At 69.9% G+C, this 53,183-nt stretch carries 54 protein-coding genes, 2 tRNA genes and 1 other RNA gene; 26 read left to right on the forward strand and 31 right to left on the reverse strand.

The genetic code is table 11. The features are described from left to right. From CA984_RS08085 to CA984_RS08100, 4 genes are all read right to left on the reverse strand, one after another. The coding region (locus CA984_RS08085; RefSeq protein ID WP_207620783.1) for a protein kinase family protein at positions 1-732 on the reverse strand (732 nt) is incomplete at its 3' end. Positions 733-927: 195 nt separating this feature from the next. Further along, complete coding sequence (gene murJ, locus CA984_RS08090) at positions 928-2,532, reverse strand: murein biosynthesis integral membrane protein MurJ (protein WP_086569871.1); 1,605 nt, start codon at positions 2,530-2,532, stop codon at positions 928-930. 29 nt (positions 2,533-2,561) lie between these two features. Continuing rightward, on the reverse strand, positions 2,562-4,706 hold the full coding sequence (locus tag CA984_RS08095; protein WP_086569873.1) for a DUF6049 family protein: 2,145 nt from the start codon (positions 4,704-4,706) through the stop codon (positions 2,562-2,564). 46 nt (positions 4,707-4,752) lie between these two features. After that, a complete protein-coding gene (locus CA984_RS08100) occupies positions 4,753-5,274 on the reverse strand; it encodes an aminoacyl-tRNA deacylase (RefSeq protein ID WP_086569875.1) in 522 nt (173 codons plus the stop codon). A gap of 160 nt (positions 5,275-5,434) precedes the next feature. On the opposite strand from CA984_RS08100, the gene CA984_RS08105 reads away from it, so the two are divergent. Further along, positions 5,435-6,835 carry a CCA tRNA nucleotidyltransferase gene (locus CA984_RS08105; protein ID WP_165781154.1) on the forward strand — a complete coding sequence of 467 codons (1,401 nt, stop codon included), beginning with the start codon at positions 5,435-5,437 and terminating at the stop codon, positions 6,833-6,835. 25 nt (positions 6,836-6,860) lie between these two features. Here CA984_RS08105 and CA984_RS08110 read toward each other — a convergent pair whose 3' ends face one another. Continuing rightward, positions 6,861-8,159, reverse strand: coding sequence for an MFS transporter (locus tag CA984_RS08110; RefSeq protein ID WP_086569879.1), 1,299 nt, complete (start codon positions 8,157-8,159; stop codon positions 6,861-6,863). Positions 8,160-8,297: 138 nt separating this feature from the next. Between CA984_RS08110 and idi the strand changes: the two genes are divergently transcribed. Continuing rightward, complete coding sequence (gene idi / locus CA984_RS08115; protein WP_086569881.1) at positions 8,298-8,879, forward strand: isopentenyl-diphosphate Delta-isomerase; 582 nt, start codon at positions 8,298-8,300, stop codon at positions 8,877-8,879. 123 nt (positions 8,880-9,002) lie between these two features. Here idi and CA984_RS08120 read toward each other — a convergent pair whose 3' ends face one another. Then, positions 9,003-10,082, reverse strand: coding sequence for an inositol-3-phosphate synthase (locus tag CA984_RS08120; RefSeq protein ID WP_086569883.1), 1,080 nt, complete (start codon positions 10,080-10,082; stop codon positions 9,003-9,005). A 27-nt stretch (positions 10,083-10,109) separates the two neighbouring features. Further along, positions 10,110-10,784, reverse strand: a complete 675-nt coding sequence (locus CA984_RS08125; protein WP_086569886.1) for a PadR family transcriptional regulator — start codon at positions 10,782-10,784, stop codon at positions 10,110-10,112. 696 nt (positions 10,785-11,480) lie between these two features. On the opposite strand from CA984_RS08125, the gene CA984_RS08130 reads away from it, so the two are divergent. From CA984_RS08130 to CA984_RS08140, 3 genes are all read left to right on the forward strand, one after another. Next, complete coding sequence (locus tag CA984_RS08130) at positions 11,481-13,934, forward strand: transglycosylase domain-containing protein (RefSeq protein ID WP_086569888.1); 2,454 nt, start codon at positions 11,481-11,483, stop codon at positions 13,932-13,934. Beyond that, positions 13,934-15,241, forward strand: coding sequence for a glycosyltransferase family 87 protein (locus tag CA984_RS08135; protein WP_086569890.1), 1,308 nt, complete (start codon positions 13,934-13,936; stop codon positions 15,239-15,241). Before CA984_RS08130 ends, CA984_RS08135 begins: the two co-directional genes overlap by 1 nt. 206 nt (positions 15,242-15,447) lie before the next feature. Next, complete coding sequence (locus CA984_RS08140) at positions 15,448-16,569, forward strand: mannosyltransferase family protein (RefSeq protein ID WP_086569892.1); 1,122 nt, start codon at positions 15,448-15,450, stop codon at positions 16,567-16,569. A gap of 75 nt (positions 16,570-16,644) precedes the next feature. Here CA984_RS08140 and CA984_RS08145 read toward each other — a convergent pair whose 3' ends face one another. After that, complete coding sequence (locus tag CA984_RS08145) at positions 16,645-17,403, reverse strand: deoxyribonuclease IV (RefSeq protein WP_086569895.1); 759 nt, start codon at positions 17,401-17,403, stop codon at positions 16,645-16,647. A 97-nt stretch (positions 17,404-17,500) separates the two neighbouring features. Between CA984_RS08145 and CA984_RS08150 the strand changes: the two genes are divergently transcribed. Then, positions 17,501-17,683: a hypothetical protein gene (locus CA984_RS08150; protein WP_031158341.1), complete on the forward strand. Its 183-nt coding sequence runs from the start codon at positions 17,501-17,503 to the stop codon at positions 17,681-17,683. A gap of 31 nt (positions 17,684-17,714) precedes the next feature. Here CA984_RS08150 and CA984_RS08155 read toward each other — a convergent pair whose 3' ends face one another. Continuing rightward, positions 17,715-18,026: a hypothetical protein gene (locus tag CA984_RS08155; protein ID WP_012895702.1), complete on the reverse strand. Its 312-nt coding sequence runs from the start codon at positions 18,024-18,026 to the stop codon at positions 17,715-17,717. A gap of 222 nt (positions 18,027-18,248) precedes the next feature. Here CA984_RS08155 and rpsF point away from each other — a divergent pair, with 222 nt between their 5' ends. The 7 genes from rpsF to CA984_RS08190 all read left to right on the forward strand — a co-directional run bounded on the left by rpsF (position 18,249) and on the right by CA984_RS08190 (position 22,794). Continuing rightward, positions 18,249-18,539, forward strand: a complete 291-nt coding sequence (gene rpsF, locus CA984_RS08160; RefSeq protein ID WP_012895701.1) for a 30S ribosomal protein S6 — start codon at positions 18,249-18,251, stop codon at positions 18,537-18,539. A 77-nt stretch (positions 18,540-18,616) separates the two neighbouring features. Further along, positions 18,617-19,189 carry a single-stranded DNA-binding protein gene (locus tag CA984_RS08165; RefSeq protein WP_086569897.1) on the forward strand — a complete coding sequence of 191 codons (573 nt, stop codon included), beginning with the start codon at positions 18,617-18,619 and terminating at the stop codon, positions 19,187-19,189. A 122-nt stretch (positions 19,190-19,311) separates the two neighbouring features. After that, positions 19,312-19,548 carry a 30S ribosomal protein S18 gene (gene rpsR / locus CA984_RS08170; RefSeq protein WP_012895699.1) on the forward strand — a complete coding sequence of 79 codons (237 nt, stop codon included), beginning with the start codon at positions 19,312-19,314 and terminating at the stop codon, positions 19,546-19,548. Positions 19,549-19,561: 13 nt separating this feature from the next. Further along, positions 19,562-20,008: a 50S ribosomal protein L9 gene (rplI, locus tag CA984_RS08175; protein WP_012895698.1), complete on the forward strand. Its 447-nt coding sequence runs from the start codon at positions 19,562-19,564 to the stop codon at positions 20,006-20,008. A gap of 132 nt (positions 20,009-20,140) precedes the next feature. Then, the gene (locus CA984_RS08180; protein ID WP_086569899.1) at positions 20,141-21,001 is read left to right on the forward strand and encodes an ABC transporter substrate-binding protein; all 861 of its coding nucleotides are present in this window, start codon (positions 20,141-20,143) and stop codon (positions 20,999-21,001) included. 91 nt (positions 21,002-21,092) lie between these two features. Then, positions 21,093-21,941, forward strand: coding sequence for an amino acid ABC transporter permease (locus CA984_RS08185; RefSeq protein ID WP_086569901.1), 849 nt, complete (start codon positions 21,093-21,095; stop codon positions 21,939-21,941). A 109-nt stretch (positions 21,942-22,050) separates the two neighbouring features. Next, the gene (locus tag CA984_RS08190) at positions 22,051-22,794 is read left to right on the forward strand and encodes an amino acid ABC transporter ATP-binding protein (RefSeq protein WP_086569903.1); all 744 of its coding nucleotides are present in this window, start codon (positions 22,051-22,053) and stop codon (positions 22,792-22,794) included. A gap of 4 nt (positions 22,795-22,798) precedes the next feature. On the opposite strand, the gene CA984_RS08195 is transcribed toward CA984_RS08190, so the two are convergent. Together CA984_RS08195 and CA984_RS08200 are read right to left on the reverse strand one after the other, a co-directional pair. Continuing rightward, positions 22,799-24,361 carry an amino acid permease gene (locus CA984_RS08195; RefSeq protein ID WP_086569905.1) on the reverse strand — a complete coding sequence of 521 codons (1,563 nt, stop codon included), beginning with the start codon at positions 24,359-24,361 and terminating at the stop codon, positions 22,799-22,801. A 111-nt stretch (positions 24,362-24,472) separates the two neighbouring features. Next, a complete protein-coding gene (locus CA984_RS08200) occupies positions 24,473-25,783 on the reverse strand; it encodes an MATE family efflux transporter (protein ID WP_086569908.1) in 1,311 nt (436 codons plus the stop codon). A gap of 338 nt (positions 25,784-26,121) precedes the next feature. Here CA984_RS08200 and dnaB point away from each other — a divergent pair, with 338 nt between their 5' ends. After that, the gene (gene dnaB, locus CA984_RS08205) at positions 26,122-27,477 is read left to right on the forward strand and encodes a replicative DNA helicase (RefSeq protein ID WP_086569910.1); all 1,356 of its coding nucleotides are present in this window, start codon (positions 26,122-26,124) and stop codon (positions 27,475-27,477) included. A 306-nt stretch (positions 27,478-27,783) separates the two neighbouring features. On the opposite strand, the gene argG is transcribed toward dnaB, so the two are convergent. The 3 genes from argG to CA984_RS08220 form a co-directional block, all read right to left on the reverse strand. Beyond that, positions 27,784-29,232: an argininosuccinate synthase gene (gene argG / locus CA984_RS08210; protein WP_086569912.1), complete on the reverse strand. Its 1,449-nt coding sequence runs from the start codon at positions 29,230-29,232 to the stop codon at positions 27,784-27,786. 198 nt (positions 29,233-29,430) lie between these two features. Beyond that, the gene (locus CA984_RS08215; RefSeq protein WP_086569914.1) at positions 29,431-29,943 is read right to left on the reverse strand and encodes an anthrone oxygenase family protein; all 513 of its coding nucleotides are present in this window, start codon (positions 29,941-29,943) and stop codon (positions 29,431-29,433) included. Positions 29,944-30,035: 92 nt separating this feature from the next. Further along, the gene (locus CA984_RS08220; RefSeq protein WP_086569916.1) at positions 30,036-30,872 is read right to left on the reverse strand and encodes an NAD(P)H-binding protein; all 837 of its coding nucleotides are present in this window, start codon (positions 30,870-30,872) and stop codon (positions 30,036-30,038) included. An 82-nt stretch (positions 30,873-30,954) separates the two neighbouring features. Between CA984_RS08220 and CA984_RS08225 the strand changes: the two genes are divergently transcribed. Next, positions 30,955-31,884, forward strand: a complete 930-nt coding sequence (locus tag CA984_RS08225; RefSeq protein WP_086569918.1) for an AraC family transcriptional regulator — start codon at positions 30,955-30,957, stop codon at positions 31,882-31,884. Between the two features lie 27 nt (positions 31,885-31,911). On the opposite strand, the gene CA984_RS08230 is transcribed toward CA984_RS08225, so the two are convergent. Beyond that, positions 31,912-32,631 carry a phosphodiesterase gene (locus tag CA984_RS08230; protein WP_242675808.1) on the reverse strand — a complete coding sequence of 240 codons (720 nt, stop codon included), beginning with the start codon at positions 32,629-32,631 and terminating at the stop codon, positions 31,912-31,914. 119 nt (positions 32,632-32,750) lie between these two features. Further along, positions 32,751-33,686: an NADP-dependent oxidoreductase gene (locus CA984_RS08235; protein WP_086569922.1), complete on the reverse strand. Its 936-nt coding sequence runs from the start codon at positions 33,684-33,686 to the stop codon at positions 32,751-32,753. 104 nt (positions 33,687-33,790) lie between these two features. Here CA984_RS08235 and CA984_RS08240 point away from each other — a divergent pair, with 104 nt between their 5' ends. After that, the gene (locus CA984_RS08240) at positions 33,791-34,189 is read left to right on the forward strand and encodes a winged helix-turn-helix transcriptional regulator (protein ID WP_086569924.1); all 399 of its coding nucleotides are present in this window, start codon (positions 33,791-33,793) and stop codon (positions 34,187-34,189) included. On the opposite strand, the gene CA984_RS08245 is transcribed toward CA984_RS08240, so the two are convergent. Then, entirely contained in the window at positions 34,186-34,647 is a 462-nt protein-coding gene (locus CA984_RS08245) for an Lrp/AsnC family transcriptional regulator (RefSeq protein WP_086569926.1), read from the reverse strand. The genes CA984_RS08240 and CA984_RS08245 overlap by 4 nt on opposite strands. 106 nt (positions 34,648-34,753) lie before the next feature. On the opposite strand from CA984_RS08245, the gene CA984_RS08250 reads away from it, so the two are divergent. Next, positions 34,754-35,653: an SMP-30/gluconolactonase/LRE family protein gene (locus tag CA984_RS08250; protein ID WP_086569928.1), complete on the forward strand. Its 900-nt coding sequence runs from the start codon at positions 34,754-34,756 to the stop codon at positions 35,651-35,653. A 160-nt stretch (positions 35,654-35,813) separates the two neighbouring features. Here the strand turns inward: CA984_RS08250 and CA984_RS08255 are convergent, their stop codons facing one another. Next, entirely contained in the window at positions 35,814-36,548 is a 735-nt protein-coding gene (locus CA984_RS08255) for an ABC transporter permease (RefSeq protein ID WP_086569930.1), read from the reverse strand. Beyond that, the gene (locus tag CA984_RS08260) at positions 36,545-37,444 is read right to left on the reverse strand and encodes an ABC transporter ATP-binding protein (RefSeq protein WP_086569932.1); all 900 of its coding nucleotides are present in this window, start codon (positions 37,442-37,444) and stop codon (positions 36,545-36,547) included. Before CA984_RS08260 ends, CA984_RS08255 begins: the two co-directional genes overlap by 4 nt. Positions 37,445-37,577: 133 nt before the next feature. Between CA984_RS08260 and CA984_RS08265 the strand changes: the two genes are divergently transcribed. Next, positions 37,578-39,101: a sensor histidine kinase gene (locus CA984_RS08265; protein WP_086569934.1), complete on the forward strand. Its 1,524-nt coding sequence runs from the start codon at positions 37,578-37,580 to the stop codon at positions 39,099-39,101. Further along, positions 39,098-39,763 (forward strand): response regulator transcription factor, encoded by a 666-nt coding sequence (locus tag CA984_RS08270; protein WP_086569936.1) that lies wholly within the window; start codon positions 39,098-39,100, stop codon positions 39,761-39,763. Before CA984_RS08265 ends, CA984_RS08270 begins: the two co-directional genes overlap by 4 nt. Before the next feature lie 25 nt (positions 39,764-39,788). Here CA984_RS08270 and CA984_RS08275 read toward each other — a convergent pair whose 3' ends face one another. Further along, positions 39,789-40,442, reverse strand: coding sequence for a response regulator (locus tag CA984_RS08275; protein ID WP_086569938.1), 654 nt, complete (start codon positions 40,440-40,442; stop codon positions 39,789-39,791). 343 nt (positions 40,443-40,785) lie between these two features. Here CA984_RS08275 and dnaN point away from each other — a divergent pair, with 343 nt between their 5' ends. After that, positions 40,786-41,883 (forward strand): DNA polymerase III subunit beta, encoded by a 1,098-nt coding sequence (gene dnaN / locus CA984_RS08280; protein WP_086569940.1) that lies wholly within the window; start codon positions 40,786-40,788, stop codon positions 41,881-41,883. A 117-nt stretch (positions 41,884-42,000) separates the two neighbouring features. On the opposite strand, the gene CA984_RS08285 is transcribed toward dnaN, so the two are convergent. The 5 genes from CA984_RS08285 to upp all read right to left on the reverse strand — a co-directional run bounded on the left by CA984_RS08285 (position 42,001) and on the right by upp (position 46,114). Continuing rightward, complete coding sequence (locus tag CA984_RS08285; protein WP_037932652.1) at positions 42,001-42,690, reverse strand: FadR/GntR family transcriptional regulator; 690 nt, start codon at positions 42,688-42,690, stop codon at positions 42,001-42,003. Between the two features lie 108 nt (positions 42,691-42,798). Beyond that, complete coding sequence (locus CA984_RS08290; protein ID WP_086569942.1) at positions 42,799-44,157, reverse strand: helix-turn-helix domain-containing protein; 1,359 nt, start codon at positions 44,155-44,157, stop codon at positions 42,799-42,801. A 131-nt stretch (positions 44,158-44,288) separates the two neighbouring features. Then, positions 44,289-44,819, reverse strand: coding sequence for a PH domain-containing protein (locus CA984_RS08295; RefSeq protein ID WP_012895669.1), 531 nt, complete (start codon positions 44,817-44,819; stop codon positions 44,289-44,291). A gap of 287 nt (positions 44,820-45,106) precedes the next feature. Then, a complete protein-coding gene (locus CA984_RS08300) occupies positions 45,107-45,337 on the reverse strand; it encodes a hypothetical protein (protein WP_012895667.1) in 231 nt (76 codons plus the stop codon). A gap of 138 nt (positions 45,338-45,475) precedes the next feature. Beyond that, a complete protein-coding gene (gene upp, locus CA984_RS08305) occupies positions 45,476-46,114 on the reverse strand; it encodes a uracil phosphoribosyltransferase (protein ID WP_086569944.1) in 639 nt (212 codons plus the stop codon). A 166-nt stretch (positions 46,115-46,280) separates the two neighbouring features. Between upp and CA984_RS08310 the strand changes: the two genes are divergently transcribed. From CA984_RS08310 to CA984_RS08325, 4 genes are all read left to right on the forward strand, one after another. Continuing rightward, positions 46,281-46,790: a tRNA adenosine deaminase-associated protein gene (locus tag CA984_RS08310; RefSeq protein ID WP_207620785.1), complete on the forward strand. Its 510-nt coding sequence runs from the start codon at positions 46,281-46,283 to the stop codon at positions 46,788-46,790. Between the two features lie 16 nt (positions 46,791-46,806). Then, on the forward strand, positions 46,807-47,298 hold the full coding sequence (locus tag CA984_RS08315; RefSeq protein WP_086569948.1) for a tRNA adenosine deaminase-associated protein: 492 nt from the start codon (positions 46,807-46,809) through the stop codon (positions 47,296-47,298). 17 nt (positions 47,299-47,315) lie between these two features. After that, on the forward strand, positions 47,316-47,759 hold the full coding sequence (gene tadA, locus CA984_RS08320) for a tRNA adenosine(34) deaminase TadA (protein WP_086569957.1): 444 nt from the start codon (positions 47,316-47,318) through the stop codon (positions 47,757-47,759). A 24-nt stretch (positions 47,760-47,783) separates the two neighbouring features. Beyond that, a tRNA-Ser gene (locus CA984_RS08325) sits at positions 47,784-47,873 on the forward strand. Between the two features lie 174 nt (positions 47,874-48,047). Here CA984_RS08325 and CA984_RS08330 read toward each other — a convergent pair. The 6 genes from CA984_RS08330 to CA984_RS08355 form a co-directional block, all read right to left on the reverse strand. Beyond that, positions 48,048-48,431, reverse strand: coding sequence for a hypothetical protein (locus tag CA984_RS08330; RefSeq protein ID WP_086569950.1), 384 nt, complete (start codon positions 48,429-48,431; stop codon positions 48,048-48,050). Beyond that, a complete protein-coding gene (locus CA984_RS08335; RefSeq protein ID WP_031158300.1) occupies positions 48,428-48,661 on the reverse strand; it encodes a hypothetical protein in 234 nt (77 codons plus the stop codon). Before CA984_RS08335 ends, CA984_RS08330 begins: the two co-directional genes overlap by 4 nt. Before the next feature lie 181 nt (positions 48,662-48,842). Further along, positions 48,843-49,145 (reverse strand): type II toxin-antitoxin system VapB family antitoxin, encoded by a 303-nt coding sequence (locus tag CA984_RS08340; protein ID WP_012895662.1) that lies wholly within the window; start codon positions 49,143-49,145, stop codon positions 48,843-48,845. A gap of 70 nt (positions 49,146-49,215) precedes the next feature. Then, positions 49,216-50,070 carry a KPN_02809 family neutral zinc metallopeptidase gene (ypfJ, locus tag CA984_RS08345; protein WP_086569952.1) on the reverse strand — a complete coding sequence of 285 codons (855 nt, stop codon included), beginning with the start codon at positions 50,068-50,070 and terminating at the stop codon, positions 49,216-49,218. Between the two features lie 305 nt (positions 50,071-50,375). Beyond that, positions 50,376-51,533, reverse strand: a complete 1,158-nt coding sequence (locus CA984_RS08350; RefSeq protein WP_086569955.1) for a hypothetical protein — start codon at positions 51,531-51,533, stop codon at positions 50,376-50,378. 130 nt (positions 51,534-51,663) lie between these two features. Next, positions 51,664-51,752 (reverse strand) — tRNA-Ser (locus CA984_RS08355). A gap of 83 nt (positions 51,753-51,835) precedes the next feature. Here CA984_RS08355 and ffs point away from each other — a divergent pair. Next, an RNA gene (gene ffs / locus CA984_RS08360) (signal recognition particle sRNA small type) lies at positions 51,836-51,931 on the forward strand. 30 nt (positions 51,932-51,961) lie between these two features. After that, the coding region (locus CA984_RS08365) for a DNA polymerase III subunit gamma and tau (RefSeq protein ID WP_133061574.1) at positions 51,962-53,183 on the forward strand (1,222 nt) is incomplete at its 3' end.

Consider the following 53,183-nt stretch of genomic DNA (forward strand, 5'->3'; position numbering starts at 1 on the left):
CTCCTCGGGCGTCGTCAGCGGTTCGAGCCCGCGCCGGCTCTCCGGCAGCAGCACCCGGCAGGTGATGGTGTCGAGGTAGCCGGGGACGCCCGCGGTGACCTGGCGCGGTGAGCAGAAGTGGCCGTCGTCCATGGGGGCGGCGGGCAGCCCGCTCTCCTGCCCGTCACCGGGCCAGTGGCCCGTCAGCCCGGCGTACAGCAGGCGGCCGAGGCCTTCGGCGTCGGTCCGGGCGGGGTCGTCGCTCGTCACGTCGGCCAGGACGGCGTCGACCCCCACGCCGAGCAGCTTGACCGTGCTGCCCGCGGTCCACACCAGGTGGTCGGGGGTCAGGCAGAGGTGGGCCTGGTCCGCCTCGTGCGCGTGGGCCAGCGCCTCGGCCGCCTCCGCGACCAGCGCGGCGGCCCGCTCGGGGTCCAGCGGCCCAGAGGTGATCATGTCGGTGAGGGTCTCCCCGCTCACCCACTCGCTGACGACGTAGGAGTGGCCGTCGTCCTCGGTGGCGTCGAAGACCTGGGTCAGCCGCGGGTCGGTCAGCCGGCTGGCCGCCCGGGCGGCCGTGACGACCTCGTTGAGGCGGGGGAAGTCGGGGTCGAAGGTGTGCACGGCGACGGGCCGGGCGAGCACCTCGTCGATGGCCTTCCAGAGCGTGGCGCCGCCGGACTCGTGGACGCGGTCCTCAAGCCGGAAACGCTCGGCAAGCTTGGTGCCGGGCTCGACGGCGGAGGAACTCATGAGCTCTCCGTAACTGAGAACACGCCAGCGTCTTGCCGGGTTGACTCTTCAGGACACATCACGCGATGCCGGGTGGATCCGCCCACGCCCTCCTGCTTCCATTAGCCGCATGTCGTCACACGCGTCGCACCATGGTAGTCCCGCGCCGGTTCCGCCCGTGTTCTGCTTGTCAGACGCTTGGGACAAGTCTTGGGGTTACCGGCCTACCCGGCCCGCAACCATTCCAACGACCGAACTGACTTCCGGGATACGCATCCGGTACGCGATGACCAGGTAGAGAACCATACCGAGACCGCCGCCCGCGGCCAGCATGATGGCCGCGCTGAGCGCGTTCAGGTCGGTCAGCTCCTGAGTGAGCCACAACACACCCAGCGCGGCCGCCGCGGCCGGAAGCGCGGCCATGTACATCCGTGACAGCCCGGCGGCCACCACGCGCCCCTGGAGGCCGTGCACGCGGCGGCTGGCCAGGACCCAGGCGACCGCGGTGCCCACCACGTAGGTGACCGTGAACGCGAAGGCCAGGCCCATCACCACGTACTCCGCCGGAAGGGTGAAGTAGGCCACGACGCTGAGCGCGATGCTCAGCGCGGTGTTGCCCGCGCCGATGAAGACCGGCGTGCGGGTGTCGCCGAAGGCGTAGAAGACGCGCAGCAGGAGCTGGAAGATCGAGAACGGGACCAGCGCCAGGCCGAAGATCTGCAGCACGTTGCCGATGTAGACCGCCGAGTCGACGGTCATGTTGCCCCAGGAGAAGATCAGCACGGTCACGGCGGGGCCCAGCACCATCAGCAGCAGCCCGGCCGGCACCAGCAGCGCCGACACCAGCCGCACGCCCGAGGCGAACTCCTCCCGGACCGACTCCAGCTGCCCGTCGTGCACCGCCCGGCTCATCCGGGGCAGCATCGCGGTGATCACCGAGACCGCGATGATCCCGTAGGGGAGCTGGAAGAACTGGAACGCGTAGGCGTAGGCGGAGTTGCCCGCTCCGGGCGCCGTCTCCCCCGCTCCGGCGGAGAGCCTGGTGGTGACGAGGAAACCGATCTGGTTGATGGCGACGTAGGCGAAGGCCCAGACCGCGGTCCGGCCCATCTCGCCGAGCCCGGCGTTGCGCAGGTCGAACCTGGGCCGGAACCGGAAACCCACCCGGTGCAGCGATACGATCAGCACCAGGCACTGGGCCACGATCCCGGCGGTGGTGCCCAAGCCGAGCACGGCGAGGTCGGCGTCGCTCACCCTGTCGATGTCCGCGCCCGCGTCACCGAGCATCAGGTAGTAGGCCACCAGGACGCAGATCATCACGATGTTGTTCAGCACCGGCGCCCACATGGGCGCGCCGAACCTGTCGCGGGTGTTGAGGATCGCTCCGGCGATGGCCCCGATCCCGAAGAAGGCGATCTGCGGCAGGATGTACTGGGCCAGCGTGACCGCGACCTCGATCTTCCTGGCGTTCCAGCCGGTGCTGTAGAGGCCGATCAGCGGCCGGGCGAGCAGCACGGCCAGCACCGCCACCACGGTCAGCGCGACGGTCGCGAACGTCATCAGCCGCTGCTCGTAGGCCCGCCCGCCGTCGGGGTCGTGCTTCTGCCGCTTAATGATCATCGGGACGACGACGCTGCTCAGGATCCCGGTGATGAGGAAGTCGAGCAGGATGAACGGGATCGCGTAGGCGACGTTGTAGGCGTCACCCAGGTAGGCGGTGCCGATCGCCGCGGCGAGCATCGCCGTGCGGACGAACCCCGTGACGCGGGAGACCATCGTCCCCGCCGCCATGATCGCGCTCGCACGCAGGACCCTGCTCATGCGTTTTCCTCCGCTAGGTCGCTAGGTGCTCAGGACTCGGTGCCGGCCGGCGCGCTCGCGCGCCTCGGGGGTACGGTCGCCGCCGAGGCGCGGCGGGTCCCCCGGCGGCGCAGGACGCGCATGATCACGGCCGCCAGCATGACCAGCAGGGCCGCTCCGACGATCACCAGCGCGATCCCGGTGTAGCCGGTGGTCCGCACGGTCAGCTCGACGGGCTTGCCGTAGTTCCGGCCGTCGGCCGTGGTGAGCTGGACCGTCACGGTGGTCTGCCCGCTGGCCGTCGTCGTGGCGGTCATCGGGACCCGGATGGTCCGGTTCTGACCGCCGCGGAGCACGATCGGGTCGTCCTTGGCCTCGTACGACTCGATCTTCAGCAGCCTGGGCTGGTCGGAGGTCACCTTGAGCCGGACCGTGACCTGGTTGGCGTCGACGTCCTGGCCCAGCCCGTTGTGGACGGTGATCGGCACGTCGCCGTTCTTGCCGGCCAGCGTGCGGATCTGGGTCTGCTCGGTGCCGGTGATGGAGATCTTCCCGATCCGGGCGTCGACCGCCGTCCCGACCTGCTTGACGTACGGCGTCGCGGTCTCGGCCCTGTCCCGCCAGGCGGAGGAGGCGAGCCGGAGCACCGCCAGGTCGAACACGTCGAGGTCCTGCTCCGTGGTCACCGCGGCCGTCAGGTCGGCGCGCGCGGCGACGCGCTTGACGCTGCCCACGTACGGCTTGGCGAGCTCCTTGCGCCGGTCCTGGTCGGTGTAGGTCAGGCCGGTGCGCGGCGTGGGGACGCCCTTGCCCCGCTTGATCGCGTCGAGCGTGGCCGGGGCGAGCCACGGCAGGGTGGCGGCAGTCTTCGCCAGGCCGGTCACGTAGGCCGGGTCCGGGTCCCAACGCCGGGGCGGGACGCCGATCACGGTCCTGGCGGTGGTGACGGGCTCGGAGCTGATCATGGCGGTCTCCGCGATGAACCGCTGGCGGTTCATCAGGGCCGCGCCGGGGGCCGAGGTCTCGGCCCCGATGATCTCGCCCAGCGCCGTGTCGGTGACCAGCGCGGTGATCGGGCCGTTCACGCTCTCCACGGTCGCCGAGGCGTCCGGGGTGGTGGCGGGCGGGATCGCCGGCGGCAGGTTCAGCGGGTTCAGCAGGACGGTGGCGACGTCGCCGGTGGACAGCAGGTCCAGGCCGTCGTAGTCGATCAGGCCGTTCACCGGCCAGTTCACGTCGGTCAGGACGTCACGGCCGAGGGTCTCCCTGGTGACGATCTTGGCCGCGTCGATCCCGGTCCCCGTGACGTCGTCGACGCCGTTGTGGGCCAGGGCGGCCACGTCGGGGTCGCCGTAGGGGGTCGCCACGACCGGAGGCTTGGCGAGAGCCGTACGGAGGTCGTCGAGCCACTTGGCGGCCGCGGCGTTCGCCGGGCGGTTCTCGCTCTTGTCCTTGGTCCTGAGCGTGTAGGCCCTGCCCAGCGCCCGCACGTCGTCGAGGAGGGCGGGGTCGACCACCCAGGTGAGCCCCTTGGCCGAGGAGGTGTCCCGGGCGATCTCCAGCAGGTTGCCGAGGCGCTTGCCGTCGGCCAGGGACGCGGGCAGGCCGTCGCTGACGAAGGTGCGGTCGTCGGCCCGGCGGGGCTGGTCGATGAGCGGCAGGACCATGGCGAGCCTGGTCCGCGGCACCTTGACGTCCTTGGGCATGTAGGCCACGAAGGTGCGCTGGACGGCGAGCTGCTGGCCGATGGGGTCGAGCACCTCGATCATGACCGGGTAGACGCCGAACCGGGTCAGGCCCAGCCGCTGCGGCGTGGAGACGAACTCCCACGGCGCCTTGGCGGAGGGGGCGACCTGCGGGACGTTGAGCTGGTTCCAGGTGGTCGGCTGGAGCCCCTCCTGGCCGCTCTGGTAGGCCGCCATGTCGGCGCGCCGGGCGAACGGCTGGGAGGAGTAGCGCATCCGGATCCGCAGGTTGGCGAGCGCCTCGGTGCCGGTGTTGGTGAAGGACCCGGAGATCTTGATCTCGGTGGTCGGCTCACGGGGCACGTCGGGGCTGATCGCCTCCACCACGAGCTGGGGGCTCTGGCGGCTCGCCGTGGTCGTCTGGGCGTTCGCCGTAGCCGGAGGCACCACGGCCGCGGGAAGAAGCAGCGTGGTGGCGAGCACGGCGAGCAGCGCGGCCTTGTTGATCACATGCCGGCCATGGGTCGAGTACGGCGCACGCCCGTAATGCTATGGCCTATCCAGCGAGGGGAAAGGTCGCAGGCTCCCTCCGTGACCGGGAATGGACTAGGTCAATGGTCTTCCCTGAGACAAGTGTGAGCAGGTGATCGGCACGTACCCGCAGTGCCGTGTGACGCTCTCCGGTCGGTGTGTGGACAACCTGCCCGGTTCCGGCGAGCCGCTCGTCGACCAGCACGGTCAGCCCGTCGGGGAGCAGCAGCGGGCAGATCAGCCCGGCGGCGTAGTCGGTGACGGAGTTCACCGTGAAGGCCGAGGCGGGACGGACCCGGCGGGCGCCCAGGGTGCCGCCGATCACGCCGGGCTGGGGAGGGAAGGCGACGGAGGTGACGACCGCGACGGGCTCGCGGCCGATCCGGGTCGTGACCTCGAAGACTGTGACCTGCACGCAGGACGCCGGGCTCGCGGACAGCAGCTCCGGCAGTTCGTCGACGCATGTCATCGCGCGCGGAAGGCGTACGATCTCATGGTGGACCTGGTGTGCGAGGAGCCAGCGGTGGATCGCGAGGGCGTCCTTCATGTATGTGCTCCTTGCCTCGACGCACGGCCCCCGACGGTCTCCTGACTGACCGTAACCTGGTGATCGCGTCAGGTGTATCCCCAGAGGGGAACATGTTCCGTAACCGAAGGACCTACCCGGCTTGTCCCTTTCAAATCTGTCTGAGAGCCAGCGGCACGGCATGAGCGAGCTGTTCCGGAAGATCGCCCCCGTGGCCGACGAACTCGGCGAACTGTTCTCCGCCCGGGGATACCAGATCGCCCTGGTGGGCGGCTCCGTCCGCGACGTCCTCCTCGGCAGGATCGGCAACGACCTCGACCTGACGACCGACGCGCGTCCGGAGACGGTCCTGGAGCTGATCCGCGACTGGGCCGACTCCGTCTGGACGATCGGCATCGACTTCGGCACGGTCGGCGTGCGCAAGGGCAACTGGCTGCTGGAGATCACCACCTACCGCAGCGAGTCCTACGATCCCAAGTCGCGCAAGCCCGACGTGGTCTACGGCGACACGCTGGAGGGCGACCTCGCCCGGCGCGACTTCGCCGTCAACGCGATGGCGCTGCGCCTGCCGTCCCGCGAGTTCGTGGACCCGCACGGCGGCCTCGACGACCTGCACGCCAAGGCGCTGCGCACCCCGGCCCTCCCCGAGCGGTCCTTCGACGACGACCCGCTGCGGATGCTCCGCGCCGCCCGGTTCGCCAGCCAGCTCGGCTTCACCGTGGACCCGGCCGCGTTCGCCGCGATGACCGCGATGGCCGAGCGGATCGAGATCGTCTCCGCCGAGCGGATCCGCGACGAGCTGAACAAGCTGATCTGCGGCGATCACCCCCGCGAGGGGCTCAAGATCCTCGTCGACTCCGGGCTCGCCGCCCACGTCCTGCCCGAACTGCCCAAGCTCCGCCTGGAGATCGACGAGCACCACCGGCACAAGGACGTCTACGAGCACACGCTGATCGTGCTGGAGCAGGCGATCGACCTGGAGGAGAACGGCCCCGACCGCGTCCTGCGCTGGGCCGCGCTCCTGCACGACGTGGGCAAGCCCAAGACCCGCCGCCACGAGCCCGGCGGCCGGGTCTCCTTCCACCACCACGAGATGGTCGGCGCGCAGCTCGCCAAGAAGCGGATGTCGGAGCTGAAGTTCCCCAAGGACGTGGTGGCCGACGTGTCCCGCCTGGTGGAGCTGCACCTGCGCTTCCACGGGTACGGCACCGGCGAGTGGACCGACTCGGCCGTCCGCCGCTACGTCCGCGACGGCGGGCCCCTGCTCGAACGCCTGCACAAGCTGACCCGCGCCGACTGCACCACGCGCAACAAGCGCAAGGCCCAGGCGCTGTCGCGGACCTACGACCAGCTTGAGGAGCGCATCGCCCGGCTGGCCGACGAGGAGGAGCTGGGGAAGATCCGCCCCGAGCTCGACGGCAACGAGATCCAGGCCCTCCTCGGCGTCCCCCCGGGCCCGGTCGTCGGCCGCGCCTACAAGTTCCTCCTGGACATGCGCCTGGACAAGGGCGTCATCGGCAAGGAGGCGGCGGCCGACGCCCTGCGCCAGTGGGCCCACGAGAACGGCCTCTCCGCCGGGTGACGTCGCCGACCCGGACCGCAGAGGGTCACGACGGCGATGACGGCAGCGGCTCGGGCGCTCGGCCCGGGGTGACCACCCGGTAGAGCGCCGCGCCGCCCAGGTATCCGGCGGTGATGAGCCCCAGCACCAGCAGTGACCGGCCATCGGCCGGCAGCAGGGCCGCGGCCAGGGCCGCGGCCAGCACGTAGGTGCCGTTGAAGAGCATGTCGTAGATCGAGAAGGCCCGGCCGAGGTAGGCGTCCTCGACGTCCCGCTGGACGCTCGTGTCCGCGCAGATCTTGATGCTCTGCCCGGCGATGCCGAGCACGAAGCCGCCGACCGCGAAGCCCCACTGCTGGAACGGCGCGCAGAGCGCGAACGTCAGCACCCCGGCGGTGGCGAGCATGGTCTGCACCCACCGCTCGATGCCGAAGCGCTCGGTGGCCCACGGCGTGACCAGGATGGCCAGGGCGTAGCCGACCCCGGAGGTGGCGACCACGACGGAGACCGCGTTCAGCGCGTCCTCGGTGTTCTCGGCGAAGTAGTAGCGCGACAGCAGCACCAGCATCGCCGTGCACATGCCGTACACGAACCGGTGGGTGGCCATCGCCCCCATCGCGGCGGCGGCGGCCCGGTGGCGGACGAGATGCCGCGCGCCGTCGGCCAGGCCGCTCAGCACGTGGCGTACGGCGGCGCGGGCCTGCGGCCGGTCCGGGTCGTAGGCCGGGCCGAGCAGCTCCCTGCCCATGGTCCTGGCGATCAGCGCGCTGAACCCGAAGCTGAGGCCGGAGGCGACCAGCAACACCGCCGTGCCCCGGTGGTCCGAGCCGAAGACCATCCGCAGCAGGTAGCCCGCGCCCACGCCCACGAAGGTCAGCACGGTGCCGGAGGTGGGGGTGACCGCGTTGGCCACCATCAGCCGGTCGGCCGGGACGACGTGCGGGAGCGAGGCGCCCAGCGCGGCGAGGAAGAAGCGGTTGACCCCGAGGACGGCGAGCGCGGCGGCGTAGAAGAGCCCCTCGGGAGCGCCGGCGGCGATGAGGGCGGCGGCCAGCAGCAGCAGCGCCCCGCGGACCAGCGGCGCGATCACCAGGATCTGCCGCCGGGACCAGCGGTCGATGAACACCCCCACGAAGGGCCCCAGGACCGAGTACGGCAGGAACAGCACCGCCAGTCCGGCGGCGATCTCGATGGCGCTGGTGCTCTTCTCCGGGTTGAAGAAGGCGAATCCGGCTACGCCGAACTGGAAGATCCCGTCGGAGAACTGCGAGACCAGGCGGGTGCCGAACAGCCGCCGGAAGTCCCGACCTTCCAGGACCACGCGTAGATCGGATACGAATGACACGGGGTCAGCCTACGCTCGGCCGTCCCCGTGGAGACATCGGGAACATCCCTGAGATACGGGGGCGGACACTTCCACACCTTTCATGATCTAACGCTGATCAGGCATGACGGGCCGACATGGTCACGTACCCTCGGTCGGGTGACGCCTCAAGAACACGTCGTGCTCGTCGACCCCGAGGGGAACGCGCTCGGCACGGCCCCCAAGTCCGTGGTGCACGGTCCGGACACCCCCCTCCATCTCGCCTTCTCCAGCTACGTCTTCGACGGGCAGGGCCGGGTGCTCCTCACCCGCAGGGCGTCGCACAAGCTCACCTGGCCCGGGGTGTGGACCAACAGCTGCTGCGGTCACCCGCTGCCCGGCGAGCCGATGGCGGAGGCGGTGACCCGCCGGCTCTCCCACGAGCTGGGGCTGAGCGCCGGCGGCGTCGACCTGCTGCTGCCGCGCTTCTCCTACCGGGCGGTCATGGACAGCGGGATCGTCGAGCACGAGCTCTGCCCGGTCTACCGGGTGGTCGCCGGGTCCGACGTCGCGCCCAACCCCGACGAGGTCGACGACGTGCGCTGGATGCCGTGGAAGGAGTTCGTCGACGGGGTGCTCGCCCACCGCCTGGCCGTCTCCCCGTGGTGCCGCGAGCAGCTCCCGCAGCTGGTCGAGCTGGGCGCCGACCCCCTCGGCTGGCCGGTCGCCGACCCCGCCGGGCTCCCCGCCGCCGCCCGCTGACCACGGATCGGCCGGGCACGGGCCGGCCGGACACGGATCATCCGGGAACGGGCCGCCGAACGCGGGCCTTCAACGCGGAGAGCCCCCCGCCCGATGGGCAGGGGGCTCCTCACAGTCGGGCGCTCAGCGCTCGACCTCGCCGCGGATGTACTTCTCCACGTACTCGCGAGCCTCGTCGTCGGAGTACTGCTCCGGCGGGGATTTCATGAAGTAGGAGGAGGCCGACAGGATCGGCCCGGCGATGCCCCGGTCGAGGGCGATCTTCGCGGCGCGGACCGCGTCGATGATGATGCCGGCGGAGTTGGGGGAGTCCCAGACCTCCAGCTTGTACTCCAGGTTCAGCGGGGTGTCGCCGAAGGACCTGCCCTCCAGGCGGACGTAGGCCCACTTGCGGTCGTCGAGCCACGGCACGTGGTCCGACGGGCCGATGTGCACGTCGGCCTTGCCCATCTCGTGCGGGATCTGGGAGGTGACGGACTGGGTCTTGGAGATCTTCTTGGACTGCAGGCGCTTGCGCTCCAGCATGTTCATGAAGTCCATGTTGCCGCCGAAGTTCAGCTGGTAGGTGCGGAGCAGCTCCACCCCGCGGTCCTCGAACAGCTTGGCCATCACGCGGTGCGTGATCGTCGCGCCGACCTGGGACTTGATGTCGTCGCCGATGATCGGGACGCCGGCGTCGGTGAACTTCTGGGCCCACACCGGGTCGGAGGCGATGAACACCGGCAGCGCGTTGACGAACGCGACCTTGGCGTCGAGGGCGCACTGTGCGTAGAAGCGGTCGGCCTCCTCCGACCCGACGGGCAGGTAGGAGACCAGGACGTCGACCTTGTTGTCCTTGAGGACCTGCACGACGTCGGCGGGGGCCTCGTCCGACTCCTCGATCATGTCCCGGTAGAACTCGCCGAGGCCGTCGAAGGTGTGGCCGCGCTGCACGGTCACGCCCAGCGGCGGCACGTCGCAGATCTTGATGGTGTTGTTCTCCGAGGCGACGATCGCCTCGGACAGGTCACGCCCGACCTTCTTGGCGTCGACGTCGAAAGCCGCGACGAACTCGACGTCACCGACGTGGTAGTCGCCGAACTTGACGTGCATCAGGCCCGGCACCCGGGCGCCGGGGTCGGCGTCCCTGTAGTAGTGCACGCCCTGTACGAGCGACGTGGCACAGTTGCCTACACCGACAATGGCTACGCGCACCGAACCCATGGCACTCGCTCCCCTTGTTCTGAGTGGTCATTTGTCTTCCGGGGCGGCATGCCGCCCCGTGTTATCTGCTCCGGGCGCGGGCGCCCGGGATGTTCCTTCTTGCGTGGACTGCCGCTCTTCGTCGGCTGAGGAGCTCCGTCGCTCGGTGGCGATCAGCTCATTCAACCAGCGCACTTCGCGTTCGACCGACTCCAGACCGTGACGCTGCAGTTCGAGGGTGTAGCTGTCGAGCCGTTCCCGCGTGCGGGCGAGAGCCGTCCGGACGCCGTCGAGGCGTTCTTCCAGCCGGCTGCGGCGTCCTTCGAGGATGCGCAGGCGCACCTCGGCCTCGGTGTGCCTGAAGAAGGCGAAATGGACGCCGAAGCTCTCGTCCTCCCAGGCGGACGGACCTGCCTGGGTGAGCAGCTCCTGGAGCCGCTCCTTGCCCTCCGCGGTCAGCTTGTAGACGATCTTCGACCGGCGGCCGGTGAGCGTTATGGGGCTCTCGGCCGGGGCAGAGGCCGTGTCGGACGCGCTGTCCTCCACGATGAGCCCGTCGGTCAGCAGCTGGCGGAGGCAGGGGTAGAGCGAGCCGTAGGAGAACGCCCGGAACATGCCGAGGAGAGCGTTGAGCCGTTTGCGCAGCTCATAGCCGTGTAGCGGGGTCTCGTGCAGCGACCCGAGCACGGCGAGCTCCAGCACGCCGCCGCGTCCACTGGCCACTGGAAACCACCACCTCTCGCGTCGATGTATCGAGCCGATACATCTTGAGGATACGTCGAACCAACATATCTCTGCAATTAACGACTTTCCCAAGAGGTTGGGCGCAAACAGTAAAAAGCCGTAGTGTGACGCCTATGTGGTCGCAGCGGGCGGTAGTGGGCCGTGGCCCCCGCATGCTCGGGCCCGCCTTCCAATACGGGGAATCCCGCGCTCGTGCGGGAGAGGTCTGCCAAGGTTGTTCTCGGAACCACCCGCCGGTCTCGTCCGTCCTCGGGATTGGAGATCCACCCGAAGAAGTCGGCTACCAGTCAGCCAAGGCGACGAGATCTTCCGTGATCTGGAGGTAATCTCCCCGCCAGCACGCCGCCGTAGACCCCGATGACCGAACGAGGACGCGTGAGTAACAGCCACAGCCATGACCCGGAGCCGGACGGGCGTCAGCAGCGCCCGGACGCGTCGGCTCCCCAGGGACGGCGCCGTCGCTCAAGCCCAGGCGCCGCTCCCCGTGCAGTTCCCCCGTCCCAGCCCTCCCAAACCGGTGACGCGGCCTGGAGTACGCCCCAGGCGCAGGGACGGTCGCAGGGCGTAGGACCCGATCCTCGGGACTTCGGACGGGCGCCGCAGGGCGCCGGGCGCGACCCCCGGGAGACCGGCCGCGCGCCGCAGGGCGCCGGGTACGGTCCCGGGGAGAGCGGGATGCGCCGGCGCGACCCCGACCCGGTCGCCGGCCGCCGCGCCGAGGCCGCCTTCGAGGACACCCAGGCCATGCTCGCCGCCCAGGCGAGGAGCGAGCGTTCCCCGGACTCCGGTCCCGGTGGGCGGAGCAGGCGTGGCCGGGCCGGGCGCGCCGTCTCGGCGGAGGACACCGTGCTCTCCGGCGCCCCCGGCGCCCCCGGCGGCCCCGGCGGACGCGGACCAGGCGGACGTGGTCCCGGCGACGGGGACGGGGACGACGAGCCCGGCAGCCGGGGGTGGAGGCGTTTCGTCCCCGGCTGGAAGATCATGCTGGCGAGCTTCACGGTCATCACCGCGGGCGTCTTCGGCATGATCGCGGTCGGCTACGCCAACACGCCCGACCCCTCGGCCATGGACCGGCAGGCCAGCGTGGACGACCAGGGCAGCGTCATCTACTACAGCGACAAGACCCCGCTCGCCCGCCTCGGCGTCAAACGGACGCTGGTGACGTTCGACAAGATCCCGCGGCACGTCCAGGACGCGGTGATCGCCGCGGAGAACCGCAGCTTCCGCGAGGACAACGGCATCGACTTCAAGGGCATGGCCAGGTCGCTGTGGAGCACCGTGAGCGGCGAGCAGGTCCAGGGCGCCTCGACCATCACCCAGCAGATGGCCCGTAACTACTACGACGGCCTCAGCCAGGAGCGGTCGATCCAGCGGAAGGTCAAGGAGATCTTCGTCGCGATCAAGCTGGACAAGGAGATCAGCAAAGAGGAGATCCTGACCCAGTATCTCAACACCATCTACTTCGGCCGCGGCGCCCACGGCATCCAGGCCGCGGCGCAGGCGTTCTTCAACAAGGACGTCGACGAGCTGACCCCGGAGATGGCCGCCTACCTCGCCGGCCGCATCCAGAACCCCGACGCGTTCGACCGCGCCGAGAACGCCAAGAACCTGGCCCCCACCCAGGGGCGCTACGACTACGTGATCAAGGGCATGGCCCTGATCGACCCGGGCAAGTACGGCTCGCTGCCCGCCAAGTCCCCCACGGCCCCCAAGCGGATCGCCGTCCGCAACAAGGACTACTACGCGGGCATCAAGGGATACATGATCACCGAGGTGCTCCGGGAGCTCAAGCGCAAGGGCATCAGCCAGGAGGACGTCGAGCGGGGCGGCTACAAGATCTACTCCACGTTCGACAAGCGCCTGATGCTCGCGGCCAAGAAGGCCGTCGAGGAGAACACCTCCAGCCTCTCCAAGGAGATCCACACCGGGCTCGCGGCCGTGGACCCCCGCAACGGGCGGGTCGTCGCCTTCTACGGGGGGCCCAACTTCCTCAAGCAGGAGTGGAACGACGCGTTCATGTCCGAGAAGCAGGCGGCGTCGGCGTTCAAGCCCTACGTCCTGGCCGCCTGGCTGGAGGCCGGCAACAGCCTCAACAGCTACCTCCTGGGCAAGGGCCCGATCAAGGCGCCCGGCACCAACGACATCAAGAACTCCCACGACATCGCCGGCGGCTCGGTCAACACCATCAGGGCCACCGCCGAGTCCGTCAACACGGCGTTCGTGCAGATGGGCATGGAGGTCGGCCTGGAGGAGGTCGTCAAGATCGCGGCCGGGGCGGGCATCAACGAGAACAACCTCCAGAAGACCGTGAAGGACCACGCCTTCGCCCTCACCATCGGCTCCGGCCCGGTCACCCCGGTCCAGCAGGCCGGCGGCTACTCGATCTTCGCCAACGAGGGCAAGCACTTCGAGAACCACGTCGTGATCAAGGTCATCGACCGTGACAAGACGGTGGTCCTCCCGGAGACCACCCAGCACACCCAGGTCATCAGCCCCGACAGCGCGGCCGACGCCATCGTCGCTTTGGAGGCGGTCGTCAAGGATCGCGCCGGCACCGGCAGGGCCGCGGCCCTCTACGACCGGCCGGTGGCGGGCAAGACCGGCACCAACGACGAGAACAAGGAGGCGTGGTTCGTCGGGTTCACCCCGCAGCTGTCCACCGCCGTCGGCATGTACCGGCAGCAGAAGAAGACGAACCGCGAGATCTCGCTGGGCGACATCCAGGGCGCCACCTATCCCACCCGGGTGTGGCACGCCTTCATGGCGGAGGCGATGAAGGGCAAGGAGGTCATCCCGTTCCCGCCGCGCGCCAACGTCGGCACGGACAACAACATCGCTCCCAAGCCCACCCCGACGCCGACCCCGACGCCCACGCCGGACCCGTTCGCCACCGACGGACCCGGTGACGACGGCATCCCCGAAGACCTCGGGGACCAGCAGCCCTTGCCTGACGACCAGGGCTGCCTGCCCGGCGACATCACCTGTGACTCCACGGGGGACGACACCGGCTTCCCGGACGAGAACGGCGACGGCGGCGGCGACGGCGGCGGCGATATCGGCAGCAACGGCGGCGCCCCCGCCGCGGTCGCGCCCGACCCCAGGGCCAGACCGTCCGGGCAGCGGCCCTGATGAAGAGCCTCCAGTCGCCGCTGAACACGGTGTCCGGCCTCGGGACGCGCGCGGTCCCGTACATCCCCCTGGCCCTGTTCGCGGGGCTGGGGGCTCTGCTGTCCTACCTGTGGAAGTGGCCCTGCCGCTTCGGCGGGGCGTGGAACCACGGGACCCTGCAGTTCACGAACTTCTGTTACACTGACATCTATCCGCTGTGGTGGAACGAGAAGCTCCACGAGGGCAAGATCCCCTACTTCGACTACCCGGTCGAATACCCCGTCGGCATCGGCGGGATCATGGAGTTCTTCCGCCGCATCGTCACGCCCATGAGCGATCCCGGGACGGCGTTCTACGACCTGACCGTGATCCTCATGGCCCTCTGCCTGGTCGTCGGCGTGCTGCTGATGGCCGCGCTGGCCGGCCCGGTCCGGCGCTGGGACGCGCTCTGGTACGCCCTCGCCCCCGCGCTGATCCTCACCGCCTACATCAACTGGGACCTGGCCGCCAACGCCCTGTCGCTGGGCGCGCTGCTGGCCTGGTCCAAGCGGCGGCAGTGGCTGGCGGGCGTCCTGCTCGGCCTGGCGATCGCCACGAAGTTCTACCCGCTGATGTTCCTGGGCCCGCTGTTCCTGCTGACGCTGCGGACCGGCAAGTGGGTGCCGTTCCTCAAGACGGTCGGCGGCGCGGCCGGGATCTGGATCCTCGTCAACGCGCCGATCATGCTGACCGCCTTCGACGGGTGGAAGCGGTTCTACGTCTTCAGCCAGGAGCGACGCGCCGACTGGGGCTCGATCTGGTACTTCTTCAACCAGAAGCAGTGGCCGATCCTCGGTGACGCCGACCGGCTCGACACGCTCGGCGTCCTCTCGCTGGGCGCCTTCTGCCTGGCGATCGCGGTGCTCGCGGTGACCGCCCGGACCCGGCCCCGGCTGATGCAGCTGTGCTTCCTCACCCTGGCCGCGTTCATGCTGACCAACAAGGTGTGGTCGCCGCAGTACGTGCTCTGGCTGATCCCCTTCGCGGTGCTGGCCCGGCCCAACTGGAAGGCGATCGCGCTCTGGCAGGTCGCCGAGTGCTGGTACTTCTTCGCGATCTGGCTCTACCTGGTCGGCATCCAGCCCGGCAACGAGGCGCTGGGCATCTCCGGCGACACCTACTTCACCGCCGTGTGGGGCCGGGCGATCACCATCCTGATCATGATGGGCCTCGTCGTGCGCGACATCCTCAAGCCGGACAAGGACGTGATCCGGCAGGCCGGGACCGACGACCGGTCCGGCGGCGTCTTCGACGGAGCCCCCGACCGGTTCCGCATCGCGCTCTCCTGACCCCCGGCCGGTCTCCGGCCACGGTCCCCGGCCGGTCTCCCCGGTCCCACGGATCCGGTACGGCACGCACGCCGTACCGGATCCGTGCTGTCCGGAGGGGGCGGCCGTCCGGAGGCGGTCCGCCGGAAGTGGTCTGCCGGAAGTGGTCAACGTCATGACCTCCCGGGCTGGCCTCAAGACATGATGATCCGCCACAATTCCACCGTATGACCACCCCCCTGGAACCTCCACGCGACACCGCGATGGAGGCGTTGACGCTCTGGCTGAGTTCCCGGTTGGGAATCGTCGTCCTCGCGGTCGTGGGGGCCGGGGCCATGTCGGGGGGAGATACCGTCGCGCCGTTCCTGGAGCGCTGGAAGCACTGGGACACCCAGCTCCTCATCACCATCGCCGAGCACGGCTACGGCGGCGACCCCGCCGCCGCCGAACCGGACAAGGGGCTGCCCGCGTTCTTCCCCGGCATGCCGCTGACGCTCCGCGCGGTGCACACGGTCGTGGGCGACTGGACGCTCGCCGGGCTGCTCATCTCCTTCGTGGCGGGCGCCGTCGCGATGGTGGCGCTGGCCAGGCTCGCCGAGTTCGAGGGGCCGCCGGGAGCCGGGTGGCGCGCGGTGCTGGCGCTGCTGCTCTGGCCGATGTCGGTGTTCCTGTTCACCGGCTACAGCGAGGCGCTGTTCCTGGCCTTCGCGATCCCGGCCTGGCTGGCGGCACGCCGGGGCCACTGGCCACTGGCCGCCGGTCTCGCGGCGGGGGCCTCCTGCATGCGGATCACCGGTCTGTTCCTGGCCCTCGCCCTGATCGTGGAGTTCTTCACCCGGCGGCAGGCCGTACGGCAGGCGGCCTGGCTGGTGCTGCCGTTCGTGCCGCTGGTGCTCTACTCCGCCTACCACTACAGCCGCAGCGGCGACTGGCTGGCGTGGAAGCACGCCCAGGAGGCCGGGTGGGGACGGCACATGGTGTGGCCGTGGGAGTCGCTGATCACGACGTGGAACTCGGCCATGGGGGAGGGACGGTTCGCCTGGGCGTTCCGGCTGGAGATCGCCGGGGCGGTCGTCGGGATCGGGCTCGTGCTGGTCCTGCTCTACCTGCGGCGGTGGAGCGAGTTCGTCTACGTGGGCCTTCAGGTGGGCGCCCTCGTCTGCTCCGCCTACTACCTGTCGATCCCGCGCTCGGCGCTGCTGTGGTGGCCGCTGTTCCTGCTCCTCGCGCGGGCGGGCACCCCGGGCGCGCGCTGGAGACAGTGGGTGATCCTCGTCTACGCGCTGGTGGTCGGCCCGTTGATGGTGCTCAACACGCTGACTTTCATGGACGGTGCCTGGGTGGGGTGACTCTCCTTACCCATTCTTGGCGCGGAGTAATCCAGAAAAGTTATCCACAGGCTGTGGATCAAGCGTTCTCGCCGATCAGAGGCTCTTCCTGAGGAGAGAGATGTCCTCGGCCTGGCCCTCGAACGGTGTCTCCACCACGATCGGCGCCCCCGCGCTGCGGCAGACCGAGAGGATCAGCTCGGTGTCGATCCGGCCCGCGCCGAGGTTGGCGTGCCGGTCGGCGCCGGATCCCGCGGCGTCGCGGGAGTCGTTGCAGTGGATCAGGTCGATCCGCCCGGTGATGGCCATGATCCGCTCGACCACGTCGGCCAGCTCCTCGCCGGCCGCATGCGCGTGGCAGGTGTCCAGGCAGAAGCCCACGTCGAAACCGTCGAGGGCGTCCCACAGCCGGGCGATGCGCTCCAGCCTGCGGGCCATCGCGTTGTCGCCGCCCGCGGTGTTCTCGATGAGCACCGGGACCTCGTGCTCCTCCAGCCGCTCGAACACCTTGCGCCAGTTGTCGAAGCCCTTCTGCGGGTCGTCCCCGGCGCCGACGTGGCCGCCGTGGACGATCAGGCCCTTGGCGCCCAGCTCGGCCGCCGCGGCGAGGTTCGAGCTCAGCAGCTTGCGGCTGGGGATGCGGATCCGGTTGTTGGCGGTGGCCACGTTGATCACATAGGGCGCGTGGATGTAGACGTCCACGTCGGAGTCCCTGATCTCCCGGGTCTTGTCGCCGATGACCGGGCCCTTCCAGCCCTGGGGATCGCCGAGGAAGAACTGCGCGACCTCGGCGTCGCGCGCCCTGGCGTGGGCCAGCGGGTCGTCCTGGTCGACATGGGCTCCGATACGCGGCATGTGTTCGAGCCTAGCCGTTTCGAGCCGCCTGTCACGGGCAGTCGCACGGCGCGCCCCGATGCCCGCTCCCCCCGCGGGCCGAACGCAAGGAGTCGAAGTGGCTTACTACCGCAGAGGGATCAGCCTGATCGGCCTGATCTACATCCTGGTCGGCCTCTACGTGGCCTGGGTCTACGACTACATCACCCCCAAGCTCCTGAAGGACGTCGCCGAGGCACTGCTGGCGGTCTTCCTGTGGTTCCTCGTCCTGCTCGGCGTGGACCTGCGGCTGGGCGGCTAGCCGCCGGGCGCGGCCTTCGGCAGTCGGGGCTCTACGGGTAGAAACCGCCGTGGTAGATGCCGAAGGCCACGCCCACGAACGAGGCCACGATGCCCACGATGTTCAGCGAGCGCTCGGCCGTCGTCGCCGAGACGTACTGCGAGTAGAAACCCCCGACGAACCCCACCGTCCCCAGCCACGCCCCGATCGCGTGCGCGCCGGGGAAGAACGCGGACACGAAGGCGATCAGCCCGCAGGCGAGCGTGACGACACTCAGGACGTTCTCGACGGGGTGCCGTCGCCCGTCGCTGTTCAGTCGCAGCCGGGACGGCCGGCCCCCGGTGGAACGAAACACGTGCGGCATGGCTCACCACCCCCCGTCCTCTCATGGTAGGGAGGTGCCCGGCGAGGTGACGGCCCAACCCTTGACCGGCTGGTAGGCTGGCACGGCTACGTTTCATGGGCGTGTTATGACCCGCCCTCCACCACGGCCGCCGAAATGGGCGACCGCGGTGAAGACGTCAGCGTCCTCCTGTCACGGCACGGTGTCGTGACCGCAAGAGTCCAGAGGAGGTTGGAAGCCAGCATGCGTCGTTACGAGATGATGGTCATTCTCGACCCTTCGCTCGATGAGCGTACGGTGGCCCCTTCCCTCGACCAGTTCCTCACTGTCGTCCGCAATGACGGCGGCAGCGTGGAGAAGGTCGACGTGTGGGGTCGTCGTCGGCTGTCCTACGACATCGACAAGAAGCCCGAGGGCATCTACGCCGTCATCGACCTGACCGCTGAGCCCGCCACGGTCAAGGAGCTCGACCGGCAGATGAACCTCAACGAGGGCATCCTGCGGACCAAGGTCCTCCGTCCGGACGTGCACTAACCCCCGGCATTTTGTCGGGCGGCAGCCGTACTCTGAGCCGATAACCAGCTAAGGCCGCAGGAAGGGCAGCGCTAGCCATGGCAGCAGGCGACACCACCATCACCATCGTCGGCAACCTCGTCGACGATCCGGAGCTGCGGTTCACCCCTACGGGGCAGGCTGTGGCCCGGTTCCGCATCGCATCCACTCCGCGGTTTCTGGACAAGACGACCAACGAGTGGAAAGACGGCGAAGGCCTCTTCCTGACCTGCAACGTCTGGCGGCAGGCGGCGGAGAACGTCGCCGAGAGCCTCCAGCGCGGCATGCGGGTCATCGTTCAGGGACGGCTCCGCCAGCGGTCTTACGAGACCAAGGAAGGCGAGAAGCGCACCGTCTACGAGGTCGAGGTCGACGAGGTCGGCCCCTCCCTGAAGAACGCGACCGCCAAGGTCAACAAGACCGCCCGTCAGGGCGGCGGCGGTGGCGGCGGCTTCGGCGGCGGCCCGGCCAACGACCCGTGGGCCTCCGCGGCGCCCGCCGCCCCCCAGGGCGGCGGCTTCGGCGGCGGTAACAACTACGGCGGCGGTGGCGGCGGCAACTTCGGTGGCGGCCAGCAGCAGGGTGGCGGCAACTTCGGTGGCGGCGACTTCAGCGACGAACCGCCCTTCTAGGTCGATCCTTCCAGGTCGGTCCGGCCGTCCTCCGGGACGGCCGGAGATCGCATCCTGAAACCCAGTCCATATCCGCAGCGACCATTCCCGCCTCACGGCGGGGCTCTGAGAGGAGCACCACGATGGCCAAGCCGGCACTGCGCAAGCCTAAGAAGAAGGTTTGCCTGTTCTGCCATGACAAGATCTCCTACGTCGACTACAAGGACACGGCGCTGCTTCGGAAGTTCATCTCCGACCGCGGCAAGATCCGTGCCCGCCGGGTGACGGGCAACTGCACCCAGCACCAGCGTGACGTGGCGACCGCTATCAAGAACGCTCGTGAGATGGCGCTCCTGCCGTACATGAGCACCGCGCGCTAAGGAGGTCGGACAGATGAAGCTCATTCTCACCAGTGAGGTCACCGGCCTCGGCGCCCCCGGCGACATCGTCGAGGTCAAGAGCGGCTACGGCCGTAACTACCTGCTCCCCCGTGGCTTCGCGATCCTGTGGACGCGCGGCGGCGAGAAGCAGATCTCCTCGATCAAGAAGGCTCGCGACGCCCGCGAGATCCGCGACCTGGGCACCGCCCAGGAGGTCGCGGGCCAGCTCAAGTCCCTGAAGGTGGTCCTGAAGACGAAGGCCGGCGACTCCGGCCGTCTCTTCGGCTCCATCACCACGGGCGACGTCGCCGACGCCGTCAAGGCCGCCGGCGGCCCCCTGCTCGACCGCCGTCGCATCGAGATCGCGCCCGCGATCAAGAGCCTCGGCTCCCACCGGGTCAGCGTCAAGCTGCACCCGGAGGTCTCCGCGGCCCTCGACATCGAGGTCGTCGCGGCCTGACCGGTCACGCGTCATGAGGGCTCTTCCCCGTCCGCGGGGGAGAGCCCTCATCCGTATGGCGAGACAATGTTACCCGGGGTCACCGCACATACGTAGAATTCGTGAGTCGTTGCTTGATTCTGGAGGTTTGTCATGATCCGTCCTTCGATGCTGCTCGCGCTCGGCGCCCTCGCGGTGGCCGCCGTAGCATGTGCGCCGGCCTCGGAAACGGCGGTTCAGGCAGCCCCCTCCGCCCCGGCCACCTGCGCCAAGGACCAGCTCACGCTGAAGACCCCGGGCAAGCTGACCATCGGCACCGACAAGCCCGCCTACGAGCCGTGGTTCAAGGACGACGACCCGGCCAACGGCAAGGGCTTCGAGAGCGCGGTGGCCCACGCCGTCGCCAAGCAGCTCGGCTTCGAGAGCGGCGAGGTGGCCTGGGCCACGGTGAAGTTCGACACCGCGTTCGCCCCCGGCGCCAAGCAGTTCGACTTCGACCTCAACCAGGTCTCCGTGACCCCTGACCGGGCCAAGGTCGTCGACTTCAGCAAGGGCTACTACACGGTCAAGCAGGCCGTGGTCGCGCTGGACGGCTCCAAGGTCGCCTCCGCGACGGACCTGGCCGCCCTCAAGGACGCCAAGATCGGCGTGCAGGTCGGCACCACCTCGCTGCAGGCGGTCAAGGACGTCATCAAGCCGTCGGCCGAGCCGAACGTCTACAACGAGCAGATCGACGCGGTGAACGCGCTGAAGAACAAGCAGGTCGACGCGGTGGTGGTGGACCTGCCCACCGCCTTCTACGTGACCGCCGCCCAGGTCGAGAACTCCAAGATCGTCGGCCAGTTCGGCGCCGCCTCCGGCACGCCCGAGGTCTTCGGCGCGGTCTTCGAGAAGGGCAGCCCCCTGGTGGGCTGCGTGAACGAGGCGATCGACAAGCTGACCTCCTCCGGCGAGCTCGCCAAGATCGAGACCGAATGGCTCGGCTCGGCCGCGGGTGCTCCGGAGCTGAAGTGACCGGGACGGCCTCACCGGGCGCCGGCATGCCCCCGGCGCCGGCGGCGTTCCGCGGACGGGACGCCCTCACCCGGCGGACGACGGTGATCGTGTGACGGCCCACGCGGCCTGGGTGAAGAGCGAGCGGCAGGCGGAGCGGGAGCGACTCCGCAGGAAGAGGTCGGTCCGGTCGAGTTCGATCGCGACCACCTCGACGGTCCTGCTGATCGTCCTGCTCGTCTGGGTCTTCACCAACTCGCCCGGCTGGCCCCGGGTCCAGGAGACGTTCTTCAACCCCGAGCAGTTCGTGAAGGCGCTGCCGGACGTGCTGAGCGGCTTCCTGCTCAACATCAAGATCTTCCTGATCGCCGAGCCGCTGATCCTGATCGTGGGCCTGCTGGTGGCGCTGGCGCGCAACCTCAAGGCGCCGGCGTTCTTCCCGCTGCGTGCCCTCGCGGTGGCCTACACCGACATCTTCCGCGGCGTGCCCACGATCCTGGTCATCTACCTCGTCGGCTTCGGCCTGCCCGCGCTCGGCCTGCAGGGCATGCCGACGGATCTGGCGACGCTGGGCGTCATCGCGCTCACCCTGTCCTACGGGGCGTACGTGGCGGAGGTGTTCCGGGCGGGCATCGACTCGGTGCATCCGAGCCAGTGGGCGGCGGCCCGCTCCCTCGGGCTGAGCCACGGCAGGACCATGCGGTACGTGGTGGTCCCGCAGGCCGCGCGCCGGGTGGTGCCACCGCTGCTCAACGACTTCGTCTCGCTCCAGAAGGACACCGCGCTGGTCGCCACGATCGGCCCGCTGGAGGCGCTGCGCCAAGCGCAGATCCACGCCGCCAGCACCTTCAACTACACGCCCTACCTGGCGGCGGCGCTGCTGTTCATCCTGCTCACCATCCCCATGGCCCGCTTCACCGACTACCTGGCGGCCCGGTCGCAGCGGCGGCGGGGCCAGTGAGCGCGCGCGCAGGACAGGCCGGCGGGCGCGGCGGCGGGTACGGCGGGCGGGCCGGCGGGAACGACGGCTCCGGCTCACGGCCCGGCGAGCCGCCAGTCGAGGAGAACCCATGAGCCTGCTGACCATCGAGGGCGTCTGGAAGAACTACCACGGCAACAGCGTGCTGCGCGGAGTCGACCTGTCGGTCGATGCGCACGAAGTGGTCTGCCTGATCGGCGCCTCCGGCTCGGGCAAGTCCACGCTGCTGCGCTGCGTGAACCTGCTGGAGACCGTGGACGACGGTGTGATCTACCTGGACGGCGACGAGCTCACCGACGTCCGGGTCGACGTCGACCAGGCGCGCAGGCGCATGGGCATCGTGTTCCAGGCCTTCAACCTCTTCCCGCACATGACCGTGCTGGACAACATCACCCTGGCCCCGCGCAAGGTGCACAAGGTCGGCCGGGGACAGGCCGAGGAGGAGGCCCGCGAGCTGCTGGCCAGGTTCGGCCTGGCGGACAAGGCCGGGGCCTACCCGGACCGGCTCTCCGGCGGTCAGCAGCAGCGCGTCGCCATCATCCGGGCCCTCGCCACCCGGCCCAGCCTGATGCTGCTGGACGAGGTCACCTCGGCGCTGGACCCGGCGCTGGTCAAGGAGGTGCTTGAGATCATCCGGGAGCTCAAGGAGGGCGGGATGACCATGATCCTGACCACCCACGAGATGGGCTTCTGCCGGGAGATCGCGGACACCGTCTGCTTCCTGGACGGCGGCGTGCTCCTGGAGCGCGGCAGCCCCGAGCAGATCTTCACCGATCCCCGGGAGCCCCGGACCCGGGAGTTCCTGCGGAGCGTGCTCGACAGCCGGCGGCTGTAGGGCCTCAGCGGCGGTGCCGGCCGCGGCTCTCGGTGCCGCGGCTCTCGGTGCCGCGGCTCTCGGCGCCGAGGGGGTCGGCCGCCGGCCGGGCTCCGGCGAGCACGCTGTTGCGCCTGCCGTACAGCAGGTAGACCAGCACGCCGAAGGCCATCCAGGCGGCGAAGTACAGCCAGGTGATGACCTGCAGGTTCACCAGCAGCCACAGGCAGGCGAGGATCGAGGCGATCGGCACGCCGGGGGAGAGCGGGACCCGGAAGCCCCGGGGCAGGTCCGGCATCGTCCGCCGCATTCTGATCACCCCGGCGGCCACGGCGATGAAGACGAACAGGGTGCCGATCACGACCAGCGGTTCGAGCGTCAGCACCGGTACGAACTCGGCCAGCAGGATCGCCACCCCGCCGATGAGCAGGGTGACCCGGGTCGGGCTGTGGTAGCTCCGGTTGATCCTGGCCAGCGGGCGGGGGAACAGCCCGTCGCGGGCCATGGCGAACATCACCCGGGTCAGGCCGACGAGCAGCACCAGGACGACCGTGGTGAGGCCGAGGACCGCGCCGATGTTGATGATGTGCGCCATGAAGCCCTCGTCCGCCTGGCGGAAGGCGTTGGCGAGCGGAGCCTTGGGGTTGATCCTGTCGTAGGGGGTCATGCCGACCATCACCAGCGCGACCACGATGTAGATGACCGTGGTGATCACCAGGCTGCGGATGATGCCCTTCGGGATCGACCGGGGGGCGTCCTCGGCCTCCTCGGCCGCGGTGGCCACGATGTCGAACCCGATGTAGGCGAAGGCGATGACCGCCGAGGCGGCGAAGATGCCGAACCAGCCGAACGCGCCCGTCTGGCCGAACATGAGGCCGAGCAGCGGGGAGTTCAGGGTGTCGTCGGCCGTTCCGGCGGGGACCGCGGGGACGGGGATGGCGGAGAGGTTCCGCTGGTCGAAGTGGGTGGCGCCGACCACGATGACCGCGCCGACGGCCAGCAGCTTGGCGACCACGATGATCCACAGGGTGCGCAGGCCCACCCGGGCGCCCAGCGCCACCACGGCCGTCAGCACCACCAGGATGAACAGCGCGAACAGGTCGAACCCCTCGGCCTGGCCGGTGATCCTCGCCAGGAGGTCCGGGAGGCGCACGCCGAGGTCGGCGAGCATCTGGGCGGCGTAGAGGGACCAGGCGCGGGCCACCACCGCGGTGGCGAGCAGCAGCTCCATCACCAGTGCCCAGCCGACCAGCCAGGCCCACACCTCGCCGAAGATGACGTAGGTGAAGGTGTAGGCACTGCCCGAGGTCGGCATGGCCGACGACAGCTCGGCGAAGCAGAAGGCCACGAGCAGGCTGGTGATTCCTGCGATCATGAAGGAGAGGATCACGCCGGGGCCGGCCATGGTGGCCGCCTGCCGGCCGGCGACGCTGAAGATGCCCGCACCGATCATGACGCCGAGACCCAGGACGACGAGGTCCGTACGGCCGTAGGCCTTGGGGAGGCCGTGGCGCGCGCCGGTCCAGCGGTTCGTGACCTCGGTGGGCGGAAGGCGGCGTAAGATCGATAAAGACGTACCTTCGGGCACGGCGCGACCCCATCATTATGGGTGGAACACCCTTGTAGCGGACGTGTTCACAGTGCCGCAGGGGGTTGCGTCGTACAAGAGGTAGCCGGTCACGTGGTGGACACCGCCAGATCACGCACCGATCACCAACCACGCCCTGCCGTAGGCGCGCGTTCCCAGAGTGACCAGCCGGGCCGTCATCCACACCCCCAGCGCCAGCCAGAGCGCGGTCAGGCCGCCGCCGCCGAGGACCACCAGCAGCGCGGCGGGCAGGTAGGCGAGCGTCGTCCACATGCTCGCCCAGGCGAGATAGCGCTGGTCGCCGGCGCCGATCAGCACCCCGTCCAGGACGAAGACCACCCCGGCGATCGGCTGCAGGGCCGCGATCACCCACATCAGGTCGAGCAGCTCCCCGGCCACCGCCGGGCCCGCGTCGAACAGGCCGGGCACGAACGGCCTGGCCACGACCACGGCGAGCCCCAGCGCCACGCCCGAGCCGATCCCCCACATGACCATCCTCCAGGTCGCCGTCCGGGTCCCGGCGACGTCACCGGCGCCCAGGGTACGGCCGGTGATGGCCTGCCCGGCGATGGCGATCGCGTCCAGGGCGAAGGCCAGCAGGGTCCAGATCCTGACGGCGACCGTGTGGGACTCGATCTGGTCGTCCCCCATGCGGGTGGCGACGGCCGCCGCGATGGTCATCACCACCTGCATGCACGCCGTACGGATGACCAGGGCGACCCCGGCGGAGCCCGCCGCCCTGATGCCCGCCAGATCCGGCCTGAGCGGCGCTCTGTGCCGCCCGAAGACCAGGGCGAGGTAGACCGCGGCGCCGAGCGACTGGGCCAGCACCGTGCCCCAGGCCGAGCCCGCGACACCCCAGCCCATGCCCAGGACGAACACCAGGTTGAGCACCGCGTTGAGCGCGAAGGAGCCGACGGACACCAGCAGCGGGGTCGTGGTGTCCTGCATGCCGCGCAGCACGCCGGTCCCGGCCAGGACGAGCAGCATGGCCGGGACGCCCAGCAGGCTGATCCGCAGGTAGGTGACCGCCTGCCGGGCGAGCTCGCCCTCGGCGCCGATCAGGTGGACGAGCGAGGGCGCGAGCGGCCACACCACCGCGATGATCACCAGGCCGACCCCGGCGGCCAGCCAGAGGCCGTCCACTCCCTGCCGCATCGCCCGCAGGGTGTTGCCCGCGCCGATCTGCCGGGCCACCGCCGCCGTCGTGCCGTAGGCCAGGAACACGCACAGTCCCACCAGGACGCTCAGCACGGTGCTCGCCACCCCCAGCGCGCCGAGCGCGGGGGCGGGCAGGTGGCTGACGATGACGGAGTCCGTCAGCAGGAACAGCGGCTCGGCGACCAGTGCTCCGAAGGCCGGCACAGCCAGCCGGAGGATCTGCCTGTCGTGTTCGCGGCCGGCTCTGGGGGTAAGAGGCACCCCTCTATTGTGCCTCTTACTCAGGGGGCGGCTCCCATAAGGATCAAGGGGACGGGACACGCCATGTGAGGATAGTCTCGGCGTGTCGCCCCAACTTTCTTTCCTCCACAGGCAGTGGATGACGTTTTTGCTGGCCAGACGGCTGTGCGGGGCTGTGGACAAGAGTTATCCACAGAACTGTCCCCAGGCTGTCCCCGCCCCTGGGGAAGAACTGGCCACCTTATCCACACCCCTGTCTACAGGTCGCGTTGCCACTTGGTCCGGCGAGCGTGGAAACTGTCAGACTGGCCGGTTAAAAATGGGGATAGCGTAACTGTGTTCGAAAGAGGGGGTGTGCGGTGAGCATCGCGGAGCCACCGGTCTTCGAGCCGGGATTCGAGCGCACCCCACCGAACAACATCGAGGCGGAGCAGTCCGTCCTCGGTGGCATGCTGCTGTCCAAGGACGCCATCGCCGACGTCGTCGAGATCATACGGTCCGACGACTTCTACCGTCCGGCCCACCAGATCATCTACGACATCATCACCGACCTCTACGGCCGGGGTGACCCCGCCGACGCCGTCACCATCTTCGACGAGCTGCAGAAGCGCGGCGAGGTCGCCCGGGTCGGCGGCGGCGCCTACCTCCACACCCTGACCGCCGTCGTGCCCACCGCGGCCAACGCGGGCTACTACGCGCGGATCGTCCGCGAGCAGGCCATCCTCCGGCGGCTGATCGAGGCCGGCACCCGCATCGTCTCCTTCGGGTACGGCGGGCAGGACGAGGAGGTCGACGACCTCGTCGACCGCGCCCAGGCCGAGATCTACAAGGTCACCGAGCGCCGCACCTCCGAGGACTACGTCCCCCTGGCCGACATCATGCCCGGGGCCCTCGACGAGCTGGAGGCCATCGGCGGCCGGGGCGGCCAGATGGTCGGCGTCCCCACGGGCTTCCAGGACCTCGACGCCCTCACCAACGGCCTCCACCCCGGCCAGATGATCGTCGTGGCCGCCCGCCCGGCCATCGGCAAGTCGACTTTGGGGCTGGATTTCGCCAGATCTGCCGCTATCAAGCACGGTATGACGACTGTCGTGTTCTCGCTGGAAATGTCGCGTAATGAGATCACGATGCGTCTGCTGTCCGCCGAGGCGAGGGTGGCGCTGCACAACATGCGTTCGGGCACGATGACCGACGACGACTGGGCCAAACTGGCCCGGCGGATGGGTGAGGTGGCCGAGGCGCCGCTGTTCATCGACGACTCGCCCAACATGTCGATGATGGAGATCCGGGCCAAGTGCCGCCGTCTCAAGCAGCGCAACGACCTGCGCTTCGTCATCATCGACTACCTGCAGCTGATGTCCTCGCCGAAGAAGACCGAGAGCCGCCAGAACGAGGTCTCCGAGATCTCCCGTGCCATCAAGCTCCTCGCCAAGGAGCTGGAGGTCCCGGTCATCGCGATCTCCCAGCTGAACCGTGGTCCCGAGCAGCGGACCGACAAGCGCCCCATGGTCAGCGACCTCCGCGAGTCGGGCAGCATCGAGCAGGACGCCGACATGGTCATCCTGCTCCACCGGGAAGACGCGTACGAGCGCGAGTCACCCCGCGCGGGCGAGGCCGACCTGATCGTGGCCAAGCACCGTAACGGCCCCACCGCCACGGTCACCGTGGCCTTCCAGGGCCACTACAGCCGCTTCGTCGACATGGCCCCCCACTAGGACCGTCCCTGGCCGGTTCCCGTCGGCCAGGGCCACTGCCGGGCCGGTTGCCCGTCCTGCTGAGCCGGCACGTCCTGTTGAGCGCCGGCACGTCCTGCTGAGGCGGCGCGGAGCCCGCGTTCGCCGCTCGCTCCTCCTGGTGGGTGGAGTACGGCCCGGCGGGCGGGGTGCGGCCTCCTGGGGTGCGGCCGGAGTCCGGCGGAAACTGTCATGGACAGTCCATTTCGCTGGTATTCCGACCCCAGCCTCAGAATGAGCGGATCTCCGGTGGCCTCCCTGCCGGAGGCGTGAGCCGATGAGGTCCCGTCAGTCGGTGCCGGACTCCATCGCGGCGCGGTCGAGCATCTCGTCGTCGTCGGAGACCGGGCCGCGTGAGGCGATGGCCTCGGCGCCGCCCTGCGGCATCGCGCCGATCAGTCCGGTCGAGGCCGCCTGGGCGGCGCCGATGAGCGCGGGATGGTCGGTGCCGACCATCCCGAGGCTGGCGTACTGTTCGAGCTTGGCGCGCGAGTCGGCGATGTCGAGGTTGCGCATGGTGAGCTGGCCGATCCGGTCCACCGGGCCGAACGCCGAGTCCTCGGTGCGCTCCATCGACAGCTTGTCCGGGTGGTAGCTGAAAGCCGGGCCGGAGGTGTCCAGGATCGAGTAGTCCTCACCGCGCCGCAGCCGCAGCGTCACCTCGCCGATGACCGCCGTGCCCACCCAGCGCTGCAGCGACTCTCGCAGCATCAGCGCCTGCGGGTCGAGCCAGCGGCCCTCGTACATCAGCCGGCCGAGCCGCCGTCCCTCGTTGTGGTAGCTCGCCAGGGTGTCCTCGTTGTGGATCGCGTTGACCAGCCGTTCGTAGGCCGCGTGCAGCAACGCCATCCCGGGCGCCTCGTAGATGCCCCGGCTCTTGGCCTCGATCACCCGGTTCTCGATCTGGTCCGACATGCCCATGCCGTGCCGTCCGCCGATCGTGTTCGCCTCCATCACCAGGTCGACCGGGCTGGCGAACTCCTTGCCGTTGATCGTCACCGGGCGGCCCTGGTCGAAACCGATGGTCACGTCCTCGGCGGCGATCTCGACCGCGGGATCCCAGAACCGCACGCCCATGATCGGGTCCACGGTCTCGATGCCGGTGTCGAGGTGCTCCAGGGTCTTGGCCTCGTGGGTGGCGCCCCAGATGTTGGCGTCGGTCGAGTAGGCCTTCTCGGTGCTGTCGCGGTAGGGGAGGTCGTGGGCGAGCAGCCACTCCGACATCTCCTTGCGGCCGCCGAGCTCGGACACGAAGTCCGCGTCGAGCCAGGGCTTGTAGATGCGCAGGTGGGGGTTCGCCAGCAGGCCGTACCGGTAGAACCGCTCGATGTCGTTGCCCTTGAACGTCGAGCCGTCGCCCCAGATCTGCACGTCGTCCTCGATCATCGCCCGGACCAGCAGGGTCCCGGTGACGGCACGGCCGAGCGGCGTGGTGTTGAAGTAGGCGCGCCCGGCCGAGCGGATGTGGAACGCGCCGCAGGTGAGCGCGGCCAGGCCCTCCTCGACCAGCGCCGCGCGGCAGTCGACCAGGCGCGCGATCTCGGCGCCGTACGCCAGCGCGCGGCCGGGCACCGAGGCGATGTCGGGCTCGTCGTACTGGCCGATGTCGGCGGTGTAGGTGCACGGGACGGCACCCTTGTCGCGCATCCACGCGACGGCGACCGAGGTGTCGAGGCCGCCCGAGAAGGCGATGCCGACGCGCTCGCCGGTCGGCAGGGAGGTGAGAACCTTGGACATGAGACAAGAGTATGCATTGCATCGCATGATCATGCAAAATCCCGATCGGCCTGCACGAGATTTGCGGCCCGTGACGCGTTTCTTGACCGCACCCCGACTCCCCGGTACGGGGAATCCCCCGGTCGGCCGCGGCGGCTCGATCACGATGTCGCGGGCCTTGGCGCGGGCCGAGGGGCCCCGGGCGCGGGGACGGGGAGCCTACGCTCCGGTGGAGGTGATGCCGCCGTGGAGCACCAGGGCCCAGAGGAGGCAGCCGAACGCGGCAGTGGACGTCAGCGCGCGGATGAGGTTCCAGCGGTTCCACGTCGCCTCGAAGGCCTCGCGCACCGCCGCGAGGTCGGCGATGCCGTCGGGCTGTCCGGCCGCGGCGAGCTGGTCGTTGAGCGGCACGTTGACGGCGGCGGTGATGGCGAACGTCAGCCCGTACAGCACCAGGGCGGCCACGATCCAGGGCAGCACGTGCCGCCCGTCCCCGCGCAGGTGCAGCGCTCCCGCCAGGGCGATCAGCGCCAGCGCGCCCATGAAGGGGACGAGGAACCAGCCGTTGAGGATCTTCACATTGATCCACTGCATCGCGCTGACGAAGGTCCGGTCGTCCGTCCGGCCGAGGCCGAGCATGACGGCGCAGGTGAACGCGTAGAACAGGCCCGCAATGAGCCCGGTGGTCAGTGTGGACGCGACCAGCGCGGCGCTCCGGAACAACTCGAACATCCCATCCTCCGTTACGGAAATCCAATGTGCGGCCACGGACGCCGGGCGTGCCCTCGCGGGATCCCGCCCGGCGTCCGTGGATCGCGGGTCTCTCAACCGTTCCAGACGCCGGTGGCCGCCGCATCCCGCGCGTAGTCGGCGAAATCCCGGGGCTCCCTGCCCAGGGCGAGCCGGACGCCGTCGGTCAGGTGGGCGTTGCGGCCGTCCAGGACCTTGGTGAACAGCTCGGTCAGCATCGTCGCCTCCTCAGCCGGTACGCCGTGCTCCACGAGCGCGTCCGCGTACTCCTCGGCGGAGACCGGTACGTACTGCACCTCCCTGTCCGCCGCTTTGGCGATCTCTCCGGCGGCGTCGGCGAAGGTCAGCAGCCGGGGGCCGGTCAGCTCGTATATCCGGCCCGCGTGCCCGTCCTGGGTCAGCGCCGCGACCGCGACGTCCGCGATGTCCTCGACGTCGATGAACGGCTCCGCCACGTTCCCGGCGGGCAGGGCCACCACGCCGCTGAGCACCGGCTCCAGCAGGTAGTGCTCGCTGAAGTTCTGACAGAACCAGCTCGCCCGCAGGATCGTCCACTCGGCGCCGGACTCCTGGACCGTCCGCTCGCAGGCCTGGGCCTCCTCCTCGCCCCGGCCGGACAGCAGGACGAGCCGCCGGACGCCGCTGCCGGCCGCCAGCGCGGCGAAGGAGCCGATCGAGGCGGCGGCGCCGGGGGCGGCCAGGTCCGGGTAGTACGTCACGTAGACCGACTCCACGTCCCGCAGCGCGGGTGCCCACGTGGCCTGGTCCTCCCAGTCGAACGGGGGCGTGCCCGAGCGGGAACCGGCCCGCACCGGCAGGCCGCGAGCGGCGAGCCGCTCCACCACGCGGCGGCCGGTCTTGCCCGTTCCGCCGAGGACCAGCGTCGTTCCCTGTCGCGTGTTCTCTGTCATGCCTCAAGTGAAGCGCCGGCGGGGTGAGACGCACCATGGTTGAGAGCTGCAAATCCATGTTTATGCGTCTAAAGTGAGGCGCATGGACGTGCTCGCGGGTCTCCTGGACGGGCCGAGGGCCCGGGGAGCGTTCCTGCTACGATCGATCTTGAACCCACCCTGGTCCCTGCGGATCCAGGACCGGGCGCCGCTCACCCTGGTGGCCATGATGCGGGGCCAGGCGTGGGTGATCCCCGACCACGGGGAAACGGTACGGCTGCGCCCCGGAGATGTCGCGATCATGCGCGGTCCGGATCCGTACACGGTCGCCGACGACCCGGCCACCCCGCCCCAGGTGGTGATCCATCCCGGACAGCACTGCACCACCCCGGAGGGCGAGTCCCTGGCCCAGGAGATGGATCTGGGCGTCCGCACCTGGGGCAACAGCCCGGACGGCTCGACGGTGATGATCACCGGCACCTACCAGATGCACGGAGAGATCAGCCGGCGGCTGCTCGCGGCGCTGCCCGCGCTGCTGGTCCTGCCCGAGGACGCCTGGGACTGCCCGCTGATCCCGCTGCTCGGCGACGAGATCGTCAAGGACGAGCCGGGGCAGGCGGCCGTGCTCGACCGGCTGCTCGACCTGCTGCTCATCGCCGTCCTGCGGGCCTGGTTCTCCCGCCCGGAGGCGGAGGCGCCGGCGTGGTACCGCGCCCACAGCGACCCCGTGGTGGGCCGGGCCCTGCGGATGCTCCACAACAACCCGGCCCACCCCTGGACCGTGGCCGCGCTGGCGGCCGGGACCGGCGTCTCCCGCGCGTCGCTGGCGCGTCGCTTCACCGACCTGGTCGGCGAGTCGCCCATGGCGTTCCTCACCGGCTGGCGGCTGGCCATGGCCGCCGACCTGCTCCGCGAGACCGACGCCACCATCGGCGCGGTGGCCCGGCAGGTCGGCTACGGCAGCTCCTTCGCACTGAGCACCGCCTTCAAACGCGTGCTCGGCGTCAGCCCGCAGGAGCACCGTGCCATGTGAGGGCGCGAGCCGCCACGCCGTACGGGGTCAGAGGACCGGACGCATGTGGGTGGTGAGGCGGCCGTCGTCGAAGACGTGTACGGCGATCTGGGGCGGGAGGTCGAAGTCGCGGGGGTCCGGCGAGGCGTACTCCTGGGGGAGCAGCGCGGTGGAGACGACCCCCGGGGCGACGATCAGGGGCAGGCCGGCGAAGGTGGTGCTCGCCGGGGTGTGGGCGTGGCCGGCCAGCACGGCCACCACCTGGGGGTGCCGCCGCAGGACCTTCTCCAGCCGCTCCGGGTCCCGTAGCCCGATGGTGTCCACGTAGGGGATGCCCAGCGCCACCGCCGGGTGGTGCATGCCCACGATGACCGGGGTGGCGGGGGATTCGGCGAGCACGGTCTCCAGCCAGGTGATCGTCTCGTCCTCCAGGAGGCCCTCCGGCCGCCCGGGGACGCTGGAGTCGCACAGGGCCACGGTCAGGCCGTCGAGCCGCAGGACCTGGTTGACCGGCCCGTCGCCGTCCTGGCCGAGAAGGACCTCGCGGAAGACCGGGCGGACGTCGTGGTTGCCCGGGCAGAGCACCGTCGGGTAACGCGAGGCCAGCAGCTCGCGTGCGGTCGCGTACTCCTCGGCCGTACCGTGGTCGGCGATGTCCCCGGTCACGATGACGGCGTCCAGCGGGCCGGGCAGGTCCTCCAGGTGTCGCATGACGGCCCGCGCCCGCTCGACGCTGCGGGGGGAGCCGCCGATATGGATGTCACTCACATGCGCCAGTGTCAGCATGCTCCACAGGGTGACACGCGCAGCCCTCCGCCCGCCCGCCCGTTACGGCCGGCGGTCTGCCGGCCGTACCGGGCGGGACGTCAAGGAGCAGGGCGGGACGGTCAGGGGAGCAGGACGAGGCGCCCGCGGAGACCGCCCGCGGTGAGGCGCTCGTGGGCGGCGGCGGCCTCGGCGAGCGGGAGGACGCCGGCCACTCTGAGGGTCAGCCGGCCCTCGTCCGCCAGCCGGGCGAGCTCGGCCAGCCGGGCCCCGTCGGCGCGGATCCAGACGTTGGCCACCCGGGTGCCGCGCAGCGGGACGGGCGCCGCGCCGCCGAGCACGGCCACGAGGGAGCCGCCGTTGCGCACCGCGGCGAGCGCGGCCGTGCCGACCGCGGCGGCGTCGATCGCGCCGTGCGTCCCACCCGGCACCAGCTCCCGTACGGCGGAGCCCAGCTCGGCGTCGCGGGGTACGAAGAACTCCGCGCCGAGGCTCCGGACGAGCTTCTCGTCCCCGGCGCCCGCCACGGCGACCACCCGGAGCCCGCGCGTCACGGCCAGCTCGACGGCGTATCCGCCCACCCCGCCCGCCGCCCCGGTCACCAGCAGGGTCTGGCCCGCGGTCAGGCCGGCGAGGTCCAGGGCCTGGTCGGCGGTGAGACCGTTGAGCGGGAGCGTGGCCGCCTGTGCCGGGGTGGCACGGGCGGGCGCGGGGGCCACCACGGCGGCGTCCAGCACGATCCGCTCGGCGTAGGCGCCGAGGGGGAGGTCGAGCCGGTCGGCCAGTCCGATCACCCGGTCTCCCGGGGCGAACCCGGTGACCCCGGCGCCGACCTCCTCGACCACCCCGGCTGTGTCCCAGCCGACCCCGTGGACCTCGCGCCGCTCCGCCAGCCCTGCCTCGACGAGCAGTCCGGTCCGGACCGCCACGTCGACGGGGTTGACGCCTGCGGCCTCCACCCGTATCCGCACCTGACCGGCGCCCGTCCGGGGGACCGGCACCTCCTCGATCTCCAGGGCCTCGGGCCCCCCGAACGAACGGACCACCACTGCGCGCATCGCCGCCTCCATGACTTCTGATCGGATGGGGACGAACCTATGAAGTGTTACTCTCCATCAGGAAGTACGTACCTGGAAGTGCGTACCGCACCGGAAGGGGCGCCATGGCCACCGAGACGGCCGCGCAGCGGCGAGACGGCGCGCGGGCCGCCTACGACGCCTACCTGGCGGCCTGCCCGGCCAGGGAGCTACTCGACACGATCAGCGACAAATGGGTCAGCCTGATCCTGAACGCGCTGTCGGACGGCCCGCTGCGCTACAGCGACCTGGGCCGGGTCATCGCCGGCATCAGCCAGAAGATGCTCACCCAGACCCTGCGCGGCATGGAGCGCGACGGCCTGGTCTCCCGCACGGTCACCCCCTCGGTGCCGGTCCGCGTCGACTACGCCCTCACCGAACTCGGCCGCGGCCTGCAGCCGGTCATGCTGGCGATCAAGACATGGGCCGAGAGCAACATCGAGCGGGTCCACGGCGCCCGCCAGGCCTACGACAGCCGGCCCTAGCCGCGGGGGCTGTCGCCCCGGGGGTCGAGGGGGCGTTCGAAGAAGGTCTCCAGTACGACCACGGTCCGGGTGCCGGTGACCCCCGGGACCTCGTGCAGGCGCCTGAGCACGGCCTGCAGGTCCTCGGTGCTGGAGGTGCGCACCTTGACCAGCAGGGTCGCGGCCCCGGCGACGATGTGGGCCTCCTCGATCCAGGGCAGCGCGGCGAGCGCGTCGGCGGTCTCCTCGCCGCCCATCCACGCGTTGGCGTCGATCATCACGAAGGCCGCCACGCCCTTGCCGACCGCCGCCGGATCGACGTCCACCGAGGTCCGCCTGATCACGCCCCGCAGACGGAGCTTGCGCACGCGCTCGTGGGTGGCCCCGCTGGACAGGCCCACGGCCTCGCCGAGCGCGGCGTAGGACCGGGTGGCGTCGGCCTGGAGCAGGGCGAGGAGTTCGCGGTCGATGTTGTCCACGGTGATTCATCGTAGTGCCGAACATCAGTCGATAAAAATGGGTGTTGACCGAATGCCATATCGTCCTCTTAGGTAAATACGGAATGACATCCTAAGGATGGGGACGATGGAGACGATCGAAGCACGTTTCGAGACGCTGGACGACCGGTTCAAGGCCTGCCGGGGTGACGACCGTATCGAGCGGCTCCACACGGGTTGCCGCTGGGCCGAGGGCCCGGCCTACTTCCCGGCGGGCCGTTTCCTGGTCTGGAGCGACATCCCCAACGACCGGATGCTCCGCTGGGACGAGATGACCGGCGCGGTCGGCCCGTTCCGGCAGCCCGCCGGTCACACCAACGGCCACACCGTCGACCGTGAGGGGCGGCTGGTCTCCTGCGAGCAGGGCAACCGCCGGGTCACCAGGACCGAGCACGACGGCTCCGTCACGGTGATCGCCGACCGCTGGGAGGGCAGGCGGCTCAACAGCCCCAACGACGTGGTGGTGAAGTCGGACGGGTCGATCTGGTTCACCGACCCGTCCTACGGGATCGACACCGACTACGAGGGCCACCGCGCGGAGAGTGAGATCGGGGCCTGCCACGTCTATCGCGTGGACCCGGCCGCCGGGGAGGTCCGGGCCGTGGCCGAGGATTTCGTCCGCCCCAACGGGCTGGCCTTCTCCACCGACGAGTCCACGCTCTACATCGTCGACACCAGGATCAACCACATCCGGGCGTTCGGCGTGAACGAGGACGGCACGCTCTCGGGCGGGCAGGTGCTCGCCACGTGCGACTCGGGCGTCTTCGACGGCATCCGCGTGGACACCGCCGGACGGATCTGGGCGGCGGCCGGGGACGGCGTGCACTGCTTCGACCCCGACGGCACGCTGATCGGCAAGATCCACATTCCCGAGACCGTGTCCAACCTCTGCTTCGGAGGCCTCAAGCGCAACCAGCTGTTCATCACGGCCACGGCCTCGGTCTACACCATCCTGCTCACCGTGAACGGCGCCGCCCGGCCCTCGTAGGCCGGAGCCGGACGGCGGGGGCGCCGCCACCGTGACCGGCCCCGCGCTCACGGACGGCGTCCTCGGCGGAGAACTCGACCGGCCCCCGTACGGCCGGCAGCGCGGGCCCCGTCGGTCGGACGACAAGACAGCGGCGCGGCGGGCCGTACCGGGCGGGGGACTACTCCCACCGGAACAGCCGCGCGGACAGCACGCCGGTGACGAGCACGGTCGCGGCCATCACCGCCAGGTGCAGCGGCTGGGGCGCGTGACCCGCCCACGTGTCGCGGATCGCCTGGGCGAACGGCGCCATCGGCAGGAAGTCGCCGACCCGCTGCGCCAGGTCCGGCAGGAGCTCCCGGGGGACCCACATGCCCGCCATGAAGAGCAGCGGGAACATCAGGAGCGAGCCGATGCCCGGCGCGGCCTTGGCGCTGGGCGCCACGGCGGCGATCAGCAGGCCGAGGCCGAACATCGAGGCGCTGCCGAGCAGGAACACGCCCGCGAACGCCAGGAGACTCCTGGGCACGGCCACCCCGAGGACGAGGTTGCCCAGGCCGATCAGCAGGGCGGTCGCGACGACCGCCACCGCGACGTTGTTCACCACCTGGGCGACCAGCAGCCGGACCGGCCGGACCGGGGTGGTCGACATCCGGCGCAGCACGCCGCTCTCCCGGTAGGCCACCAGGGTGCCCGGCAGCGCGGTCAGCGCCATCGTCACCACCGACAGCACCACCATCATGCCGGGGAGCTGGGTGTCGATCACCCGCTGCCCGCCCAGGGCGGGATCCGCCTGCTGGAACCCGGGGATGCTGCCCAGCCCGAGCAGGAGCGCGAGAGGAAGCAGGATCGCGAAGATCGGACCGCCAGGCTCCCGCAGGAAGAGCTTCGCCTCGGTCAGGATCATCTTGTTCATGCGGAGATCTTCTTTCCGGTGAGAGCGAGGAAGGCGTCGTCGAGGGTGGCCCGCTCCACCCGCAGGTCGGCGGGGACGATCCCGGCCGCGGCCGCGGCGGTGGTGACCGCGAGGAGCAGGTCGCCGGTGCCGGTGACCTCCACCTGGCCGCCGTCGCGGCTCACCCCGGTCACCTCGGGCAGGACGCCGAGCACCGCGTCGTCGAACGGGCCGGAGGGCCGGAACCGGACGCGCTGCTGACCGCCGGCTCGGGAGATCAGCCCGGACGGGCTGTCCACGGCGACCACCCGGCCGGAGTCGATCACCGCCAGCCGGTCGCAGAGCCGCTCCGCCTCCTCCATGAAGTGGGTGACCAGCACGATCGTCACGCCGTCCGCGCGGACCTGTTCGATGAGCTCCCAGGTGTCCCGGCGGGCCTGCGGATCGAGGCCGGTGGTCAGCTCGTCCAGGATCGCCACGCGAGGGCCGCCGATCAGCGCGAGCGCGATGGACAGCCGTTGCTGCTGGCCGCCGGAGAGCTTGCCGTAGGGGGTGTCCCGCTTGCCGGCGAGCCCGACCCGCTCCATCAGCGCGCCCTGGTCCGCGGGCGTCCGGTAGAAGGAGGCGTAGAGGTCCAGCGCCTCCCAGACCTTGATCTTCGCGGGCATCGCGGAGCTCTGCAGCTGGACGCCGAGCCGCTCCTTGAGCTCGGTGCCGCTCAGGCCGCCGAGCACCTTCACGGTGCCGGAGTCGGGCGTGCGCAGGCCGGCGACGCATTCGACGGTCGTCGTCTTGCCCGCGCCGTTGGGGCCGAGGACGCCGAATATCTCGCCCTCCTCGACGGTGAACGACACGTCGTCCACCGCGAGGTGATCGCGGTACCGCTTGCGGAGGTTGCTGACCTCGATGACCTTCATGCCGACGACCCTAGGAAGCCCGCGGGCCGCGCAGAATCCGTCTGGGCACCCGGCCGGGGTGTGGCTACCTCCACCCCGGGACGGCATCCAGCGTCATTGGTACGGCGAGGGCGGATGGACGAGACTCCATGCCATGAAGCGACATGTGGTGGCGATCGGCCAGGGCCTGGCACTGGGGCTGCTGGCCTTGGCGGACATCGTCCTGATCGCTCTGTCCCTGGTCACCGCCATGCTGACGGGGCTGGGGATGATCTTTGTCTTCACTCCGACGATTCGCCTGATCAGGCGTCGCACCATGCTCGCCAGGGAGCTCACCGGCCGGTGGCTGGGCACGCCGGTGGCGCCGTCCTACCTGCCGCCCCCGCCTCCGCCCCGGCCCCAGCCCGACGGCTGGTACCGGCACGAGCGCCAGCTCTACAAGACACCGCGGTGGCCCGAGTGGAACAACCGCTGGAAGTGGCTGTTCACCGACCCGGCCACCTGGCGGGACGGGCTCTGGCTGTTTCTGAACCCGGTCGCCGGGACGTTCCTGCTGCTGCCCTTCGCCGTGGCCGGCTGCTTCCTGGCGGCACCGTGGTACCCGAACCCGGTCGCCACGCCCGCGGCGGCGGTGGCGGCCCTCGCCACGGTGATCGCGATGCCCTGGCTGCTGCGCGGCTACGGGTGGTGGAACCACCTGCTGCTGTCGCCCACGGCGCGGTCCGTCCTGGCCGGCCGGGTCCAGCGGCTCGACCGGGTCCGCCTGGAGGCGGCGGACTCCCAGGCGGCCGAGCTGCGGCGGATCGAGCGCGACCTGCACGACGGGGCCCAGGCCAGGCTCGTCGCCATGGGGATGACGCTCGGCGCGGTCGAGGAGCTGATGGACAGGGATCCGGCGGCGGCCAAGGCCCTGCTGGCCAAGGTGCGCGAGGCCTCGTCCACGGCGCTCACCGAGCTGCGCGGCCTGGTCCGGGGCATCCACCCGCCGGTCCTGGCCGAACGCGGCCTCGGCGACGCCGTACGGGCCCTGGCGCTGGACAGCCCGATGAAGGTCACGGTCACCGTCGACCTGAAGACGCGTCCGGAATCACCCGTCGAGTCGGCCGCCTACTTCTCGATCAGCGAGCTGCTCACCAACGCGGCCCGGCACGGCGGCGCCGAGCGCGTGTGGATCGACATCAGCAGGCAGGACCGGACCCTGCGCGTCACCGTCACCGACGACGGCTCGGGCGGCGCCGACCCGTCGCGGGGCAGCGGCCTGCGCGGCATCGAGCGGCGGCTGGCGGCCTTCGACGGGGTGCTCGCGATCAGCAGCCCGCCGGGGGGACCGACCACGGCCATCATCGACCTGCCGGACGCGCTGACCTGGTCCGAGCCGGAGACCAAGGTCCCGATGCCGCGGTGGAAGCTCGTCGTCGTCGGGCTGGGCTGGGGCCTCGGGTGGCTCCCGCTGTTCCCTCAGGGGCTGGTCACGATGGTCGCCAAGCTCGCCGGCGCCGACGCGTTCAGCTGGTTCCTCGCGCTCTACCTGCCCGGGCCTTGGCAGTGGCCGATGATCGTCTTCAACATCCTGCTGGGCCTCGGCATGTACGGCGCGGCCCTGGCCCTCCCCATCGCGCATGCGCGCCGGCACTCGATGACGGAGAACACCATACGCAGTCTAAAGTTGGACCGATGAGTCCGAGAGTCGTCATCGCCGAAGATCTCTACCTGCTCAGGGAAGGCCTGGTCCACCTGCTCCAGGCGCACGGCTTCGAGGTCGTCGCGGCGGTCGAGTCCGGGCCCGAGCTGCTGACGGCGCTGACCGGCGAGCGGCCCGACGTCGCCGTGGTGGACGTACGGCTCCCGCCCACGTTCACCGACGAGGGTCTCCAGGCGGCGCTGGCCGCCCGCAGGGCCGTCCCCGGCCTGCCGGTGCTCGTGCTCTCCCAGCACGTCGAGCAGCTCTACGCCCGCGAGCTGCTGGCCGACGGCTCCGGGGCGATCGGCTACCTCCTCAAGGACCGGGTGTTCAACGCCGAGCAGTTCGTCGACGCGGTCCGCCGCGTCGCCGCCGGAGGCACCGCGATGGACCCCGAAGTGATCGCCAAGCTCCTGGCCAGCACCGCCCGGCACGAGCCGCTCGGCGCGCTGACCCCGCGGGAGCGCGAGGTGCTGGAGCTGATGGCCGAGGGCCGTTCCAACGCCGCCATCTCCCAGCGCCTGTTCCTCAGCGAGAGCGCGGTCGGCAAGCACACGGCCAGCATCTTCGGCAAGCTCGGCCTCGCCCCCTCCGACGACGACAACCGCCGCGTCCTGGCCGTCCTGACCTACCTCAACGCGGCCCGCTCCCAGCCGTAGCCGCCTCCCGCCCGCGCGGAGGACGTCAGGCGGGCTGGATCAGCCCGGTCTCGTAGGCCGTGATGACCGCCTGGACCCGGTCGCGCAGGCCGAGCTTGGTCAGCACGTTGCTCACGTGGGTCTTGACCGTGTGCTCGCTGACCACCATCGTGGCCGCGATCTCGGCGTTGGACAGGCCGCGGCCGAGGAGTTCGAGGGTCTCGCGTTCCCGGGCGGTCAGCGTGTCGAGCCCGGCCGCCGGCGCCGGGGGCCTGGCACGCCTGCGCACCATGTCGTCGATCAGCCGCCGGGTCACCGACGGCGCGAGCAGCGACTCGCCGCCGGCCACCACCCGGACCGCCTGCACCAGGTCGTCGCGGCGCACGTCCTTCAGCAGGAACCCGCTGGCCCCGGCGTGCAGCGCGTCGTAGACGTAGTCGTCCTGGTCGAACGTGGTCAGCATGAGCACCTTGGTGTCCGTCTCCTCGCAGACCACCCGGGCAGCCGCGATGCCGTCCATCCTGGGCATCCTGATGTCCAGGAGCAGCAGGTCGGGCCGGTGCTCGCGGACCGCGGCGACCGCCTCGGCCCCGTCACCGGCCTCGGCCACGACGGTGATGTCCGGCTGGGCGTCCAGGATCATGGAGAATCCGCCCCTGACCAGCTCCTGATCGTCGGCCACCACCACACGGACGCCCATCACCCAACCGCCTTTCGGTTTTCCCGGAGCCGGGCCGGTAAACGAGGAACCTCGTATGTCCGACCATATTGGTCAGCGCCTCCGGAATGTCCCGGCGGGCCATCGGTCAGCGTCTCCGGAATGTCCTGGGCCGCGGTCCCCCGTCCGGCCGGGACGCGGCCGGAGACGGCCCCCGATAGCCGTACGGCCTGCCCCGCCCCTCCGGTCACACCGGCTCCCGTGGCCTCGCCCGCACGAGGCATATGGGGTGGCTCGGAGGTTCTTGTCGGTCCCACCGGCTACCGTTCTGTTGACGTACGGCTCCCGCGCGTGGTGGTGCCGTTCAGGACGAAGGGATGATCAGGTGAAGTTCCAGGTTAACCGTGATGTCCTGGCCGACGCGGTGGCCTGGGTCGCCCGGGCGCTGCCGAACCGTCCGGCCCTCCCCGTGCTCTCCGGTCTGCTGCTGGAGGCCGACGACGACCTCGTGCTGTCTGCCTTCGACTACGACGTCTCCGCCCGGGCCTCGATCGAGGCCGACGTGGCGGAGCCGGGCCGGGTGCTGATCCCCGGCCGGATCCTCGCCGAGATCACCCGGAGCCTGCCCGCCGAGCCGGTGGAGATCGTCACCAGCGGCTCCGAGGCGGTGCTGACCTGTGGCAGCGCCGAATTCGGCCTGCTCACCATGCCGGTGGAAGACTTCCCGACCCTGCCGTCCATGCCGCCGAAGATCGGCGCGGTCGGCGGTGGCGTCTTTGCGAGCGCGGTCGGCCAGGTGGCGCCCGCGGCCAGCCGTGACGAGACCCTCCCCATGCTGACCGGCGTCCGGATCGACATCTCCGGCGAGACCGTGGCCATGGCCGCCACCGACCGCTATCGCATCGCGGCGAGGGAGTTCGGCTGGCGCCCCGAGGAGCCCGGCGCCGCGGCCGCGGCCATGGTGCCCGCCCGGGTGCTCGTCGAGGTGGCCAGGTCGTTGCGCGGCGGCGAGGTGTCGATGGCGCTGGGCGACGGTGTCGCGGGCTTCGAGAGCGTCGGCCGGAGCACCACGGTCCGCCTGCTCGACGAGCAGTTCATCGACTACCGCGCGCGGCTGACCGACGACTGGTCGATCCGGGCCGACCTCCGGGTGGCCCCGTTCATCAGCGCGATCAAGCGCGTCGCGCTGGTCGCCGAGCGCAACACCGCGGTCCGGCTGTCGTTCAGCCAGGGGCAGGTGCTCATCCAGGCGGGCGGCGGTGACATCGGCCGCGGCACCGAGGCCATGGAGGCGGAGCTGTCCGGCGACGGCATTCAGATCGCCTTCCAGTCCCAGTTCCTGCTGGACGGCCTGGCCGGGGTCGAGACCGAGTTCGTCCGGCTCAACATGGAGTCCCCGAGCCGGCCGGCCCTCATCACCGAGGTTCCCGGCGACGCCGACCCCGCCTTCCGCTACCTGGTGATGTCCCTGCGCCTCACCTGACCGAGTCCCGCCCGACGTGCGAAAGGGCCCGCTCCCTGAGGAGCGGGCCCTTTCGCACGTCGGGGGTCTTCGCTGTTGATCAAGTCAGGCTGTCGGCGGCGCTCGTGGCCGATACGGCTAGGGAGAGAGCTCCTGAGCCTCGGTCAGGGCGATCAGGATGTGCTCCATGCACGCGTGGCCGGCGCGTTCGGCGGCGGCCACGTCGCCGGCCGCGATGGCGCGGGCGATGGCTTCGTGCGGGATGTAGGTGCTGTTGAGCGAGGTGCCCGCAGCGGTGATGCTCGCCCGCAGGGCGGCCGAGAAGTCCTCGTAGAGGTCGATCAGGACCAGGTTGTGGGTGGCCTGGACGACCGCGATGTGGAAGGCCAGGTCGGCCTCGACGAACGCGTTGGGCTCGCCGATCTCCCAGGCCCGCTCCCGTTCGGCCAGGGCGGCTTCGATGCGGACGATGTCGGCGTCGCTGCGCCTCGTCGCGGCCAGTCTGGCGGCCTCCACCTCCAGCGCACGCCGTACTTCCAGGATCTCCAGTTGCTCGGCGGTGCGCAGCCGCCGCAACATGGCACCCGACAGTTCGCTGGTGGCGCGGACGTACGTGCCGTCGCCCTGACGGCACTCCAGCAGGCCCGCGTGAGTGAGCGCCCTCACCGCCTCGCGCACGGTGTTACGGCCGACCCCGAGCTGTTCGGCGAGCACGGTCTCGGTGGGAATCTTCGCGTGCATCTGCCAGGAGTTCGAAGTGATCTGCTCTTTGAGCTGATCGATCACCTGGTCGACGAGGGACGCTCGCTGCGCCGTACGCAGACTCACAGTCCGCCTCCTCCGGGGAAACCAATCATCCTATGAGTCAATGACTGGTCGACCCTAATTATTCCGGAGGCAGAAAAACAAATCCAGAGGCCTGCTGAGTGAGTTGTTTTACCGAACCAGCGCCGAATCGACCGTCACACCAACCATCGCACTACGCACTCCGGCGGCTTCGAGCGCCTTACGATATGCGCTCGCCTGCTCCTCGCCGGCACCGACCCGGCTGTAGAGGTCGCCGAGCTCGCGCCAGACCCGTGCGATCTCCCGGTCAGGGCTGGAGGCCCCGGACCGAAGGTCGTCGAGCAGCCCGCGGGCGCTGTGCAGGATGGTCGTGACGTCGCCTTCGCCGCGGGTGAGCGCGACCTGGGCGAGGACGAGGTGTGCGGTGGCCGCCGTGGCGCTGATCTGGCCGCTCAGCGTGTCGAGGGCGGACCCGGCCAGGTCGGCCGCGCGGTCCGGATCGCCGCTTCTGAGCTGGACGTAGGCGAGCACCACCAGGCTCTTGGCGTGGTCGTCCACCCTGTCGGGGAACGCGCCGAAGACCTCGCTCGCGGCGGTCGCGAACCGGTGGGCCTCCTCAAGCGGTTCCTCGCCGTGGGAGGCGGTGAAGCGCGACCAGTCCATCGCGATACGGGCCAGCCGGAAGGCCATCCGGGTCGGACGTCCGGTCGCGATCGCGTCGTCGGCCAGGCGGACGGCCAGCGCCGAGTCCTCGCCCTCGGCGGCGGTGATGCTGGCCTGCCAGAGGGCGTGGATCTCGGCGGTGCGGTTGACCGCGGCCGGAACGCCGTTGACCGACAGGATGTGCCGGACGTAGGACAGGCCCGGTGAGCGCGGTCCGCGGGAGATCTCGGTCTCCATCAGCGAGGCGGCCAGGTCCACGGCGATCTCACCCTGGGCCAGGGCCAGCCGGTTCACCTGGGTGAGGGCATGCGTGGCCAGGTCATGGGCGCGCAGGGCGTCGCCGGCGTGCTGGTAGCAGCGGCTCAGCGCCACCGTCAGGGGCAGGTCGGCCAGCCGTTCGGGATGGGCGGCCGCCTCGCGCCGGAGCCGTTCGAACGCCTCCACCGCCGGGCCGATCCTGCCCTGGGACTCCAGGGCGCGGGCCCGGCCGAACCGCGCGTGCGCGGCCAGCATGGCGTTCTCCTCGCCGGCGACCTTGACGATCTCGCCGAACCGCTCGGCGGCGGCGGACGGATCGCCGTGCTGCAGCTCCAGCTCCGCGTGGCGCAGGCCCAGCTCGGTGTCGATGCGCTGGCGCGGCTCGATCCCGTGCAGCAGGAACTCGGTGGTGCACCCCAGCCGTTCGGCGAGAAGGCGCGCCACCACCGGAGTCGGCGTGCGCTTGCCGGACTCGATGAGGGAGACATAACTGTCGGAGAGGTCAGGCCCTGCTAGCTGGGCCTGAGACATGCGCCTACTCAGCCGCAGTCCGCGGACGCGGTCACCGATGGTTCCCTGACTCGGCATCTGATCTCTCAGGGCGGGGGATGGTCAATGTTCCCGCCATGATTGCATGAAGCAGTCGAATCGGGTAACCCCACGTGAAAAATCCTCAGACGGACTCTTCTCTAGCCTCATGCCATAAAGGACATGAGGGACTAATCATCCGAGTCGTTGCCTCCGGGGAACAGCATCTGGCAGACCTCAAGGTAGAGGGTCTCCGGATAGGGGATATAGGTCACCGTCGACAATGCCTGATCTTGACCGGCCGATTCCAGGACGAACTCGCCGTATCCCAGCATCCGGCCGAGCAGTGAGCGCTGGAAGCTCATGTCCGTCACCTTGCCGAGCGGCATCATCGCGACCTTGCGCGTGATGAGCCCCGTGGTGAGCAGCATGCGCTTGGACGTGACCACGAAGTAGTCGACCGACCACTCCGCCACCTTCCACACGAAGCGGATCAGCAGCAGGAGCCATGCCCACCAGACGATGACGAGCGCGCCGCCACCGCCCTGGTCGCCGAACCACTTGCTGAGCAGCCCGGCGAGAATCAGGCCGCCGAAGACCTCGGCGACAGGACGGAGCAGTACGGCTGGGTGGCGCCGCACCATGATGACCTGGTGTTCGTGGGGGAGTAGGTAGCGGTTGACCGACGAGGGAGCTGAGTCCCCGTGGGTCACAAGTCTCATGACAGATGGGAAACGAACTGGGCCAGGGAATTGGCCGCGGTGTATACCGTGTCCATGGCACCCCTCACTGCGTTCGCGGCGTCACCTGGTCGTGTGAACAGGAAAAACGCTACGAAGGCTGCCCCGCCATACGTTAGAACTTTCTTGACCTGCACTGCGGCCTCCTACTACCACTGACCCACTGCACCCGCCGTATACATTACCCACGCCATAGGCGAGGTAAAGCGCATCGGCCCATTACGGTCTCGGCCCGTCCCGAAGACCTGGTGGGACCGATGTGATGTCCGTCACCCGCGTTCGCTCGCGACCAGCGCGAGGACTTCGAGGTGTTTGCGGGCGATCCGCTCGACCAGCCCGGGATGGGCGTGGCCGGTGACCTCCAGCGCGCCGTAGTGCGCCGCCTCTATGCAGCGGGTCACGGTGGTCGCCGGGTGTACTTCGGAAAACTCATCCCGCAACGCGGCGCTGACGTCCTCGTAGGGATCCGGTTCCGGGTCCGGGATGATTCGCTCGCTCATGGTTCTCCCTGGTGTGCGCCCACCGCCGCCGTGGGCCGGGGACACAGAAGAGATGTCTTCGTCACTATCGGTACCCACATAAGCACACCGTGTAACGGAGAAACGGCGAAACGACCCTCCCTTGGGGAGGAAGATTACTTAGACGACACCGTAAAGCCGGTCGCCGGCGTCGCCGAGACCCGGAACGATGTAGCCGTGCTCGTTCAGCCGCTCGTCCAGAGCCGCGGTCACCAGGCGGATCGGCCTGTCGGTGCCGGCGAAGACCTCGTCCATGTGGGCGATGCCCTCGGGGGCGGCCAGCAGGCACAGCGCGGTCACGTCGTCGGCGCCGCGCTCGAAGAGGAACTCGATCGCCGCGGCCAGGGTGCCGCCGGTGGCCAGCATCGGGTCGACCACGTAGACCTGCCGGCCCGACAGGTCGTCGGGAAGCCGGGTGGCGTAGGTCTCCGCCTTCAGGGTCGACTCGTTACGGATCATCCCCAGGAAACCGACCTCGGCCGTCGGCAGCAGCCGGGTCATGCCGTCCAGCATGCCCAGGCCGGCGCGGAGAATGGGGACCACCAGCGGGTACGGCTGGGCCAGCCGCACGCCCCGGGCGGCGGCGACGGGGGTGTTCACCGTCACATCGGTGGTGCGGACCTGACGGGTCGCCTCGTAGGCGAGCAGCGTCACCAACTCGTCGGCGAGGCGCCGGAAAGTGGGCGAATCCGTGTTCACATCCCGCAGCACGGTCAGCTTGTGGGCCACCAGCGGGTGGTCAACGACCAGGGTCTCCATGGGCGCCAACGGTATCTCGGATGGCAGCTCAGGAGATAACGGACCACAGGCGCATGACATCGCCCGCTCACGTGGATTTGATCACAATTTGATCGGAGAGGCGTACGGTGATGGGCTGGTTCTGAAAGCATTGACATCCGTAGAGAACGCATCGGTGGGGATGGCCATGTCAGACGAAGACTCGCTGGACTTTGCCATCGTGGTCTATCGCGAGGACGACATCTGGGAAGCGGAGATGCTCCCGGTGGCGCTCACCTCGGATCTCGACGGCCTGATTCACGCTCTGCGCCAGCAGCCGAGCATGAACGGGACGATTGGCCTGGTCGCCGTGGGGGATGAGTTCTTCGTGGCGTTACGGGTGTTCGGTGAGCAGGTGGAGGTCTTCCTCTCCGACATCGCCGCGTCCTGGGACTTTCCGCTCGCGCAGCAGGCGCTGGAATACCTCGACGTGCCGGTCCCCGACGAGGACGAGCTTGAGGCGATCCTCCAGGACGAGGAGACGGCGCTCCCCGCCGGGGATCTGTCGATCTTCGCCGACCTGGGCCTCGACGAGATGGAGCTCGGCATCCTCTCCGGGGACATCGACCTGCTCCCCGAGGACGTGCTGTCCAGCATCGCCGCGCGGCTGGGATTCTCCGAGCCGTTCGAACGCGCCATCGACTCGGTGTTCGGCTGACCTCGGGAGATCGGCCATGGCCTCCAGACCATCCGGAAACAGCGTGTTCTCGGCAGCCTTCGTCCGCACCGCGGACGGATGGAACGGCGCGGAGGTCGATCTCAGCGCCGCCGAGATAGCCGACGACCTGGGCGACGCCGTCCAGGAGCATCTCGGGCTCAGCGGCGACGAGCTGGCCCTGCTCTGCGTGGAGGTGGAGGACGAGTGGTTCGCGATCGTCCGCTACCAGGGCGACCTGGAGCCACGCACGTTCCTGTCCGACGCCCATGCCGGGCTCTCCGACCAGCTCGGCGAGCTCTTCACCGAGCTGGCCGGGGTCGCGCCGGACAAGGACACCCCCGATCTGGGCGTACGGCCCGCGGGTGACTTCGAGCTCCTGAGCGACCTCGGGGTGAGTCCCGAGGAGCTCATCGAGCTCAGCATGGAGGAGGGCGTCCTCCCCGCGGACACGCTCTCGGTGATCGCCGAGCGGCTGGCCTTCGCGGAAGAGCTCGACCGGCTGCGGTGACGGACTACGTCCCGGAGATGCGGCTCGCCCTGGCGCAGGCCGCGGCGGCCGGTGCCCGCGGTGAGGTCCCGGTCGGCGCGGTCGTCCTCGGCCCGGACGGATCGGTGCTGGCGCGTGCCGGAAACGACCGGGAGTCCCTGAACGACCCCACCGCGCACGCCGAGGTCCTCGCCCTGCGGGAGGCCGCGCGGGCCCGCGGGGAGTGGCGGCTGACCGGCTGCACGCTGGTGGTCACGCTGGAGCCCTGCACGATGTGCGCGGGGGCCTCGGTGCTGGCCAGGGTCGACCGCATCGTCTACGGCGCCGTGGACGCCAAGGGCGGAGCCGCCGGCTCGCTCTGGGACGTGGTGCGGGACCGCCGTCTCAACCACCGGCCCGAGGTCGTCATGGGGGTGCTGGCCGAAGAGTGCGCCGGCGTTCTCACCGAGTTCTTCACCGTCCGCCGGATGCGCGAGCAATAGCGGTTATCCGGTAAGCTGCTCGGCGGTGGTGTCGCCTAGTGGCCGAGGGCGCACGCCTCGAAAGCGTGTGATGGGGCAACTCATCCGTGGGTTCAAATCCCACCACCACCGCCACCGAAAAGGCCTCCGGCCCCGTCGAACGGGGTGGAGGCCTTTCGCATGTCCACGCCTTCCGTGCGCCGGGGCCTCTCCACTGGGACGGGCGCCGCCGGACGCGGGAGAGGCGGAGCCCTCCACGGCCGGGCCTCTCACACGCCGGAGCGCCGGAGCACGGGCGCGCCCCGCGGGTCAGGCGGAACGCTCAAGCAGGTCCGTCCTCGACTCGGGCACGTCGAGCAGCATCGCGCTGTCCCGCTCCGACAGGCCCGCCTCCCGCAGCCGTACGGCGATGGCCCGGGCGCTCTCGTCCAGATGCGCGCGCTCCCGCCGGTAGGAGGTCAGCACGTCCTGGGGCAGACCGGGCAACTCGTAGACGTATTCGACGGAGACCGGTGTCTCCTTGGGAAGCCCGAGACAGAAGTGCTTCACCGCCTCCACCTCTTCGACCAGCTCGGCCAGGCTCTCGCCCGAAACGCTGCCCGGGGCGCCGACGGCGAGAGCCACCCACACGTCCTCACCGGTGTCGAGCGCTCTGCTGCGAGTGACCTTGAAGGTCAGGCGGTGGGCGGTCATTCCATCCAGTCCTTTCCGAAAAGGTGCTCCAGCTCTGTGGCCAGATGGGCCAGTGCTTCGAGTGTGACACCTCGGACCGGCACGGTGGCGCGCGCCATGACGATCTGATCGGTGTCGAGCAGGTGGAGCAGCCGCACCGACTTCGTGGTCTCGACCCAGTCGACCCGCAGACCGTGCCGATGGGCGAGCTCGTAGATCCGGTCGCGGACCTCCTGGTAGGTGCTCAGCACCCGGTCACGTTAGCGATGTCCGGACCACCCCAGGGGGCTTTTCAGATGATTTGATCACGCCGGCCGTGCCGATCACGTCGAGCGCGCTGCCGTACCGGCGGTGCCGGCCGCGGGGGCGCTCGTTCCCGCCACGGACGGCGGAAGGGCCCCCGGGATCACACCGGGGGCCCTTCCGCGGTCCTCAGCCCTCGGAGGGGAGTTCCAGGACGCGCGCGTGCAGGACCGAGCGCTGGTGCAGGGCCGAGCGCAGCGCGCGGTGCAGGCCGTCCTCAAGATAGAGATCACCGCGCCACTGCACCACGTGCGGGAACAGGTCGCCGTAGAACGTGGAGTCCTTCGCGAGCAGGGAGTGCAGGTCGAGCACCGCTTTGGTGGTGATCAGCGTGTCGAGCCGGACCTGTCGCGGCGGTATCTGCGCCCACTCGCGATGCGAGAGGCCGTGCTCGGGGTAGGGCCGTCCATCACCGATCAGCTTGAAGATCACACTATGTAGTTTAGGAGAGATTCGGACCCTTTGCCTTCGGGGCGGCTCTCATCGCAGGTCAGCGGCCTCTTCAGATGCCGCCGGCGAAGGTGTCGCACCGGTTGGGGTCGCCGCTCTCATAGCCGGTGGTGAACCACTTGACACGCTGCGCCGACGTTCCATGGGTGAAGCCGTCGGGGTCGACCCGGCCCTGGGTCCGCTCCTGGATGCTGTCGTCGCCCACGGCCGAGGCCGCGCTGAGCGCCTCGTCGATGTCCGTCTTGGTGAAGGGCTTCTCGAACAGGCCGGTCTCGTAGGCGTTCTTGGCCCAGGCGCCGGCGTAACAGTCGGCCTGAAGCTCCAGCCGGACCGAGCCGCTCTCGGGCCCCTGCCGGTCCCCCTCCGCCTTGGCGTTGGTGCCGAGCAGGTTCTGCACATGGTGGCCGTACTCGTGCCCGATGACGTAGGCCTGGGCGAACGGCCCGCCCTTGGCGCCGAACCTGCTCTCAAGCTGCTTGAAGAACGACAGGTCGAGGTAGACCGTACGGTCGGCCGGGCAGTAGAAGGGGCCGACCGAGGAGTCGGCCGCGCCGCAGGCGGTGTTGACCTGCTGGGAGAACATGACGGTCTTGGCCGGCTCGTAGTTCTGCACGACCTTGGGCCAGTAGTCCTGGATGCTGTTGACCACGCCGACCACCCGGCACTCCTCGTTCTGATCGGCGTCCTGCCCGGTCTTGCACTGGGCGCTCAGATCGGAGCGGGGGCCCACCGGGGCGGGGTCGCCACCGGTGATGTCTCCGGGGTTGATCCCGAATATCAGCGCCACGATGAGCGCGAGGATCCCCGCCGCACCGCCGCCGACCGCGAGCCCGCCGCCGGGAATCCCGCCCCGGCCGCGGCTCTCGACCTGCGAGCTGTCCAGCTGGGCATCGTCCTTGAAATCCATCGCCGACGTCCCTTCGATCCGCTAGGACCCTCCGACTGCCCTCAGAAGGGCTGGACATGCCGGTGGGTTCGGATACCCCCGGAGGAGACGTGGCAGGGCCCTGTGGCTCGCCGATCCGGTGGCCGGCGGCGGACCGCGTGTCCGGCACCGTCCCGCCCTGCCGGGCCCGGCCGAGCCCTGACGGCCCGGCGGACCCCTCCCCGTTGGCTGTCTCAGACATTCCCCGGACGGCTCCGTCTACGCCACGGCACGGCCCACGGCACGGCGACGGCTCCGAAGGCGGAGGACGTGGCCCTGGTCGCGGCCTAGCCGAACCTCTTTTCCGCTTCCTCGTACTTCAGGAGACGCTCCTGCTCCTGCTTCCGCGGCTCCCATCGATCCTCCTCGGTTCTGGAGTCGTTCATAAGCCTCTCATCAAGGTCCGGCCATAGCTCGTCAACCCTCTTGCGGGTCTCGGCGATGGTCTGGTCGGTGACGAGCAGACCGGGCAGGTTTTGCTCGATGCGCTTGGGCATGTCCTCGTAGACGGTCATGAACTCCCGGTTCGGTTCCTCGAGGAAGGCACGGGTCCGGCTGTCGGGGGTGCCACCGAAGTCCCAGAACTCGCGCCGGTCGCTGCGGTCCGGATCCGCCCCGCGGTCGAAGTTGTGCCTGCACCAGTCAAGGAGCTCCGCGTACCTGCTGGTCGCCGTGGCCAGGCCGGCCGCGACGACGGCCAGGGCGGTCGCGTTCCCGTAGATCTGCCGCAGCGCTGTCTGCGCGTTGTCCGCGGCCCCGCCACGCCACGGTGAATCCCGCAGGTCCTGTGCCCGGCTCTGCAGCGCCCTGGCCAGTTCGACCAGCGCGTCGGTGGCCTGTCTGTAGCGCGGGGAGTCGTCATGGAAGCGCTTGTCGGGAGAGAAGTCCTCCTTCGCCTTCTCCGCGGTCATGTGGCCGACGCTGTAGTCGACCCCCTCGGAAAGCCGCAGTGACAGACTGCTCTTGGGATAGTCCTCGCTCGGGGTGGTGAAGAGCCTGCTTCTGGGCGAGTCGCCCGGCAGCATCGCGGCGATCCGCTCCTCGAACCTGGACCTGGCGATGTCGCCGAGCAGCGGCTCTTCTACAAGATCATATCGCTGGGCGCAGTGCTCGATCAGTAGCCCGGCCATCGCCGTCTCCGCGTACAGATCCGCCGAGAAGTCGGAGAACGCGCGACCGGCATAGTAGAGCAGCTGGCCGATAGCCCCGGGTAAACGCCAGTTGAGCGACAAGTAGAAGTTATCGGGGTATCGGGCGAAATATTTTTCGTTGCCCGCGGAGGCGCTGAGTTTGACGAGGCCGAGGGAGGCCGCCCGTACGCCGGCACGGTCGATCTCATAGCCGTCGCTGTGCTCGTTTCCGAGGCCCGGCCAGTATTCGGGGGACTTGGGGACGGAGTCCCACTGGGACAACAGGTCGCTGGAAGTGGGGCCCGGATCACGCATGTCAGCCTCCGATGATCAAATTCGGATGATCACACTATGGATCCGTCGGATGTGGAGGCAACCATCGGACAAGGCCGGCTGGAACGCCGGAAGGGCCGTGCCGCAGGTCTGCGGCACGGCCCTTCCGGGTTGGCGGAGGATAGGAGATTCGAACTCCTGAGGGGTTGCCCCCAACACGCTTTCCAAGCGTGCGCCCTAGGCCAACTAGGCGAATCCTCCGTGGAGAAGCTTACCGAACTTTCAGGAGTGTGCGGACCATGTTTTCGGGACCCCGAGCACTCCGTTCAGGGGCTAGACTGTGCCAGGACCCCTCGCGCGGCGTCATCCTGTGAACCTCCCCAGGGCCGGAAGGCAGCAAGGATAAGCAGGCTCTGGCGGGTGTGCGAGGGGTCTCTTCGTTTCAGGCCCCTCGCAGGTGGGAGCGTCGCATGAGTCTTGCGCTCTACCGCAAGTACCGGCCCGGGACCTTCGCGGAGGTCAAGGGACAGGAGCATGTCACCGAGCCGCTGCGGCAGGCGCTGCGGAGTGGCCGGATCAACCACGCCTACCTGTTCAGCGGGCCCCGGGGATGCGGCAAGACCTCCAGCGCCCGGATCCTGGCCCGCTCCCTCAACTGTGAGAAGGGCCCGACCCCCGACCCGTGCGGGGAGTGCGAGTCCTGCGTGGCGCTGGCCCCCACCGGCCCCGGCCACCTCGACGTCATCGAGATCGACGCCGCCTCGCACGGTGGCGTGGACGACGCCCGCGACCTGCGCGAGCGGGCCTTCTTCGCGCCCGTGTCGGCGCGCTTCAAGATCTACATCATCGACGAGGCGCACATGGTGACCCGCGAGGGTTTCAACGCGCTGCTCAAGCTCGTCGAGGAGCCCCCTCCGCACCTGAAGTTCGTCTTCGCGACCACCGAGCCCGAGAAGGTCATCGGGACGATCAAGTCCCGGACCCACCACTACCCGTTCCGGCTGATCCCGCCCACGGCGCTGCGCACCCTCATGGAGGAGATCCTCACCTCCGAGAAGGTCCCGTTCGAGCCCGCCGCGCTGCCGCTGGTGGTCCGGGCGGGCGCCGGGTCGGCCCGTGACTCGCTGTCGATCCTCGACCAGCTGTTCGCCGGGTCGGACGAGGCGGGCATCACCTACGCCCGCGCGGTCTCCCTGCTGGGCTACACCGACGGCGACCTGCTCGACGACGTGATCACCGCCTTCGCCGCCCGCGACGGCGCGCAGGTGTTCCAGGCCGTGAACCGGGTGATCGAAGGGGGGCACGACCCCCGCCGGTTCGCCATGGACCTGCTGGAGCGCTTCCGCGATCTAGTGATCCTGGCCAACGTGCCGGAGGCGGCCGGCAGCGGACTGCTCGACAGGCCCGCCGACGAGCTGGAGCGGCTTCAGGCGCAGGCCGCCTCGATGGGGCCGGCCGAGCTGACCCGCGCCGCCGAGATCTTCAACGCGGGCCTGACCGAGATGCGCGGGGCGGCCTCGCCCCGGCTGCTGCTTGAGCTGATGTGCGCCAGGACGCTGCTCCCCGGAGCCGCCCAGGGCGAGGCCGCGCTGCTGAGCAGGCTGGAGCGGCTGGAGAGGGGCGGCGTCGCGCCGGCCCCGGCGGCCTACGCGGCACCGGCTCCGGTGATCCACGCGGCCCCCGCCCCGGCGG

The organism is Streptosporangium minutum, from assembly GCF_002149035.1.
Classification (GTDB): Bacteria; Actinomycetota; Actinomycetes; order Streptosporangiales; family Streptosporangiaceae; genus Streptosporangium; species Streptosporangium minutum.

Excerpts from the sequence above, each read along its gene's own strand:
- murJ (WP_086569871.1), bottom strand. The coding sequence starts at position 2,532 with ATGAGCAGGGTCCTGCGTGCGAGCGCGATCATGGCGGCGGGGACGATG.
- CA984_RS08100 (WP_086569875.1), bottom strand. The coding sequence starts at position 5,274 with ATGAAGGACGCCCTCGCGATCCACCGCTGGCTCCTCGCACACCAGGTC.
- CA984_RS08105 (WP_165781154.1), top strand. The coding sequence starts at position 5,435 with ATGAGCGAGCTGTTCCGGAAGATCGCCCCCGTGGCCGACGAACTCGGC.
- CA984_RS08120 (WP_086569883.1), bottom strand. The coding sequence starts at position 10,082 with ATGGGTTCGGTGCGCGTAGCCATTGTCGGTGTAGGCAACTGTGCCACG.
- CA984_RS08130 (WP_086569888.1), top strand. The coding sequence starts at position 11,481 with ATGCGCCGGCGCGACCCCGACCCGGTCGCCGGCCGCCGCGCCGAGGCC.
- CA984_RS08135 (WP_086569890.1), top strand. The coding sequence starts at position 13,934 with ATGAAGAGCCTCCAGTCGCCGCTGAACACGGTGTCCGGCCTCGGGACG.
- CA984_RS08140 (WP_086569892.1), top strand. The coding sequence starts at position 15,448 with ATGACCACCCCCCTGGAACCTCCACGCGACACCGCGATGGAGGCGTTG.
- CA984_RS08145 (WP_086569895.1), bottom strand. The coding sequence starts at position 17,403 with ATGCCGCGTATCGGAGCCCATGTCGACCAGGACGACCCGCTGGCCCAC.
- CA984_RS08155 (WP_012895702.1), bottom strand. The coding sequence starts at position 18,026 with ATGCCGCACGTGTTTCGTTCCACCGGGGGCCGGCCGTCCCGGCTGCGA.
- rpsF (WP_012895701.1), top strand. The coding sequence starts at position 18,249 with ATGCGTCGTTACGAGATGATGGTCATTCTCGACCCTTCGCTCGATGAG.
- CA984_RS08165 (WP_086569897.1), top strand. The coding sequence starts at position 18,617 with ATGGCAGCAGGCGACACCACCATCACCATCGTCGGCAACCTCGTCGAC.
- rpsR (WP_012895699.1), top strand. The coding sequence starts at position 19,312 with ATGGCCAAGCCGGCACTGCGCAAGCCTAAGAAGAAGGTTTGCCTGTTC.
- rplI (WP_012895698.1), top strand. The coding sequence starts at position 19,562 with ATGAAGCTCATTCTCACCAGTGAGGTCACCGGCCTCGGCGCCCCCGGC.
- CA984_RS08180 (WP_086569899.1), top strand. The coding sequence starts at position 20,141 with ATGATCCGTCCTTCGATGCTGCTCGCGCTCGGCGCCCTCGCGGTGGCC.
- CA984_RS08190 (WP_086569903.1), top strand. The coding sequence starts at position 22,051 with ATGAGCCTGCTGACCATCGAGGGCGTCTGGAAGAACTACCACGGCAAC.
- argG (WP_086569912.1), bottom strand. The coding sequence starts at position 29,232 with ATGTCCAAGGTTCTCACCTCCCTGCCGACCGGCGAGCGCGTCGGCATC.
- CA984_RS08215 (WP_086569914.1), bottom strand. The coding sequence starts at position 29,943 with ATGTTCGAGTTGTTCCGGAGCGCCGCGCTGGTCGCGTCCACACTGACC.
- CA984_RS08220 (WP_086569916.1), bottom strand. The coding sequence starts at position 30,872 with ATGACAGAGAACACGCGACAGGGAACGACGCTGGTCCTCGGCGGAACG.
- CA984_RS08225 (WP_086569918.1), top strand. The coding sequence starts at position 30,955 with ATGGACGTGCTCGCGGGTCTCCTGGACGGGCCGAGGGCCCGGGGAGCG.
- CA984_RS08235 (WP_086569922.1), bottom strand. The coding sequence starts at position 33,686 with ATGCGCGCAGTGGTGGTCCGTTCGTTCGGGGGGCCCGAGGCCCTGGAG.
- CA984_RS08240 (WP_086569924.1), top strand. The coding sequence starts at position 33,791 with ATGGCCACCGAGACGGCCGCGCAGCGGCGAGACGGCGCGCGGGCCGCC.
- CA984_RS08250 (WP_086569928.1), top strand. The coding sequence starts at position 34,754 with ATGGAGACGATCGAAGCACGTTTCGAGACGCTGGACGACCGGTTCAAG.
- CA984_RS08255 (WP_086569930.1), bottom strand. The coding sequence starts at position 36,548 with ATGAACAAGATGATCCTGACCGAGGCGAAGCTCTTCCTGCGGGAGCCT.
- CA984_RS08260 (WP_086569932.1), bottom strand. The coding sequence starts at position 37,444 with ATGAAGGTCATCGAGGTCAGCAACCTCCGCAAGCGGTACCGCGATCAC.
- CA984_RS08265 (WP_086569934.1), top strand. The coding sequence starts at position 37,578 with ATGAAGCGACATGTGGTGGCGATCGGCCAGGGCCTGGCACTGGGGCTG.
- CA984_RS08270 (WP_086569936.1), top strand. The coding sequence starts at position 39,098 with ATGAGTCCGAGAGTCGTCATCGCCGAAGATCTCTACCTGCTCAGGGAA.
- CA984_RS08275 (WP_086569938.1), bottom strand. The coding sequence starts at position 40,442 with ATGGGCGTCCGTGTGGTGGTGGCCGACGATCAGGAGCTGGTCAGGGGC.
- CA984_RS08290 (WP_086569942.1), bottom strand. The coding sequence starts at position 44,157 with ATGCCGAGTCAGGGAACCATCGGTGACCGCGTCCGCGGACTGCGGCTG.
- CA984_RS08295 (WP_012895669.1), bottom strand. The coding sequence starts at position 44,819 with ATGAGACTTGTGACCCACGGGGACTCAGCTCCCTCGTCGGTCAACCGC.
- CA984_RS08300 (WP_012895667.1), bottom strand. The coding sequence starts at position 45,337 with ATGAGCGAGCGAATCATCCCGGACCCGGAACCGGATCCCTACGAGGAC.
- upp (WP_086569944.1), bottom strand. The coding sequence starts at position 46,114 with ATGGAGACCCTGGTCGTTGACCACCCGCTGGTGGCCCACAAGCTGACC.
- CA984_RS08310 (WP_207620785.1), top strand. The coding sequence starts at position 46,281 with ATGTCAGACGAAGACTCGCTGGACTTTGCCATCGTGGTCTATCGCGAG.
- CA984_RS08315 (WP_086569948.1), top strand. The coding sequence starts at position 46,807 with ATGGCCTCCAGACCATCCGGAAACAGCGTGTTCTCGGCAGCCTTCGTC.
- tadA (WP_086569957.1), top strand. The coding sequence starts at position 47,316 with ATGCGGCTCGCCCTGGCGCAGGCCGCGGCGGCCGGTGCCCGCGGTGAG.
- CA984_RS08330 (WP_086569950.1), bottom strand. The coding sequence starts at position 48,431 with ATGACCGCCCACCGCCTGACCTTCAAGGTCACTCGCAGCAGAGCGCTC.
- ypfJ (WP_086569952.1), bottom strand. The coding sequence starts at position 50,070 with ATGGATTTCAAGGACGATGCCCAGCTGGACAGCTCGCAGGTCGAGAGC.
- CA984_RS08350 (WP_086569955.1), bottom strand. The coding sequence starts at position 51,533 with ATGCGTGATCCGGGCCCCACTTCCAGCGACCTGTTGTCCCAGTGGGAC.